Origin of the sequence: Winogradskyella sp. (assembly GCF_013213835.1) — a bacterium.
Taxonomy (GTDB): domain Bacteria; phylum Bacteroidota; class Bacteroidia; order Flavobacteriales; family Flavobacteriaceae; genus Winogradskyella.
Genome location: NZ_JABSSU010000009.1, coordinates 66,524 through 124,194, shown reverse-complemented (window position 1 = coordinate 124,194; position 57,671 = coordinate 66,524). Strand labels below are relative to the sequence as shown.

Below are 57,671 nucleotides of genomic sequence, written 5' to 3'. Positions count from 1 at the left end.
AAAAAGGCGAAGATATTATTGTTGCTGAGAAATTAGGTTTCTCTAAATGTAGAGTTTCTATTGCTGTGCCAAAATCGTCTAACGCAACCTCTATTAGTGATTTAGAAGGAAAACGTATAGCAACATCTTATCCAAATACTGTAAATAAACACCTAAGTAAAGAAGGTGTTGAAGCTAACTTGCATATCATCAATGGCTCGGTAGAAATAGCACCAAACATTGGTTTAGCTGATGGTATTTGTGATATCGTTTCAAGTGGTAGCACATTATTTAAAAATAACCTTAAAGAGATTCAAGTTCTACTTAAATCTGAAGCAGTTTTAGCGGTGTCACCGAAAATATCTGAGGAAAATAAGGTAATTCTTCAGCGTATTCAATTCAGAATTCAATCAGTTTTAAAAGGAAGAAATTCAAAGTATGTACTATTAAATGCACCAAATGACAAACTCGAAGATATTATAAACATATTACCAGGAATGAAAAGTCCGACAGTCTTGCCGCTCGCACAAGAAGGTTGGAGTTCAGTTCATTCTGTAATTGATAAAAGTCAGTTTTGGGAAATTATTGATGAGTTAAAAGCTAAAGGAGCTCAAGGTATATTAGTATGTCCAATTGAAAACATGGTCCTTTAATTTCAAGCTGTCAGGCTGAGCGTAGTCGAAGCCTTTTACACAAAAAAGATGTTAAAGAAAATAATAAAAAAAAGATTCCTGCCTTCGCAGGAATGACACGAAACAATGAAAATAGTCATAAATCCAGATAAATCACAATGGGAAACGTTATTAAAACGCCCAACAAAAACAGTAGATGATATTGAGTCTCTTGTAAAGACCGTTTTTGATAATGTAAAACTTCAAGGTGATGAAGCAATTAACGCTTACACTTCAAAATTTGATAAAGTTACGCCTGTTTCAATTGAGGTTACTAGGGAAGAAATTGAGTTCGCTAAATCTCAAGTCTCTGCTGAATTAAAAAGTGCTATTCAGTTAGCTAAATCCAATATTGAAAGTTTTCATGCTTCGCAAAAAACGAATAAGGTTGAGATAAACACAATCGAAGGCGTAAAATGCTGGCAAGAAAAAAGACCTATACAAAGCGTTGGGTTATACATTCCTGGTGGAACAGCACCTTTATTTTCTACGGTTTTGATGCTTGCTGTACCAGCTAATATTGCAGGTTGCAAAGACATTGTTTTATGCTCACCGCCAAATAAGGAAGGTAATATTGCAAATGAAATATTATATACTGCTAATTTATGTGGTGTTACTAAAATTATGAAGGTTGGTGGTATTCAGGCAGTAGCTGGAATGACTTTTGGAACTGAAAGCATTCCAAAAGTTTATAAAATCTTCGGGCCAGGTAATCAATATGTTACAGTAGCAAAACAAATCGCAACAAACTATGGTGTTGCTATAGATATGCCTGCAGGACCAAGTGAATTATTAGTAATGGCAGATGAAACAGCTAATGCTTCATATGTTGCTTCAGACCTTTTAAGTCAGGCAGAACACGGTATTGACAGTCAAGTGATTTTAGTATCTACTTCTAAAGATTTTGCGAATGATGTCAGTATTGAAGTTGAGAATCAACTTAAAGATTTACCTCGAAAAGATATTGCTGAAAATGCCATAGAAAATTCACGAACTATTGTAGTTGATTCATATAACAATGCACTAGATCTTATAAATGATTATGGTCCAGAGCATTTTATAGTTTGCACAAATAATAACGATTTGTTTGTGAATGGTATTATCAATGCAGGTTCTGTTTTTATAGGAAACTATACACCAGAAAGTGCAGGAGATTACGCTTCTGGAACAAATCATACATTACCAACAAATGGATTTTCAAAAGCCTATTCCGGTGTGAATTTAGATAGTTTCACTAAAAGCATAACTTTTCAAAGCATCACAGAACAAGGTCTTAAAAATATTGGAAATGCTATTGAATTAATGGCAGAAGCTGAAGGTTTACAAGCACACAAAAATGCAGTATCAATTAGATTAAAGGATTTAAATTAGAAATGTCATTTCTAAGTATGCAGGAATCTCACAAAGACTAATTATGAAAGAAATAGAAAACCTCTTAAGAGAAAATATAAAAACCATAAAACCTTATTCATCTGCAAGAGATGAATACAAAGAAGTTTCAGAAAATATGGTGTTTATTGATGCTAATGAGAATCCATTTCAAAATGGGGTTAACCGTTATCCAGACCCACAGCAGGTAACCGTTAAGAGAAAGTTATCTGAACTAAAAGGCATTAATAAAAATCAAATCCTTTTAGGTAACGGAAGTGATGAAGTTTTAGACTTAATATTTAGAGCTTTTTGCGAACCAAATAAAGATGAAGTCATCATTTTACCGCCAACCTATGGAATGTATAGTGTGTTGGCAAATATTAACGCAGTAGCATTGAAAGAGGTTCAGTTAACACAAGATTTTCAACCAGATGTTAATGCTATTATAGAAGCACAAGACATATCCTCAAAATTATTGTTTTTATGTTCGCCAAATAATCCTACAGCCAACAGCTTTGAAGCATCTAAAATTGAAAACTTAATACAGTCATTTAATGGAATCGTAGTTATAGATGAAGCTTACATAGATTTTTCAAGTTCAGAAAGTTGGTTAAATCGTCTCGATGAATTCCCTAATCTTATTGTAACGCAAACATTGTCTAAAGCCTATGGCCTTGCTGGAATTAGAATGGGCGTTTGTTATGCTTCGGAATATATAATTTCAATTCTAAACAAAATAAAACCGCCATATAACGTCAATCAACTAACACAAGAGAAAGCTATAGAAAGATTGATAAGACTTAACGAAGTAACGTCTGAGGTTAAATCAATTTTAGAAGAAAGAGAATTTTTGAAGACTGAATTGGAAAAAATTGGTTTTGTACAAAAGGTATATCCATCAGATGCTAATTTTTTGTTAACTAAAGTTGATGATGCTAATTTGAGATACAATCAACTTATTGCAAACGGTATTGTTGTAAGAAATAGAACAACACAAACACTTTGCGAGAATTGTTTACGATTTACAGTCGGAACAAAAGAAGAGAATAAAATATTAATTAACACATTGCGGAAACTATAATGAAACCAGTACTATTCATAGATCGAGATGGAACACTCATAAAAGAACCAACCGACGAACAAATAGACTCGTTTGAAAAGTTAGAGTTTTACCCAAAAGTATTTCAATATTTAAGTAAGATAGCTAACGAACTCAATTTCGAAGTTGTTATGATTACTAATCAAGATGGTCTAGGAACAGAAGTGTATCCCGAAGACACCTTTTGGCCGGTTCACAATTTTGTAATTAAAACTTTTGAACAACAAGGTGTGGTTTTCAAAGAACAGTTTATTGATAGAACTTTTGCAAAAGATAATGCGCCAACACGAAAACCAAACACAGGACTTTTGACCAAGTATTTTACAGAAGATTATGACTTACAAAACTCTTTCGTCATAGGTGATAGATTAACAGATATAGAATTGGCTAAAAATTTAGGTTCTAAGGGCATTTTTATTAATGACAATACTAATTTAGGAACTGATGAAGTTACTATTAGTAATTCTGAATTACAATCTTATATTGCCTTAGAATCTAACGATTGGGAAGCAATTTACAAATTCTTAAAAGCTACTGAGCGAGTTGGTTCTATTGAGCGAAACACAAATGAAACAAAAATTAAAATAGACCTTAATTTAGATGGCACAGGAAAAAGTAATATCGATACTGGTATTGCATTTTTTGACCATATGCTAGATCAAATTGCTCGACATGGCCAAATAGATCTTAATATTACAGTTAATGGTGATCTTGATGTTGATGAACATCACACTATTGAAGATACTGCAATTGCTTTGGGCGAAGTTTTTGCCCAAACGTTAGGGAATAAATTAGGTATTGAGAGATATGGTTTTTGTCTACCAATGGATGATTGTTTAGCTCAAGTTGCTATTGATTTTGGTGGTAGAAATTGGTTGGTTTGGGAAACAGATTTTAACCGTGAAATGATTGGTAAAATGCCTACTGAAATGTTTATGCATTTCTTTAAATCTTTTACTGATGGCGCTAAGTGCAATCTTAATATTAAAGCTGAAGGTACTAATGAACATCATAAAATTGAAGCCATATTTAAAGCTTTTGCAAAAGCAATAAAAATGGCAGTAAAACAAGATGTAGAGAAGATGATTTTACCATCAACAAAAGGAATGCTTTAATGGATTTAAAAATTATAGATTACGGTGCTGGTAATATAAAAAGCATACAATTTGCTTTTCAACGTCTTGGTATAGATGCTATTCTTTCAAGTAATCCTGAAGACATAATAAGTGCTGAAAAAGTTATTTTTCCTGGTGTGGGCGAAGCAAGTTCGGCAATGAAGAAACTTAAAGATTCAGGATTAGATAAGGTAATACCACAATTAACACAGCCTGTACTTGGTATTTGTTTAGGAATGCAATTAATGTGTAATCATTCAGAAGAAGGAAATACCCAAGGTTTAGGCATTTTTGATGTTGATGTCAAAAAATTTAAAAACGATGTTAAGGTGCCACAAATGGGATGGAACGTTATCAAAAACTTAAAGTCTGAGTTGTTTGAGAATATAAATGAAGGTGACTATATGTATCTTGTTCATAGCTATTATGCAGAGATTTGCCCGGAAGCTATTGCGACAACTGATTATAAAATAGAATATGCATCAGCGTTACAAAAAGAGAACTTCTACGGTGTTCAATTTCACCCAGAGAAATCTGGATTAATAGGCGAGCAATTACTAAAGAATTTTATAAACTTATAATCGAAAATAAATGCGTATTATACCTGCAATAGATATCATAGAAGGAAAGTGTGTAAGATTAACAAAAGGTGATTACAACACTAAAAAAATCTATAACGAAAACCCACTAGAAGTTGCTAAGCAATTTGAAAATTCAGGAATTGAATATTTACATGTTGTAGATTTAGATGGAGCAAAAGCCAGTCATATAGTTAATTATAAGGTATTAGAACAAATAACATCTAAAACCAATTTAAAAGTAGATTTTGGTGGTGGTCTTAAGTCGGATGAAGACTTACATATTGCCTTCGAATCTGGTGCAAACCAAATTACTGGTGGTAGCATAGCGGTTAAAAACCCAACAGTTTTTGAAAATTGGATTGCGAAATATGGTTCAGATAAAATCATTCTTGGTGCTGATTGCAATAATGAAAGAATAGCCATTAGTGGTTGGCAAGAAGAAAGTGATATCGAAGTAATTCCTTTCATTAAATCTTATCATTCAAATGGTATTTCTTATGTTATTTGCACAGACATTTCAAAAGATGGTATGCTTCAAGGACCTTCATTTGGTTTGTATAAGCGTATTTTGAACGAATGTCATTCAGAGCGAAGCGAAGAATCTATTAAATTAATTGCTTCTGGTGGCATTTCAACATTTGATGAATTACCAAAATTAGCAGAATTAGGATGTGAAGGTGTTATTATAGGTAAGGCCATTTATGAGAATAAAATCAGTTTAAAGCAACTAGAGAATTATATCTTAAGTTAAAAGTACGACAAAAAAAATTTCAACTATGCTCACAAAACGAATTGTACCTTGTTTAGATATCAAAGATGGTCGCACTGTAAAAGGCGTAAATTTTGTGGATTTGAGAGATGCTGGTGATCCGGTAACTTTGGCAAAACAATATGCCGAATTAGGTGCAGATGAACTTGTGTTTTTAGATATTACAGCAACAAAAGAAAAACGTAGAACACTACACGACATGGTTTTAAAGGTTGCAGAACAAGTTAATATTCCATTTACTGTTGGTGGTGGCATATCTTCTGTAGAAGATGTTGATGACTTATTACATTGTGGCGCAGATAAAGTTTCAATTAATTCTGCAGCTGTGAAACGACCAGAATTAATTAATGAACTATCAGCTAAATTTGGAAGTCAATGTGTTGTTGTAGCCATTGATGCTAAACAGATAGAAGGAGAGTGGTTTGTACACCTTGCAGGAGGAAGCATTCCAACAAACATTAAGCTTTTTGATTGGGCTAAAGAAGTTGAACAACGTGGTGCAGGTGAAATCTTATTTACATCTATGAATCACGATGGTACAAAAGCCGGCTTTGCAAATAAGGCTTTAGCTAAACTTTCAGAACTTGTGAATATCCCAATTATAGCATCTGGTGGTGCTGGAACTATGCAACATTTCGCTGATACTTTTAAAGAAGGAAAAGCTGATGCAGCATTAGCTGCTAGTGTCTTCCATTTTGGTGAAATTGCTATTAGAGATTTAAAAGAAGTATTAAAAAACCAAGATATACCAGTAAGGTTATGAAGATAGACTTTGATAAAAATAATGATGGTTTAGTACCTGCAATTATTCAGGATTCGGAAACCAAAAATATACTAATGCTAGGCTACATGAATGAAGAAGCCTATCAAAAAACAATAGACACCAAGAAGGTCACTTTTTTTAGTAGAACTAAACAACGACTTTGGACTAAAGGAGAATCTAGCGGTAATTTTTTAAACTTAGTAGATCTTAAAATAGACTGTGATTATGATACGTTCTTAATCCAAGTGAATCCATCTGGTCCAACATGTCATAAAGGTGATGATACCTGTTGGGCACAAGAAAATACACAATCTTATGGGTTTATTTCGACTTTAGAAGACACTATTAGAAAACGAAAAGAAAACGCTTCAAGTGAATCATCTTATGTGTCGTCTCTATTCTCTAAAGGCATTAATAAGATAGCTCAAAAAGTAGGTGAAGAAGCTGTAGAAACTGTCATTGAAGCTAAAGATAATAATGATGATTTATTCTTAAATGAGAGTGCTGATTTATTATTTCACTATTTGATATTACTACAAGCAAAAGGATTTCAACTAAATGACATTGCAAATGTTTTAAAACAACGACAGAAATAGAATTAAAACTTGCGAAAAGACACTAAATAAGTTTTCTTGAACACATGTTTGATAAACGTTATTACTACCTTATTAAGTTTCAGTATTTAGGTTATCGTTTTCATGGTTGGCAAAAACAGCCAGATGTTAAAACCATTCATCTAATGATTGACCGGACACTAAAGTACATTTTAGGCGATATTAAATTTAAAACTTTAGGTGCTGGTCGCACAGACGCAATGGTTTCGGCAAATGAAGCTGCATTAGAGTTATTTATTTACAACCAGCCTTTAGAAGATTTTGATTCTTTTTTAGAACTTTTTAATCATAATTTACCACAAGATATTAGAGCATTGTCTATTAAAGAAGTAGACAAATCCTTTAATATTATACAAGATTCAAAAATTAAAGAGTATCATTATGTGTTTTCAGAAGGACAGAAAAATCATCCATTTTGTGCACCAATTTTAAGTACAATTTTAGATACTCTTGATGTGGACTTAATGAAACAAGGTGCTAAACTATTTGAAGGCACTCATAATTTTAAACCCTATTGTTATAAAGCAACTGATAAAGGTGAGTATGTAAGAACTATTGATTCTTGTTTAATTGAAGAAAACACACTTTATACAGCTAGTTTTTTTCCTAAGAAGTCTTATATCTTTAAAGTGAAAGGAAAAGGCTTTATGCGAAACCAGATACGCTTGATGTTTGGTTGCTTAATAAAACTAGGGAGAAGTGAAGTAACTTTAGATTATATAGAGAACTCACTTAAAGAAGATAGCAAAGAGGTCATGGATTATATTGCGCCAGCTTCAGGTCTTATTCTACATTCTATAAATTTTGAATAAAAAAAGGGTAAAGACATAATCTTCACCCTTTATATTAGTTAGTTATTTAGTTATTCCACTACATGTAATTTCGGCTCCTTATCAACAAACTTACCATTTACAGATTCTCCAAGAATTAATACTTCTTTAGAGCGTTCGTACATTTTTATTGCACGATGCATCTGTAACTTGGTTCCGCTGTAGAGCTTTACTCCCGATTTAGAACCTTTATTACGAATTTCGATATAAAAACCGTCTTTAAGTTTAGTTGGTCTTGTTGCTGGTCTACCCATAAAATTAATATGTGTTAAATAATGAACGCATAATACTGAAAATTCTTTCAACACACAAATTTATATTAGAAAATTCTCAACATACTTCTCAACATATTAGATATTCTGCATTTTTTCACGAAAAACAGACCTAATTTTTATACATTTATGACAAAATTGAAGAATTGATGCGTCAGATAATTCCTAAGGAGACCTTTACGTTTTTTAAAAAGCTATCAAAGAATAATAATAGAGATTGGTTTAAAGATCATAAACCCGAGTTTAAAGCAATTGAAGCACAGGTAAAATCTTCTTATAATTACCTTGGTGAATTGATGGGTGAGCACGATCAAATTGAAAAAATTAAACTCTTTAGAATTTACAGAGATGTAAGATTCTCTAAAAATAAAATACCATATAAAACGCATTTTGGTGGATCATATACGAGAAAGAAGCCAGAATTAAGAGGTGGCTATTATATGCATATTCAACCTAATAACGAATCATTTATCGCTACTGGTTTTTGGGAACCAAATAAAGAGGATTTATTTAGAATTCGTAAGGAGTTTGAAATGGATGACAGCGAAATGCGAGAAATTTTAAATGATGAAACCTTTAAATCTACTTGGGGAAATTTTGTAGGAGACGAATTAAAGACTGCTCCCAAAGGTTTTGATAAAGAACATCCTGCAATAGATTTAATCCGCAAAAAGCAATTTATTTTTATCAAAAAATATACAGATAAAGAAGTTTTAGCCACCAACTTTCTTGAAGACGTTAATTCCTCATTTAAAATAATAAGACCATATTTTGATTATATGAGCGATGTGCTTACAACCAATCTAAATGGTGAATCCTTGCTTTAAACAGCCTTCAGTAGCTTGGACTTTTTAAACAATTGTATACTATCTATAAGTCTTGTTTTTACAATATTCATCATACGTTTATTTAAAGCAGATGAATTTTGAATATAAAGCGCATATTCTTCAATAGTAAATTGGCCAATAATCATACCTTTTACAGAATTTCTGAACTTCATATCCTTGTGAATCGCATTATCAATATAAGCCAACTGCTTAGGGATACTTAAATCGTAAAAAACATTTTTATGTTTTGCTATATAATTCCTAAAAACAATAATAAACAAATCATGCTGCATTTTAATAATTGGTCTTAATGTTGCATTTTGAAATCGCTCATCAAAACTCATGTTATCATTAATTTTTGCGGAAGGAATAGTAGGTCTAACTGAAAGTAAATCTTGAGATCTTGTAGCCATGATGTAATCATTAATGATTAATATGGAATTAAATTTAGCTATAAACTGTGGTCTGAATTGCACAATTACAATTTGTTGTTAACGGTCTTATTAACATTAATCTTGGCCTGCCACGGCTAACTCGTAAATTTCTAAATCAAAGAAAGAAACAGAAGCTAGTACATGATCAAAAATATCACCCATAATATATTCGTAATTAACCCAACGTATATCATCACTAAAAGCGTAAATTTCCATTGGTATACCTTGAGCTGTTGGCGCTAATTGACGTACCATTAAAGTCATATCCTTATTAATTGCAGAATGGTTTTCTATATAAGTGAGAAGATACTTTCTAAAAACACCAAAGTTGGTTAAGTTTCTTCCATTAATAAGAATGGATTTGTCGATGTTATTATTAATGTTATATGAATTAATTTCCTCAGATCTATTGGTTAAATATGTGGAAACCAATTCTATTTTTTTTAAGCGCTCAATATCTTCAGCAGTTAAAAATTTTATCGATGTCGGCTTTATAATTACAGATCGTTTAATGCGTCGTCCACCAGAATTGGTCATGCCACGCCAATTTTTAAACGAATCAGAAATTAATGCATAGGTTGGAATGGTGGTAATCGTCTTATCCCAATTTTGAACTTTTACTGTCGCTAGATTAATTTCTATGACATCACCATCTGCCCCGTATTTTTCAAAGGTCACCCAATCCCCAATACGCACCATATCGTTAATGGTAACTTGTATACTGGCTACAAAGCCAAGTATTGTATCCTTAAAAATTAATAAGATCACTGCCGACACTGCACCTAAACTAGTTGCAAACTGAATAAAACTTGCACCTGTAATAATTGATACTATACCAAATATGCCCAATAACCAAGCAAAAATCATAAAGACTTGTATATAACTGTCTACCGGTTTGTCTTTATACCTTGGAAGTGTTTTTAAATAATCCTTAACTGAATTTAAAAAGCTTTTTATAATCCTTAATGTCAGAATGATTGCAATAATTCTTAAGGTATTTTCTATAATTATTTCAGCATATAGAAAATCAGAAAATATTTGCGGAGCAAATTCAATTAAAATAATAAGAGGAATAATATGCGCAATATTTCTTGGAAGCTTATTAGCTATTAATATGTCATCAAAATTAGTTTTTGTCCTTGCAGCAATACTGGACGAAAATTTCCATAGCACACGTTTAATCACAAAATCTATAATAATGGCTATGAGTAAGACAAAGATTAAAAGTCCTATCATATTAAGATAGATTGCCGTATTCTCAGACAATCCTTTTTCAATAAGAAAGTCGTAGATAAAATGCTTCATAATTTTAGTTCTTAGCTTTCAAATACTTTTTATCTATATAAAACGTACCAAAAGGTATTACAGCCGCAATAAGTATAATTCTTAAACTCTTAGAATCCCATTTCATTTCTTTACTTAATAATACAGCAATAACAACATAGGCTATAAAAAGAAGACCATGAGGCATTCCTAACATTCTTACATACTGCGGATCGTCATAAAACCATTTTATTGGTGATGCAATAAATAATAATAGAATATACGAAATTCCTTCTAACAAAGCCACAATTCTAAAAAGAGGTAATAATTTTAGCATCTATCAAAATTTTGTGCAAAAGTAGTTCACAACAGAAGAAAATAGGCTGTTTTTAACAGCTTTTAAGAAAAGAATATTTTATCAGATAAAGAATATAAGTCTTATATTTAACCTCATAAAAAAATTAGTATGCGTTATATAGCTTTTTTATTTATAGCATTTTCAATTGCAACAACTTACTCGATTAATGCTCAACAAATAACAAACCAAAAGGAACAACATAAAGCCACCTATGAGGCTAACAAATTACTGATTCAATCTAAGACGTATACTATTTCACCTGAAGTTGCTTATATCGAAAGAAATCGAAAAGCTATCAACAGTAATACCAATTTTTTAAGCATTAATGGTGATCACATTACTTCTAATCTTGAAACTTTAGACCCAAAAGTCAATCTAAAACTAGATAATAAGGTTAGTAACTACAAAGAAGATGCTAATGATGATAGACAGGTAATTATAGTCGAATTCACAACCTCAGACAGCCAATTCAAAATTATTGTTCAGCCTATAGGTAATGTATTTATAGAAATTACAAGTTCGGGTGAAACAACAACATATAAAGGTAAATTAAAATAGTTTTTAATTTACCTACTCATTCATGATAGAACCAAAAATAATTGCTCTTAAAGAGAAGAAGCTTGTTGGTATGAAGAGCCAAATGCTACGTCATGAATATGGAAACATCATTATGCTATGGAAGCAGTTTATGCCCCAAAAACACTTAATTCAGAATACTGTAAATACAGAACTTATTGCGCTTCAGGAATATTCCAATTTTAATAATCCTAATGAAGCTTTTGATATTTGGGCGTGTGCAGAAGTAATTGATACAATCAACATTCCAGAAACTATGGAAGCAAAGACCATTGATGGTGGATTATACGCTGTGTTTCTTCATAAGGGTATGAATGCTGCTGCTACTTATCAGCGTATTATGACTGAATGGTTGCCAAATACAGATAACGTTATTGATGATAGACCTCATTTTCAAGTTATGGGTGATAACTATAAAAACGGAAGTGAAGAATCAGAAGAAGATTTTTATGTCCCAATAAAGCTTAAAAACTAACCCTAAAATCGCATCCTATTTTATAATTGCTGCAACCAAAGGCTGTCTTTCCTTTTAGAATTTTCCCTGTTTTACATTTTGGGCAAGCCTCACCAACTTTTATAGGTTGTTGCTTGGGTTCTAACTTAAGTTTAAATTTGTCATCAAAGCGCAAAAGTCCTTCAATAGATTGATTATTGACTTTAAAACCTTTTAAATTAACTGTAGAACCTTTACTTAATAAACGTAGATACTGATTCTCAGATACTTTTTTACTTGCAAAACTAAACGGTAATGTAAAGTCACAACTCTTACCGTATAAATTACAACCATATGCTGTTTTCCCTTTGACTAATTGACCTGCTTTGCATTTAGGGCAGCTACTTCCAATAATTGTCTTTTTGGTAGTTTTAGATTTAGACGTTGATGGAGTAGTGGTCTTATTGTTCACAGCTGAAATACGTTGTTGCACCTTTTCCGTCCGAACCTCATAAACCAGAGCATCAACCATTCGTTTCATGCCTTTTATGAAAGCATTAGCACTAATTTTACCTTTTTCTATATCCTTGAGTTGCTTTTCCCAATTACCTGTAAGTTCGGCAGACTTTAATAATTCATTTTGAATGGTGTCAATAAGCTGAATACCTGTAACTGTTGGTAAAATTTGCTTTTTATTGCGTTTTATATATTGACGCTTAAATAACGTTTCTATAATGTTTGCACGTGTTGAAGGACGGCCAATACCATTTTCTTTCATTAAATCTCTTAATTCATCATCATCAACCTGCTTTCCTGCTGTTTCCATAGCTCGCAATAACGAAGCTTCCGTATATTGCTTTGGTGGTTTGGTTTGCTTTTCTAAAAATGACGGTTCATGAGGTCCTTTTTCTCCTTTTTCAAAAGTCGGTAATATCTTATCTATAGAGGTATTCTTTCCGTCTCTAGTTTCAAATACAACGCGCCAACCTTTAGATAAAATTTCTTTACCTGTGGTTTTAAACTTTACATCATCAGCTTGTCCGATTACAGTTGTATTAGACACTTTACAATCATCATAAAAAACAGCTATAAATCGTCTAACAATAATATCGTAAACCTGGTTTTCATTACCATGTAAATGTGTCTGTATTCCTGTTGGAATAATAGCATGGTGATCAGTTACTTTTTTATCATTAAACACCTTAGCTGATTTCTTTATTTTTTGATTTAACAAAGGTGATGTAAGATCATTGTAATCAATAAGTTTAGATAAAATACCTTTTACCTTTGGATACATATCGTTTGGAAGAAAAGTGGTATCCACTCTAGGGTATGTAATTGCCTTTTTCTCATATAGTTTTTGGGCCGTCTTTAATGTCTCATCTGCAGACATTCCAAACTTTGTATTACAATACACTTGCAGGCCAGTTAAGTCAAATAGTTTGGGTGCGTATCCTGTACCTTTTTTCTTTGTTATGTCTAAAATTTCAAAGTCGTGTTCTTTAACTTTATTTGCCAAAACTTCTCCGTCTTCCATTTTAAGAAAACGACCTTCTTCGTAACTAAATAAAGTGTCTCTATAAAGCGTTTGTAATTCCCAATAGGGCTGTGGAATAAAGTTTTCGATTTCTTTGTATCGTCTAACCAACATCGCTAGAGTAGGAGTTTGAACACGTCCTACAGAAAGTACTTGATTGTGTCCGCCATGTTTAACCGTATACAAACGTGTGGCATTAATACCTAACAACCAATCACCAATAGACCTTGAAAAGCCTGCGTAATATAAATTATCATAATCGGTTGAAGGTTTCAAATTTTTAAAACCATCTTTTATGGCTTCAGTAGTTAAAGATGATATCCACAGACGTTGCACTTCACCTTTATATTTCGCTTCATTAATGACCCAGCGTTGAATCAGTTCTCCTTCTTGGCCTGCATCACCACAGTTAATAACCACATCTGCTTTATCAAAAAGACATTTTACAATATTAAATTGTTTCTTAATACCATCGTTATCCGATACTTTAATTTTGAATTTCTCAGGAAGCATCGGTAGATTATTTAAATCCCAACTCTTCCAATATGGTTTATAGTCGCTGGGTTCACAGAGTGAACATAAATGACCAAACGTGTAAGTCACTGCATAACCGTTACCCTCAAAGTAACCGTCACGCTTTGTGGTAGCACCCAACACAGATGCAATTTCCCTTGCTACACTTGGCTTTTCCGCGATACAGACTTTCAAAAAATGACAATTTTAATGAAGCTGCAAAATAAATAAATTTATAGATTTTTTATCTAATTTTTAGATTTCTAAAATTAGTTTCTGACCAATTCTTAGTGTAGAATTTTTCTTTATTTTATTCGTTCTACATATAGAAGTTATTGTGGTATTGTTGCGTCTAGATATCCGAGATAAGGTGTCCCCACGTTTTACAACATAAATTTTTCGCTCCTTCACTAAACTTGCTAGCGCATCATCTTTTGATTCTAACAACTCTAATTTTGACACTCTATATGCACTGTGAAAACTTGCTCTGGTCCATCGCTTCGTGACCCACATTTCTTGAGCTCTTATTGCATTTGTTTCATCAAATTTAAAAAGATATTCGGGATGAATAAATTGTCCTTTGTAGGTTAAACTAAAATGCAAATGACTACCTCGAGAACGTCCTGTATTTCCACCTTTACCTAAATAATCACCTTTCTTTAAAGTATCATTTGCTTTAACTGCAATATGAGATAAATGTGCATATGTAGATTCTAATCCATTAAAATGTCTCACAACTACAGTTCTACCATGGCCACTGCTATATCTTGCGAAACGTACAATGCCATCAAGAACAGAAACTACAGAATCACCAGTAACAAGATCTATATCAATACCATTGTGTGGTCGTCCTCGACGCCATCCATAACGTGAGGTCACAACCTTTTTAAATTTTACAGGATTCGCGTAAGTACTATCTGTAAAATTGACTTGAAATGGATATTCAACTTCAGTATGTCTATAAGGATTATAAACGGTTGTATCCCAAAACTCCGCTTTAATATCTGTGATCGTGGATGCCTTTGAAGAGTCTTCAGAATGCTCAGGAATTTCGACTTCTTGCAAAGCTGTGACTTTACCTGTTTGCGTTGGGATTTTAATTTTTAATAATTTAGATAGTGGATCTTCTTGTGCAGTAACTGATAATAGTGAAAGCGCAAAAAGACCTAATACTAAGCGATACTTCATTTATTTAATTTAATAGCTAATTAAAAACGAACGCTAAATTAATAGAAATATTGTAAATCCAAATCTCTTAAAATACTTAGTTTTGCACAATTGAATAAACAATCAACCTTTTATATGTCTCAACCAAACCAAGCGGTACAAGAAAAAAAAACAGATAAGGAATTATATCAGTACCAACAAGGCGCTATCAGTCAAATATTTGAAAAGTTTGATACAGCACCTGATGATTACCACTTATTATATCAATTACCAACTGGTGGTGGAAAAACAGTGATATTCTCCGAAATGGTGCGACAATATTTAAAAAATCACAATAAAAAAGTTTTGGTAATGACGCACAGAATAGAATTGTGTCGTCAAACGTCTGAAATGCTAACCAGTTTTGGGGTCACCAATAAAGTTGTTGATAGTAAAGCAAATTTAGACGACCAGGCAGATTACTCGTGCTTTGTAGCCATGGTTGAAACTCTAAATAATCGTCTTAATGATAATAAACTAGATATCTCGGATGTTGGTTTAGTTATTATTGATGAAGCTCACTATAATTCGTTTACTAAGCTTTTTAAGTTTTTCGAAAAGTCCTTTATACTTGGTGTAACAGCAACACCTTTAAGTTCTAATAAGGACTTACCTATGAAGAAAAACTACAATGAATTGATTACAGGTGAAACCATAGAAAACCTTATTGAGAATGAGTTTTTAGCACGTTGCGAAACCTTTATTTATGATATGGGTCTAACTTCGCTAGAAGTAGGTTCTAATGGCGATTATACAGTAAAATCTTCAGAGGATTTATATACTAGTCCTGCAATGCTTCAAAAAACGGTTGACGCTTACAAGAAACATTCTTTAGGTAAAAAGACCTTGATTTTTAATAATGGTATTAATACTTCCATAAGTGTGTATTATGCCTTCAGACAAGCAGGTTTACCTATTATGCATTTAGACAATACGGCAACCAAAAAGCAGCGTAAACAAATTTTAGATTGGTTTCATGAGACACCAAATGCCATTTTAACATCAGTAAGTATTTTAACCACAGGATTTGATGAGCCAACTATTGACACCATCATCTTAAATAGAGCAACAAAATCCTTGACCTTATACTATCAAATGATTGGTAGAGGATCGCGTATCTTAAATAACAAAGAGAAGTTCAACGTCATTGATCTTGGTAATAACATTTACAGATTCGGACCTTGGGGAGCAGATTTAGATTGGCAATTGATTTTTAAATCACCTAATTGGTACGCGGATCGCATTAAAAGTGATGATGCTATCGAGGCGAACTTTAAGCATGAATTACCAGATGAGATTAAAGAAGAGTTCTCAAAATCTGAAGACACCTATTTTGATATACGCCAATGCTATAAAGATGCGGTAGATGCAGGCGAATCCTCAAAAGTAGTTTTAGAGCGTTCTATAGAGCATCATGCTAAAATCTGTATTGAAAACAGTGAAGATGTTTATGATGCCTTAGCTCTAGCGAAGCTATTAAAAGGTGATATTAATCAACGTATTGAATTGTATGCTAAATGTATTAGTAAAAGTACGCACAACTTTTTAAAATGGCTAAAGGACGATTACCAAAAGAAACTGAATTCTTATCTAAGAACTAATTTTGATGAGAAGTTTGAAGAAATTCATGGTTATCCACCTGAAGATTAATCTCTAACGCAGTGTTAATGTTATTGGTAAAAAGCTGATGAATGACTATCTTAGATACGTTATGAAAGTCTTTGTACCTTATAAATACATGATTAAAGCACTATGCTTAAGTCTTTTTTTACTGTTAACAAGTTGTAATTCTACAAAATCAGTTGTTAATGTTGAAGCCATGTCCGAGCTTGAAACTGTTTTAAATACGCGTAATTATCGTGTAGATATAAGAGCGGTTTTTCCTTTTAATACCGCAGCAACACAACAAGTCATAAATAATGTATTAACGAATAGAGTAGGGAACACAACTAGTAGAATAGATGTTGTTGGCGATGGCTTTTTTATGGCCTTTAATGATAGTATTGCAAAAGCATATTTGCCATATTACGGTGAACAGCAGCTTATTGGTGGTCGCTATGGTGGCAATGATATGGGTGTGGAATTTAATGCAACACCTGAAAAATATAATATCTCCAAGCACAAACGAAAAGACGCATATGTCATTAAATTTGAAGTTAAAGACGAAGAAGATAGACAAGAATCTTATAAGATAACTATGACTGTATTTCCTAATTATAATACTGAAATACTAATATTATCTTCTCATCGTACCGCGAACAATTACAGAGGAATCTTAAAGCCATGCGAAACTGGCGAAACTGCACTTTAAGCTAAAATACTTTCGTGACCAGAATCCTTTACAAATAGACAACTACTATTGGTTTTTTGAGACATATTTTTAATAAAACCATAAGGCAACGTATCTTGCATTCCAAAGATATTGAGATCTGCAGAAGGTGCTTTAGTCACGTAATCATTGAATTTTCCAACAGAAACTTCCGTAAGAATTTGTGGCAGACGTGCCAATTCTTTCAGTGATTCTAAAAATGCTTGAGCCTTTTCTGCATCATTTGGGTTTTCAACAACTGTAATTAGTCGAATGCTCGCTTTCCAATTCAATTTTAGCTTATAAGCCACTAAAATGGACAAATCTAAGTTTCCGATATCTAATCCGCCTAATTCCCAATTTCCTCTGCGGTCACTTACCCAAACATTAATCGTGTTTCGCTGTCCAAGTAATGTAGTCGTATGCAAATTGAATAATAGAATCCCAATTTCTAAGCGCATAGACTCTTTCATAACAAGCTTAAGTTCGTTTTCGTAATCATCATGGTCTTGAAGATTTAAAAACATGATGTTAGGTCTAAAGAATGCACCATTTAATGCTTGACTACTATAATTGATACCATTCGCAAATTGATCTGTATGGATAACAGTAGAGGAGGAGAAGACACCTTTTTCTCTAAAGGAAGCTGATATATCTTCTAATTGTATGGCAAGTGTGCTATGCTCAGTAAAAGGTTCAATACCTAATAATTTAATAGAACCTTTGGGTTTAGTGATATTCCGTAAAAATTCAAAAGTACCACGAAGACCATTAATATCTCTAACCGGCACCATAAGATTTGCTTTCCAAGCACGTTGTTGTTTTTGTTTCATGCCCCAAGTGTGTTTTGCGGCCCATTCAGCAAAGGATACAAACAAGCCAGAACGCACATCTTCAAATGGGGTTTCTAGGTTTTGACGAGATAAATACCAATATACCATAAGTACAATGGCTATAGATATTAAACTCACGGTAGGGTTAATGATAAACATGGCAAACACAGATGAAATCAGACCAAACCATGGTACCCATTTGTGAATCTTAAAAATTGGTCGATAACTTATTAAACCCAAACGTTGTTCTATAATCACCACAATATTTATCATGGCATACGTAATTAAGAAAAATAGAGTTACTAAAGGTGCTACCGCATTAAGATTCCTTAAAAGTAAGGTTAGAAATATGAGTAAACCTGTGACCATCATTGCATTTCTTGGTTGACCATTGGCACTTGTACCAGAAAGTATTTTAGAATAGGGTAATACATTATGTTGCCCCATAGCGAATAAAATACGTGACGATCCTACAATAGACGCTAAAGCAGAAGAGAAGGTTGCACCTAAAATACCAGCAATAATTGCAGGACCAAAGTAGGCTTTGTCTACCATGACATAGTAGTTATTTAGCAATTCTTGTTCTGAAGCACTACGTGAAATCCAGAAGGCTAACAACATGTAAATAAGGAAACTAACTCCAATAGCCCATAATGTTCCTGTAGGAATACTTTTTTTAGGATCTTTAAGTTCACCAGACATGTTTGCACCAGCCATAATACCGGTAGCCGCAGGAAAAAAGACGGCAAAAACAATCCAAAAACTACTACCAGAAAATCCATTTTCTTGAGAGCCTTTAAACGAACCCCAACTTAAAGTATCACTTACAGAATGGTACATAGAACCATCATAAGCTGCAATCACTATAGAAACAAAAGATATGATAATGATGCCCATTATGATATACTGGGTTTTAATGGCCAAATTTGCACTGATGTAGGCAATTGTAAATAAAGACGCAAATACAATAAGATCTACTAAAAATGGATTGTGGTCCGGAAAAATACCAAGCCAACCTTCACGAAAACCGAAAATATACATCGTCACAGCTAAAGCTTGTGATATGTAACGTGGAATGCCTAAACTTCCGCCAACTTCAAGACCTAGAGCCTGAGAAACAATTGCATAAGCGCCACCAGCACCAATACGAATGTTGGTAGTTATGGCAGACATAGATAAAGCTGTACATAAGGTAATTAGGAATGAAATAAGTATGATAAGCCAAGCACCAAGTAAACCAGCATTTCCGACAACCCAACCCAAACGTAAGTACATTATTACTCCAAGAATGGTTAATAAAGTTGGTGTAAATACGCCACCAAACGTTCCGAATTTTTTTATTGAAGTCGATTTATCAGACATAAACAAATACGTAGTTGTATTAAAAGTAATAATTATCTAGTAAAAGTAAGTGATGGAAGAGATGAAACTAATGACATTCATCATGAGAAATAGTGAAGTGTAAAGAATAACTCAGAAATTCTATTTTACATAATAAAAATTATAGGACAACTATGGGATATAATAAATACTTAAAAAAATATACCATACATATTTAAGAATTTTAAAACAATTAATACTTAAATTCAAGGCACCAAAAACTGACTATGCCAGGCATTGCCATTATTCTCAAATCGTATGCGTAAATGATTCGGACGTTGTAATTGTAAATATTCTATGGTATTCGGTATAAGTCGTATCGCAGTAAAATAATTGGTTTCACTATCATAATCTACATGATCTGGATGACTTATATCAGATCCTGGAGCTTTGACAGTAATGTAATCTTTGCGAGAATTCTCAGGAATATTCTGCCAATAATTATTTAGCTGAACTGAATCTGTTATAATTTCGGCAGTGGCATCAATACGCAATTGTAACAATTTTTTTGGATGGTAAAATAATGCACTTACTTTAGGGTTTTTTGAAATGTCATTTATTTTTTGTGACCGTTGATCAGTATATATTAATACACTAAAATCTGGCAACAATTTACGTAAAACGACGGTGCGTTGACGCGGTTTTCCATTATTAACCGTAGCAAGTGTGAAATATCTAAATGGATGACGCTTTTTAGAATAACCATTGATTAATTCTCGTCGTACTGTTTCTAATAATTCTAGTTCCAAAACTTTTTTTAGTGAATATAAGGATTCAACACAAGTTAGATTCTTAAGGATTTTGTAAATTTCACATGGTAAATACATAAACATTGAAAGAGAAAAATTATGGCAAATAACGTCTATGGAAAACCCTTAATATCTTGTTGCACAAATCCTATGACTGGCTATTTTAGAGATGGATTCTGCAGAACCATGCCTCAAGATACAGGTACACACGTGGTCTGTGCAGTAGTAACAAAAGAATTTTTAGCATTTACAAAGCAACGTGGTAATGATTTAACACGACCAATTCCTCAGTGGCAGTTTCCTGGTTTACAACCAGGTGATAAATGGTGTTTGTGTATTTCGCGTTGGTTAGAAGCGTACAAAGCTGGTGTCGCACCAAAAATAGACCTTAATGCAACACACGAAAAAGCATTAGAATTCACTAAACTTGAGGTTTTAGAGGCCTTTAAACTCTAGGATTTAATCAACTTTATAAGCTAATGAACTGTTTATAATGCTCGTATCGCTCAAAAATTTGTTGTACATAAGTAACAGGTTCAGTACCTCTTACATAACCATATTTAATAAAGGGCTTTTTATAGTTTTTTGGCAGCCGTAATGCTAGCATAGTTTTATCAACATTATTCTGCCAAATATTAGGATTAAGATTATTAGCTTCAGCCAACCGTTGTGCATCTAGTACGTGGCCATAACCACAATTATAAGAAGCTAAAGCAAATTTTATACGGTTTTCATGATCTTCGATATGTGAGAAGTACTTGTACATTTGATCTAGATATTTGGTCCCACCTTTAATACTTTCAATCGGATTAGAGATGTCTTCTATACCCAATGCTTCGGCAGTAGCAGGCATAACCTGCATTAAACCTTCGGCGCCAGCCCAAGATTGCGCTTTAGGATCAAAACGTGATTCTTGATATACTTGAGAAGCCAATAAGCGCCAATCGATATTTATTTTTTCAGCATACCTTTTAAAATGATTGTCGAACTTGCTAATTTGATTATTCTTTAAACTGTAATATTCACTTTTGATACGTCGGTTAAATGACCGCTTATTTTTAAAGTATTTATTATAAATGACATTATAATTAACCGTTTTCTTCTGCTTAATAATCCATTCATTAACAACCTCTCGAAATTTTACTGACTTTGTTCTAGTTACCCATGCGATACGCTGTGAAAATGATATAGGCACATCAATATTTAGGATAGGTTGGTTTGACGTATTAATCTTAGCAATGTTCTCATCGGCAATAGTGTACTTAATCTGTCCTTTGGCTACCATATCTATAATTTCGGGAGTAGTTAGTTCACTACTTAGAGTATCAATAATAATATCACCTCCCATCTCATTAGAAAGACTTAAAATACGTTCATAATAGGCTGAATTTTTTCTTATCGAAACGGTATCTCCAATGAGTTCTATTGGATCATGTATTAAGTGTTTTTGTAGTGAAGCCCAAGACATATTTCTATAGTTTTCAGGTTTACACTGCACTAATACCTGCTTTGTTAGATATAAATATTCGGTAAAGTCCACCTCCCATTTGCGCTGATTAGTAATAGTCATACCGTGAGCAATAAGGTCTACGTCTCCCCTATTTAGTACTTCAAATTGGGAATCTAGATCATTAGATACGACCAATTCTAATTTTAAACCTAGGTCTTTTGCCAATTGAGTTAACAATTCATATTCAAAACCCATTGCCTCACCTTTGTACAAAAAATAACTGGTACTACTATAAACTACTAGCGCTCTAAGAACTCCATCCTTTTTTATCTCATCTAAATCTCTGTCTACGGAATTAGCTACAATGGGATTGTAATTGGGATCTTTGGTTTGATTAAGATTGGAATCCTCTTTACAAGAAAATATAATTAGAACAATAAATACTATATAAACTCTAAAATGTATCAGCATAGCTTTATAAAGATACTAATATTTAGATAAAAATTTTAGCACAGAAATAAAGCCTTAAATGTTATGAACTAATTGATAAGTGTAACACAAGTTTGATTCACTTTTAATAGTATGTACATAATAAAAAAATAGATCTCAAAGTAAAGCTTCTAAACGCTCAATATATCTTTTTGTGTTTTCTTTAAACTCATCTAATTGTTCATAGTAGATTTCGAGTAAAATAAGTTCGTAAAAGGCTACTCGATTCCGATAGTCTTCACTTTCAAAAAAGTACTCTAAACAATCGTCTTGTCATCTGCCGCGTGCCATGAGATCTGAAAACCAACTAAAATTATCTTGCCAATATTTAAGATTTTCTAACGTAAATGTGACCATTGCATTTTCATTGAAGGCCACCATTTTTAAACCTTCGAGATAATGATACTCAACATCTACTAGTGCATCTAGTAAATCTCCTTTATGAAAGGACTTACCTACTATAGTTTTTGGAATACGGTCGGTTAATGTTGGTAAGGAAACACCTATGATGAGATCTGAACAATCCTGGCAAGTTTTGGGAATGGGTTCGTCTTTTCTTGTGAATCTTAAAATGGTATCCGCTACCTTTCGCTCGTCATCCCAATCATTTAAGAGACTTTCAATTTCCTTGACGTCTTTACGCATTTGCTCTAGAACCATCTGTCCTACAACTTCGGTCTCATCAATACGTTTAGATTCTTCATTCTTACGATTTACCCAAAGGGCAATCAAAATACCAATAACCACCAAAATGGTTTCTCCTAATGCATATAACAGATAACGACCTAACTTACTCTTTCCTAGTAACTCAAATCGTAATGCATTAAAAATTCTCATTATATAGTTTATAATTTAGGTAAAAATGTGCTAGGCTTGTCCTCCACTTTTTCCCATAAATAGTCTGATGTTAATCTAAAACTTCCCAAATGCTGAAAATTACAACTTTCAGGATCTATTATAGATAAAAAGGGTTCTTCCTTAGCATTGTTATATAAATGGTATACTTCACCTATTAATGGTTCAAATGTAAATTTGGATGCTGTAACTAGCTCATTGTATTTCATAACCTTAAGCAAAGCTTCGTATTCTGCTTTTATAGCTTCATATTTCGCTTTAAGATGCTTATTGGCTTTGTAAATTTGAGAGTTCTTCCAGCTACCATTGTTTGGTAACTTAATTTGTGGAGCCCCAACATTAGTTCCATAAGGTCTAAAGGCGGCATCATAGCGTTGCTTTTCCTCATCAAACACCACTAAATCAGGTCGTTTCTCTTTTTGTTCTGCTTTCTTTCCCATAGTCTTTTACAGCACAAAGATACGGATTTCGTAGTGAAGCCAATAATCTGGTGAAATACCGTTTGATGACATTATTTTTCTTTTATTTGTCTACCAATCAGTAATTATGACCTTGAAATCTATTATTCGACACTTCATTATACTAAACATATTCTGTGCATTTCAAATCACCTATACTCAGATTAAAGTAAGTCAAACACCGCAATGGGTTATTGAACAATCTTATGATAAAAGTCCAGATATAGAAACTAAAGACATTTCTTATGGTTTATTGACATTGTTAAGCGATGAACAAATCCATATTCCTAAAAAAGAACGTTATATCCGTTTTGCCAGAAAAATTACGGACAATGTTGGTATACAAGATGGTTCTTCAATTTCTATAAATTACGATCCAACCTATCAGCAATTGACCCTACACTCTATTGTGGTATACAGAAATGGAAAACGGATTAATAAACTCAACGTGAATGATTTTCAGGTCATAAGAAAAGAGTCTAATTCGGAAAGCTACATTTATGATGGTAGTCTCAATGCTGTAGCTAATTTAGCAGACATTAGAAATGGAGATATACTAGATGTCGCCTACTCTAATAAAGGTTTTAACCCAATACATGGAGATCATTTTTCTGGTGCAACAGCGCTGAATGATTTTCAGCCTGTAGGTAAAATTAATTATTACCTTATTTCGAAGCGAAAACTTAATTATAAACTCACCAATACTCAGGTAGAACCAAAAGTTAGTACTTATAATGGTTACATCACCTATAATTGGCAAACAACACTTGCTAAAGCCCCAGAATTTGAAGATAACACACCGAGTTGGTATATGGCTTATGATAATTTGTTTGTGTCGGACTATAACTCTTGGGCTGAGGTTGTGTTATGGGGATTGAATGTGTATGAAAAAGATGGCCCAATTTCACAAGCCTTAAGAACTAAAATAGAAGAGATAAAATCAAATTTTGATTATGAAGGTGATCGAATTAGAGTGACCTTAAAATTTGTACAAGAAGAGATACGCTATCTCGGTTTAGAGTCTGGTATTGGTGCATACAAGCCATTCTCACCAAATAAAGTATTTGAGCAACGTTTTGGGGATTGTAAAGATAAAACCTGGCTGATGGTAAGTATGTTGCGCGCCATGAATATTGAAGCATATCCTGCACTTGTAAACACATACTATGGGGAAACATTACACGAGTTTTTGCCTTCGCCAAAAGTGTTTGATCATGTGGTAGTTAAAGTCATCAATAAAGATGGTGAAGCTCTCTTTTACGATCCTACTTTAAATAATCAATTTGGACATCATGACGCCATTGCTTTTCCAGAATATGGCAATGTTTTGGTAATTAAAGATGGTGTAACAGCGCCAGAAAGCGTTACTAACAATGTTGAAAATCTAGTAGAAGTTTACGATACGTTTGATTTGCCTACTGTTGGTGGACCAGCTACACTGAGAGTGCACACTTTATACAAAGGTGCTGAAGCAGACATGATGCGCAGACGCTATAAGTATACGAGTTTATCTAACTTAAGTAAGGAATTTAAAAGTTACTATGAAGACTTGTATGATGGTGTTGAAGTTATTGAAGAGCCAAGCATTGATGATGATAGTTTATCAAATAGATTGATAGTAGAAGAACATTATAAAATTAATAGTATTTGGAAACCTATGGTTGGTAATGAAAAGAATATTAGTGCTGACTTTAGTCCATATAGTATTTTAGATGTTTTCATATCACCTAATACTAAGGAAAGGCAAACACCTTTTGCTCTTTACTATCCAAGTCATAAGAAACATCATATCACGGTAATGCTACCTAGAAAATGGTCTCTAAATACAGACGACGTCACTATTAACTCTAAGAGCTTCATATACAGTATGCAAGGGAAACTCAACAATCATGGTAATATCTTATACCTTGATTATGAATATGAAAATAAAAAAGGATACGTGTCACTTGAGGATTTTAATGAATTCTACACTAAAATTAAAGAGGCTGAAGAAATTCTATCTTATTATGTTTATATACCAAAGAGTTACGCCACAAGTGAAAAATTATTTAATTCATTTGAAGGTAAAAAAATCGTTTCTAGCTTTATGACATTTTTTTATTGGGCGCTTGGTATTGCTGTGGCAATCATTGTAGGACTTATCTTTTTTGTAAGACATCAAAACAGAAATAGAGAGTTTTAAATCTATCAAGTTGAATTTCAGAATGTTTTAAAATTTAAACGCAATGGTAAATTTGAATGCTTTGTCTAGATTTTTTTTGATTTACATCAATAAATGTTAATAAAATTCTTAAAAAAATTAGTAAACCAATTGAAAAGGTATTGTTTTCAGTATCTTCGTATCAACATTTATTATACTTCATAATAACTGCAAGAATTATAAATATTGGTTAATAGCAAAAGAATCTCTTTTATAATTTAGAAGAACCGTTTTAAGTTTAAAACGGTTTTTTTTTTTATGTGCTAATTCAATTTAACTCATCTAATTTTGTGAGCGGTATTGTACTGGAGTTACACCTGTTTTTGATTTAAAAAGCTTACTAAAATGCTGAGGATAATCAAAACCTAGATTATATGCAATTTCACTAACTGAATGGGTTGTGCCCAAGAGATTCATTTTAGCTTTATTGACTACAAATGCATATATATGGTCTTTGGCGTTTTTACCTGTTTCCTTTTTTAATAAATCACTTAAATAATTTGGTGACATATTAAGTTGTTCACCACAATATTTTACTGATGGTAATCCTAATTCTGAAGGTTTTTCAGAAGTAAAATAGTCCTTTAAAAGTTGTTCAAATTCAGAAACATGATCTTGATTTAAATTAGTTCTTACATAAAATTGTCTGTCATAATAACGCATACAATAATCCAGAATCAATTCTATATTTGAAACAATCAATTTCTGACTATGCTTGTCTATATTTTGGCTGTACTCCTTCTCTATTTTTTTAATTAATTCTGTAACCGTTTGTTGTTCTTCATCCGAAAGATGTAAAGCCTCGTGAACTTCATAATCAAAGAAACCGTAAGTACTTATAGTTTTACCTAATTCAGATTTTCTAATTAAATCTGGATGAAACAATAACACCCAACCTTTAGAATCTGCTGAAATTTCTTCTTTTGCACCAGACATTACCTGATTAGGTTTCATAAATACCATTGTTCCATCACTGAAGTCGTATGAGTTTCTTCCGTAATTAATAGTTCCGGTGATACCATCTTTTAAGGAAATCATATATAAATCTGAAGTATACCTAATATCGTTATATTCTACTAAGTGAGGCATATCCTTTAAATTAAAAACAGATACTAAAGGATGCTTTGGTGCAGGTAATTCAAGAATAGTTGTGAAGTCCGTAATTGATGCTATATGTAAGATATCGCTCATAATACAAAAGTATTAAACATTTAAAAACGTATTTACTCTACTTTAACCCACCATTTTGTGGTATTATTCTCTTCATTTAACATCATGGCTTCTCCAATTTTTGGTGTTACCATAGTAATGTTATGTTCTATTGCTTTTTTTGAAGCCCTTTTTACTGGGTCATCCCAAGTGTGTAATGCCAACTTAAAAGCTCCCCAATGTATAGGCATCATTTTGTTTGCTTCAACATCTATAGTTGCTTGAACGGTTTCTTCTGGCATCATATGTATTTGAGACCATTGCTCATTGTATTGTCCGCATTCCATCATCGCAAAATCAAAAGGACCGAAGCGCTCTCCTATTTCTTTAAAGTGCGAACCATAACCACTATCTCCACTAAAGAAAATGTTTGAGATTTCAGACTTAATAACCCAAGAACACCAAAGGGTTTTATTGCCTTTAAATCCTCGTCCAGAGAAATGTCGCGCTGGTGTTGCAGTAAATTCAATATTGTTAAAACTTATGTTTTCCCACCAATCAAACTCTTTTACACGTTTTTCTTCAACTCCCCAAGCTGTTAAGTGTGCTTTAATTCCTAACGGAACATAAAACTGTTTTACTTTAGATTTCAATTTTGTTATTGATTCATAGTCTAAATGGTCGTAATGGTCGTGAGAGATTAATACAATATCAATTTCTGGTAAATCTTCAATTTTAATTGGTAACTCTCTGTTGAATCTTCCTGAACCCATCCAAGATACTGGTGAAGGCACATTTCCTAACATTGGGTCTATGAATATGTTGGTGTCTTCTAACTCTAATAACATTGCAGAATGCCCAAACCACGTTAATCTTGGTTCTTTTATTTCCTGTTGAAAATCTTCTGAAGATAAATCCTTTTGAGGTAATGCTTTTGTTGGCACTTTACCATTTCCTGAAGTGAAAAACTCAGGAATACTACTCCATTTAATGCCTGTGTTTTGCACAGTGTGTTCTAAGTTTTTGAATGCATTGTCTTTATAATTAGGTGAACTATTAATTTTCACTAAACTTTCTTCTGAAGGTGAACCACCAAACTGAGGACTTGTATTCATAAATATTGCAGTTCCGATAGTTAATACTACAATAAGACCTACGATAAATAGTAACATACGCTTTATAATCTTAAATATTTTTTTAATCATCTCTTATTCTACTTCTTGTCCTTTACGAACTTGCTGAAGTATCATTTTTTTAGGTGTAAACGGAATCATTTTCATCATCATACTTTGAGAAAATGTTAGTCCTGAAACCACATCTAGTTTTCCTTTTAGCATTCCGTTATAACCATCTTCAGCAACCGAACGGGCACTAACGGTTTTCTTAAATAGTTCTGTTTTATCCATTCCTGAAGTTGAAGCGAATTCAGTTTCAGTAGCTCCAGGCATTAATGTGGTTACAGTAATATTTGTATCGTGTAATTCTTCAGCAATAGCATTTCCTAAAAATGTGACATACGCTTTAGATGCAAAGTAAACCGCTTGCAATGGTCCTGGTAAAAAACTTGCAGTTGATGATGTATTTAAAATCTTTCCACTATTTCGTTTTACCATTTCAGGAAGAAATAAATAAGTTAATTCTGTTAGTGCAACCATATTAAGGTTTATCATTTGCATTTGACGTTGCCAAGACAATTCGTGAAATTTCCCTCTTAATCCAAATCCTGCATTGTTAATTAAATAATTAACTTGAATGTTAGCGCTTTTAACTTTTTCGAATAATTCTTTAGAAGCATTTGGAACACTTAAGTCTTTGACAATTGCCATTACTTTAATACTATGCTTTTGTTCTAATTCAGATTTAAGTGCATTCAACTTATCTTGTCGTCTAGCAACGATAATTAAATCTCCTTCTTTTTCTGCGTGAATGTTTGCTAGTTCCTTTCCTATTCCACTTGAAGCTCCTGTAATTAATGCAACGTTTTTCATTATCTTATTGTTTTTGATGGCACAAAGTTATGATGAGGCTACGATGAGAATGTATACATTTTACAGAATGATGTATAGATTTTACAGTTTAAAGGTTCTTATCTAATAAAAAAGCCTCAACTTTTCAGTTGAGGCTTAATTACAATTAAAATTTAATTTCTATTTCTTTATAATTTTCTTGGTAATATAATTCATACCAGAATAAACTTTAATAAAATACACACCATTATTTAATTGATTCATGTCAAGGTAATCCACTCTATCTTTCGAGTCAATTAGTTTCTCTCCCAAAATAGAATAAAGCTCCACTTTATCTATATGTATTGTGTTTGATTTGATGTATAATATTTCATTAACCGGATTAGGATATATACTTAAGTCACTAAAATCTATCTCAGGTGTTGATAAACTTGACACTTGTTGGACATCGTCAAAATAGAATGTCGATTGAGAAGTACCATCACCTAAATTTCCAATATCAAACATAAACACGAGTTTGTCATAAGGACTTAAACCTAAAGACCCAAAATCCCAAGTTAATGTTTCCCACTGCCCAGAAACAGTAGTATTGCTTATCAATTCAAAAGCAGCTCCGCCACCTTGCTGTTCTAGTTTTATCTGAACTGGTGTCCCAATTGGTGCTTCTGTCCAAACTCGCATTGTGATGTAACGATTTGTAGTGAAATTTAAAGCATCGTTTAAATTAATATACGATCCGGACCAAACCTGTCCACCATCTCTAACAATCTTTGCTAAGTTATTACTGTTGTTTCCAGTGCTTTGCAGGCCACTAACTGCTTCTACAGTTCCTGTTCCACCATCAAAATCATTAAAATCTGCAGTTACAGGCGTTGTTTCAAAATCAAAAGGTAACCCTGTATTAGAACCAGGATCAGTGCATTCTAATGCATTATAACTAAAGGTCATTCTACCCAAATTAATTTCACCATCAGTTGCTACTAATCTTAAAATATGAGTGCCAGCTGTTAAATCTACATTACTCGTAGATTTTGTATTCCAAGAATTCCAATTTCCTGTTGATGAAAATATAACATCTAAGCTGACCTTAACACCATCTATTTCTAAATAAATAGGTCCACCTCCATTATTGTTTCCTGATGCATATCTTATATCTAAGTTATAACATCCAGTGGTCTGTACATCCACTGTATATTCTAACCATTCACCAGAAGCGATCCAACCAACAGTTTCACCTTCTATAGCATCAGACAAAGCATCAACATATTCGCTTGGTCTAAAACCACCTTGATTATCCATTGTTGTATCAAAATATGAAATGTTCTGACCATTACCAGCTTCGAAATAGTCATAATGACCAGCTTCAATAACACCAGGTATTTGATGTGGTGTGCCTAAATAAGGTAACTGGTCGCCAATTGTCATTGAAATAAAGTTAGTTACAATGTGAGATGAGCCTTTGTAAACTTTAGCATACGCAGTATGTATACCTAAACTAATATTTGGTATTGTGGATTGGTAAGGCGCGGCAGTATCTTCACTTAGCAGGTTACCATCAAAATAAAATTCTACTTTATCAATTCCGGTACCTGTTGTTGCCACAGAAAGTAAAACATTATCATTTTCTACAGGTACTTCTGGATTTGCAGACAATTCAGCCGTTACATCAATATCTCTACTTGTTGCTAGAGTGTTAGCTGGCACATTTAGCATATAACCATCTGAAAATGTAACAACCGTATCTGAATCTGAATAATTTTGAGCCACATATGTTATAAAACCATTATCGTTAAATGCGGTTGCCAAAGGGTCATTAGCAGTTATTGAAGCATCAGGTACACCTAAAGCATTCATATTATGCAACCAATGATAGGTGTGCGCGTCTGAAATACCAAACTTTAAAGTTCTGTTAGGGTAAGAATCATATAGGTTTATTGCACTTTGAGCATCTGTAAGTGCTAAATATTTCCAATAAGTATCGTGCCATAAATTAGGATTTTCTTGATTGCTCAATATACCTGTATCTGCTGAAATTTCAGACCAAAGCATTTGAAGGTAAGTCTGATTATGCCCTAGATATAATGAACCACCATGAATAGGATATAGTTCTATACCATAAGCTGCGGCAATATCGCCTGTCCAGAAAGTTTGATTATCGTATGAGTTACCCCAAACTCTTGAAACAAATTCATAAGGATGTGATGCAGAAAAATTTCTTTGATACATATCAAACCAATACTCTTCTACAGCAGATTGTTCTGTTGTATAAATAAAAATTCCTAAATCTCTTATCGCATCATTGTCTGTTACTGCTCCCCAATGGATTAAAGAAGATGCAAATTGCATGCTCTCAGAGGTTGATTCTTGGTCATTACCTTGAGGGAAAGAAGCAAAACCATTTGCCCAACTATGACCAGCATAAGGGCTAAAATTTCTTAAAAATGGAAATAGTGTATCGTTTCTATCGTCTGAAGCAGCATCACGAACCAATAAATTTATCATGTCACCCCATTGTGCTGCCCAACCTGGTTCATATTGTTCCATAAAGGCAGCGGCATGAATAAAGTATCCCCAATGAAAATGATGGTCGTTAATATTACTATCTTGTCCATGACCTGCTGGATATCCTAGCATTGCGGACCATGTATCATTATAATAATATAAGAACGCGACCTCACCAGATTCATACGTTAACCAATCTTCTAGTCTCTCTTTTATTGTAGCAATCATAACATCTCTAGCGGCAATATTACCTGTTTCATCTGCTATCCTGGCTGTTTGAATAAGTCTATTCATAACCTGACCTTCATTGTATGAATCTGTCCAAGTCGCTAATTGATCATTTTGAATCGCGGTAATTTTAGAATCTAAAGCAGCCGGATCATATCCGTTACTATATTGCCCTAAATTTGGAAGCGTTGGTAAAATACCTTTAAAAATATGTTCTACCTCAAAGGTATTACCATCTAGCATCTTTACTTCGCCTCTAACTGTTTCATAACTATATCCACTTGGTGATGCTGATGACATTGATAAATTACTCCACTGGTGTGGTAATAGTCCTAATAAAACATTAGTCTCTGTGCCTTCCTTAACATCTGTAGTTACAGTAAAGGTTGTATTAAGTTTAGAATTACTTTCATTATAATTCCAAGTTGTAATGGTATTAGTAGGAAATACGTATGCATAGTCCTTATATTCTTGAGCTACCATACTCACATTGGTTGTTGTTAATGGTAGCATTGCCATTGACCAATAATTATTCCCATTGAGTGAAGATGAATATGTTGAGTCAGATTGCGTCCAAGTACTACCAGTTGGTGCATAAATGACAAAATCAGCACCGTTTGACGCGTTTTCTACCGTAATCATTTCATTTGTAACCGTAACTGTACCTGAATTAATTGATATTTCAACAATGTCACTGCTCCCTTTTTCAAAGTAAATGAATGGCATAGCAATACCAGAAGTTGCATTTAAATGATGTGTACCATCATTCCAATCCATAGTAACTGTCCAATCTGAATAATCTGAAGCAGTAGCCATAGATGTATTAAGACCTACAAGACCAACTTCTATTGGCGCTGAATCACCAATTGGTCCCCAAGGAATATAGGTCACTACTAAACCGTCGTTTTTGGTTCTCATTGTCATGGGATAATTAAACAAATTATCTGCATGATTTTCTTTAACAAGTCTTGACCACCAATCATTGGTTGGTACAGGTTTATTTAAAGCATTACCACTTAATTGTGGCGAACCAGATGGAAATCCATTTCTGCCAGCAGAATCAACACCAGGAAATGATGTTGTATAACTACCATTGCCTACATTTATAATCTGTGCATGAAATGTAGAAATATAAAAGAGTAATAAGACACTTAAAAGGACTTTAAGTGAATAAGCTTTTGATGAAAACATATTGATTTATTTAGTTATATCAAATTTAGATATTAAACCACTGACAATGGAGAATATGCACTATACAAAAACTCTACAGTTATAAAAAAAGCCTCAACTTTTCAGTTGAGGCTTTACATTTACTATAAAACTTAGCGGTATCTTGCGGTATTATTGAGCAACTTCTGTATTTGGCAACACAATATCTTTTTGTGCTACTAACATACCATCTACGGTGCGTGTATTCAAAATACGTTCTTTACCACCTCTTTTAGCGAGACGCTTACGACAACGCTCTGTCAATAAAGGGTCATCATTAAAAAGTAAAGATTCTAATTGCACTTCAGATTTTGAAGGCTCTTTTATAATTGGGAAAATTTGTTGCATTTGGTTGTAACGTCTATCGTTACCAGGAACAAAGGTGTAAAATGTATACTTACCATCTTCATCTGTTTTTACCCAACTTCTATGGAATACATAGCGTTGGTCACCTGAACGTCTTAAATCAAAATCACCATTCTCGTCTGGCTGTTCTATAAAAAGAATAACGCCTTTAGCTGGTGTTACACCATCACTTAAATAAACAGTACCTGTGAGTTTTAACTTGTTTTCTTTTGATCTGTAATCTGGAATAGTATCCGTGTTAGTGATTAAATCTTCTGAACGATCGTAAATAGGACTGTCTGACTGTTGCGCTTTTACCACATGTGCAGAACTTAAAAAACAAACAAGAATAAATGTGTGAATAAACGTTTTCATAAGATTTAAAGATTTGGATACCTCAAAATTCTGCTAATAATCAGGAAGTTCCATAAATATCTTATGAGCTCATCTTTTTTTACGACAAACTGTTTTGTAATGTCAATTTTACCGATAAAACACATAGTTGATGAATTTAAATCTGATAGATTTTATTGAAATTATAAGCTTAAAGTATACAATTTCCTGTATCGATATTTTAGGTGTTTTTAATCGTTTAAATTCGTATTTAGTCTGATTTTTATGCTTTTTATCTATGTTTTTTGCACTTTATAGATAAAATAAATCTCGAAATTCATTGTTTTTAAGATTATTTTATATAGATTTGTTGCGTAAGTCTAAATCAAAACCTACAAACATGAAAACTAAGTTTATACTTTTTAGTACAATATTCTCTCTAATGTTCTCTTTAAGCTTTGCACAAAAGAAGGACGATTCAGCAAGTATTATTAGTGGTAAAGTAAGAATCTCTAAGTACCATAGTCGTGAAGATTTAGATGCTATGAAAAAAGGTGAACTCTTAACTTTATATATAGAGCGTATTGAAGTTATTGTTAACATATTACCTAATATTGCTTTTGCCACAAAACCTGGTGTAACTATGGAAACTTTAGGTATTCCAGAAACCAAAGAAAATAAAAAAGCTCTTGAAGAAAATAAAGAGGCTTCAGATGATTATTTTGAAAGTACAATAGAATTTCAAAAGAAGATTCTACCCTATTCTGATACCAATGATTTAATAGCTGCAATTCTTTTTTACGAAGAAACATTAAAAGCACTCCATACCTATAACGAATTTAAAGATTAAGTTTTGTTAGTGTTATAATACATTCCCCAAATCAAAACCTCGACAATTGTCGAGGTTTTTGTTATTAAAATTCAACAAATGATTCTCTTTAAAGGAAATTTCAATATTTTTGTAAGTAATTTCTCTTAACATAAGATAATAAAGTGTATTTTATCGATTTATTTTGTATTTCATAGGATTTTTAAGTATATTTGATAAGATTTTAAAAGCCTTAAAAACACGAACTTAAAAATAAACCGCTATGAAAAATCACATTACAACATTACTTATTTTCTTATTTGTTTTTAGCAATAGTTTTGCGCAACAAGAAAAAGGTATTATCGGTTACGATAATTGGTTAGACTCATGGACAGAATTTAAACCGAGTAGAATTGATTATGGTGAGCCAACTCAAATTCTTAGTGGTAATATCACCGAGAACACAACATTAAATAAAAGAAACGTTTATCTTCTCTTAGGTGATGTTTTCGTTACTAACAATGCCACATTAGTCATTGAACCTGGCACTGTAATTCTTGGAGATTTTAAATCTAAAGGTTCTCTAACAATTAGTAGAGGTTCAAAAATAATCGCTGAAGGCACACAAACAGATCCAATCATTTTTACTTCTAATAAAAGCGTCAAAAAACCTGGTGATTGGGGAGGAGTTTTTGTTTTAGGTGAAGCACCGATTAATACTTACGGTAGTGAAGCTTCATTAAATTTTGGTCTTAAGCCAACTGATTTTAATAATATTAGTTATGGCGGCGAAAACACTGAAAGTAACTCTGGTATCCTCAAATATGTTCGTGTTGAATTTGCAGGTAAAAAGACTAAAGCTACTGGTAATTTTAATGGTCTAACACTTGCTGGTGTAGGTAGAGAAACATTAATATCAGATGTTATGGTAAGTTATTGTAATGGCTCTGGCATTAGTGTGCTTGGTGGAGATCTTATGCTTGTAAAAATGGTGTCTTTAAAAAACAGTGAAAATGATTTTGAATTTAATTATGGAGCTCATTGTAACATTGTTAATTCTTTGGCTGTGAGAGACCCATATATTTCTAGCTCTAACGGATCAAGATGTATACATGTAGAATCTTACGATAATAAGGAAGAAGCTGATCCGAGCAAAAACACAACTTATGTTGACGCTGAAAATTTAACATTAGTAAATCTTTCTAGTGATCTTCAATATGATATTGAAATTGGTTTGGTACAAGAAGCAATTTATGTAGGTAACGACGTGGCATTTGTAATTGATAAAAGTGTAATTTCTGGTTTTAATCCAGCAGTAATTCTTGATTCAAAAATTAAATTAAATGATGAAAACCTAAGAAAAATAGAATTCGTAAGAACATTTTTCAATAATTGTAAAGGTAATATCTTTCAAAAGGGAATTACAAATAATGACGATCTAGAGAGTTGGTACGGAAGTAGAGCCTTTAACAACCTATATTCTAAAGGACCAGATGCCGAAACATTTATAGATGCAACACATAAAAAGTATCCGGACTTTAGATTAAAAGTAAACAAAATTATTGCCTCAACCGATAACTCATATGATACCACAGACGAAGATGATAATTAAAGTTTTAATTTTAAATTAAAGCCCTAAAAAACACTAAATCAATAAAATAAACTTAACCTAAAAGATGCTAATATCTACTGACAAAAAGAAGATATCTCTATCAACTTTAATTTTCTTACTATTTTTAGTAAATGGTAGTTGTTTTGCCCAGATAGTTATTGGTACCCCTAATTTAAATTTCTCACAAGCCTGTGCTAGTAATGATTTTAATACTTATGGACTTTCATTTGTTTTTTCGCCAGAATCTGGTCTAAACCCTTCTAATCAGTTTGTTTTAGAATTATCAGACGCTGATGGTGATTTTACCAATGCATCTGTAATTTATACTTCTAACTCTGGAGAAATTACGACTTCTCCGGCAACAATAAATTTTCAAATACCGAATACTACAGCCGGTGAGAATTACCGACTAAGAATAAAAAGCACTGCACCTGTTGCTACGAGTGCACCTTCTGCAGAATTTGCAGCATATTATAAGCTTCAAGATTCACCATTTTCAATTAACAATTTAGTGTCAACAGCTGCATATTGTGCTGGTGGAAGTTATTTGTTAACCATAGACAACCCAGGAACAGGAACTAATGATTCTCCTCTTAATTATCCGACCTTAACTTACAGATGGTTTAGAGAAACTAGTCCAACCACTTCTGAATTTATTTCAGATGGTTCTTCCCTATCAGTCAGTGAAGAAGGTACGTATTTCGTAGAGACAAATTATGGTTCTTGTACTTCAGACTCCTTTTCTAATAGAGTCACAGTTACAGAAGCCAGCGGCACAGGAAATGCAAACACTGAAATAGTGTCTAGCTTAGGAAATCCTTACTGTCCAGAACAAGGTCTCACAACACTAACAACTATTGGCGGCATAAGTTATCAATGGTTTAAAGATGGATTTGAAATTCCAGACGCTACTAGCCAAATGTATCAAACTAATGAGTCTGGTACTTTTTCCGTTTTAGTAGATCTTGGTGACTGTTCTGCGACAGGTACAATAGAACTGGTAAGCGAACTTTTTGAAAGTGACATCAATGTAGAAGAAGAGAACTACATGCTCATTGATGAATCATTAACAATTACTATAACAGACACAGCAACAAATCCTATATATGATTGGTACTTTAATGACGAATTAATCGTAGGTGAATCTTCAAACACGTTTACAGCAACAGCTTTTGGTAATTATGAAGTAGTAATAACTGAAACTACAGGCTGTACAGCATCAGTTTCTTATCCATTTATTATTTTTCAAGGATTTGATCCATTTCCAGATGTCGAAAAGATTCCAAACATAGTTAGTCCAAATGGCGATCTTATAAATGACACATGGGTTTTACCATTAAAGTATGTTACAGGTACAAATACTGAAATAGTCATTCTAAATGAACAAGGAAAAGTTGTTTTTCAAACTATAGATTATCAAAACAATTGGCCAGAAAGCGATTTAAATCTTTCTAGTGTAAACCAGGTATTCTATTATATCATCACGACAATGGACGGTGAAGAGAAAAAAGGATCAATAACCATAATAAAATAAAGTGAAACAAACTTTACTCATCATATTGTTTTTATTCTTTTCATTGCAAACAATGGTTTCGCAAGAGAGTGATGGTGTTGTATCCTTTGATTTGCCGGTAAGAAACTCGTTGGTATTTAATAGATTCGCTATTAACCCTACTTTTACTTTTGTAAGACAACAAAATAAATTTATTAGTTTTTCTAATAAAAGTGAATGGACACAATTTGAAAATGCTCCAGAAACATTTATAGGTTCTTATTCAGGTCGTTTTGCAGAAAATATTGGTGCTGGTCTTTCTGCTTTTCAAAGAAACTATGGTGTATTAACAACTTATGGTGGAGTATTAAACTTTGCGTACAATGTTAAAATTAGACAAGATCACAATTTAACATTCGGATTAAATACTGGCGCATATCAAGGTAGTATTAACACATCGAATGTGGTCACCAATTTTGATGATCCGTCATTACAAAACATACCAACAAATGCACTAATTACCATAAATCCAGGAATTAATTACGGTACAGAACTGTTAGATTTTGGTGTATCCTTTAATAACCTTGTATTATATAATTTCGAAACATCACAAATGATTGAAGACGATCCTAATCAAGGTATTCAGGCACATGTGATGCATACAGGCTATTTTAATGGTCGTGGGTTCTTTAAGAAAACAAAGTTTACAGCTTTGTTAATGTCAGAATTTCAACAGAATCAAACAGTAATTTCGGGTTTAGCTTCTTTAAATGTTCCTAAAGGACTATGGCTACAACTAGGGTACAATAATGTATTTGGTGTATCAGGAAGTATCGGAATGAATCTTACTAGAAATATTGCATTAGAATATAACATTGAAAAATCCATAGGTGAATATGTTGAGTTTGGAAATTCTCATGAAATAACTATTGCTTACAGATTCATAACCAAAAAGAATTATAAGTATAACGGTGATGAAATTGTAAGTGGTTTATTCTCTAGTAGTAAAGTAAAACCTAAAGTAGAAGCAACAGAAGAAGAACTTGCCGGTATAAGAGAAAGAGCTGCAGAGCGAAGAGAAAATGCGAGATTAGCACGCGAGGCAAAATTAGAAGCCGACAAAAAAGCAAAAGCAGAAGCTCAGCTAGCTGCGGAAGCAGAGAAACAAGCATTAGCAGAACAAAGAGCTGAAGAAAGAGCTAAAAGATTAGAAGAAAAGAAACAACGAGAAGAAACTTTTAAAAAGCAAAAAGAATTAGCAGAGGAAAGAGCAAGAAAGCGTAAAGAAGAATTAGCTAAAAAGCAAGCCGAAGAAAAGGTTAAAGCTGATGCCGCGGAAGCCGCTAAAAAGCTTGCTGAAGAAAAAGCTAAAGCTGAAGCACTAGCTAAGAAAGAAGCTGAAGATAAAGCAAAACGTGAAGCTGAAGAGGAAGCTAGAAAATTAGCTGAAGCACAAGCCAAGGCTGATGCAGAAAAACGAGAAAGAGAATTAGCGGAAGAAAAAGCAAGACAACTTGCCGAGCAAATTGCTCAGAAGAAAGCTGAGGAAAAGGCACAGCGCGAGGCAGAAGCTAAGGCTAAAGAAGAAGCCGCTAGAAAAGCGAAAGAGTTAGAATCACAACTTGCTAGAGAAGCTGAAGAAAAAGCTAAGGCAGAAGCTGAAGAAAGACAAAGAAAATTACAAGAAGAAAAAGCGAAACGTGAAGCCGAAGAGCAAGCTCAAATCTTAGCAGAACAAAAAGCTAAAGAAGAAGCTGAAGCACAAGCAAGACTGCTTGAAGAACAAAAACAAAAAGCGGCTGAGGAAAAAGCTAAGGCAGAAGCTGAAGAAAGAGCTAAAGTAATTGAAGATATTAAAGCAAAAGCTGAACTTATCGCTAATCCTAAGGATGAATTAGGTAAAGACCTATTGAAAGTTTCTAAAGAGACTGACAAAAAAGAAAAAGAACAAAATAAGTTGTTAGAGGATTTAGAAAATATTGTTAACATCAAAGACAAAGATTTAAAAGATCTTAAAGAAGAGAATGATTTAAGTGATCAAGGTATTACTGTAGCACCAAAAGCATTTAAGAGTGTTACAGCAGAAAACAATAAACTTAAAGAGATTAAGACCAACCTTGATGAAGTTATTGATGAACGAAACAAAAATATCAAAGAATTAAAAGAGCTGTACAACCAACGTTTAGAGGCTGAAAATACTGAATTAGATGAGGTAAATCTATTCTACAAAAAGAAAATAGATCGACTTGAAGAAAAGCAATTAGAAGCATTAAAAACGAAACAATATCTAGATCTTAGACTAGAAGAAATTAAAGTTGCCACTGAATTTGAAAAACGTCGTCGTATAAAAAGAGCTGTATATAACAACGAAAATGACAGATACACTCAAGACAGAAATGTATTAGATAATATTAAGCGAAACACACCTCGAAGTGAAACAGAATTAACTTCAGAAGATTTTGATTTTGGTGAGGAACAAAGTGATAATATTCAAATATTAAAAAATATTGACAAAACTGAAGATGGTTATTATATAATATTAGCTGTTCACAGTACCATTGAAAAACGAAATGAATTTTTAACTAAAGCAGTTGCTGCTGGGTTAACAAATGTAGATTTCTTCTATGATGTTAATACAAGTAAGTACTACATCTATCAGAATAAATTTGATGATGTTAACTCTGCTATGAGAGAATTAGAGAATAAAGGAAATAAATCATACAACCAAAAAATGTCCTTAGTGAAAATAGAAAATTAGAAATAGAAAAATAATATGTTAAGCCGTTCTTTATGAGTTCAGTGCCCCAGAATAAATAAGGAAGTAAAACTCTTGTAGCCATGAAAAAACCTACTTATTCAAGAGCTTTAATCGTTGTTCTATCATTATGTTTAGGAGTAATAGCCTACGCACAAAATTACGTGCCATTTACACCAAGATTTAATGAGGATTTAAAAGGAGATATAGTGTTAATTGGGAATAACATTTTAGGTCCTAACAATAATCCGTTCAATAATAATAATGTGTATAATCACAATGTGAATATGCAATACATTGATATTGATAGTGATCCTACAACGTTTAGCTCATCAAGTGCAGACTTAGAAATTCCAAATCCAAACTGTTATAGAATCATCTATGCAGGCTTGTATTGGGGAGCAGTAAATCCAGGAAGTGAACCAATTACCAATGTTAAATTAAAAGGACCTGTTGGGGACTATAATGATATTACAGGTACATTAATTTTTGATGCTAATGGTAGTTCGGTTGATGGTGGAGATAGTTTCTCTTATGCATGTTTTGCAGATGTTACTGATATTGTAACTGCTTATGGTTCAGGAACAGATTTAGGAACTTATACTGTTGCAAATGTTTCTTCTGGTGTTGGCCAGACATCAACTTTTTCGCCATATAATGGAACAGGACAATCTGCTGGTTGGTCATTATTTATTGTATATGAGGACCCTACTCTACCAGGAAAATCTATCACAAGTTTTGATGGTTTTAGTGCAATTAGTGTACCAGGTGGAAATCCAAATTTAGACATACCTGTTGATGGGTTTAGAACTGTGCCGGCGCCGGCGCCTGTAAGAGCTAATTTTGCTTTTGCTACTCTCGAAGGTGATAAACCAATTTTAGGTGATCGTTTAAGGTTAAATGGAGTAAGTCTTTCTACAGTAGATAGACCTGTGACAAATTTCTTCAATAGTTCTGTGACTCAATTAGATGCAACACCTGTAAATAATCGTGTTCCAAATAGCACAAATACGCTTGGTTTTGACACAGGAACGATTGCAATACCAAATCCAGGCAATTCTGTTATAGCCAATGATGCTACTTCGGGAACAATTCGTTTAGAAACAAGTGGGGATACCTATTTTCCTTATTTCTTTGCATTTGCGGTTGAAATTATCGAACCTAACATTGTTTTAACTAAAATTGTCGAGGATGAATCTGGCAACAATATTGGTGGTGAACTTGTTGGGCTTGGTTCAACTTTGAACTATGTCATCGGATTCCAGAACACAGGTAATGACAATGCAACCAATTTTCAAATTAGAGATATATTACCTATAAATATTGTTTATAACCATCCAACTGATTTAGTATTACCACCTGGCGTAACGGTTCATAGTTACGATCCAGTAACAAGAGAGTTAATCTTTGATATCGATGATTCACTCGTTGAAGAAAATGATCCTGTCTACGAAATAAGAATTGAAGTTGAAGTTGTTAATAGTTGTGGTGATTTAGCCGATGCATGTGAAAACATTATTAATAATCAAGCTTTTGCTACATACAATGGATTTTTTAATCCAACCTTTCAAATTACTGATGACCCTAGTGTCAATAGCAATACAGGCTGTTTGTTATCGCCACAAGCCACAAACTTTTTAGCTGATTTAGATTGTGAATTTAGAGAAGAGATTACACTTTGTGGTGATACTGTAGAGTTAACTGCTGCCAATGGATACGATTCTTACTCATGGTCTACCAGTCCTACTGGTACACCTGTTATTGGTGATACACAAACCATTACTGTAGATGCAACAGGTACTTATTATTCATTTAACACAGCCGTTGCTCCTTGTCAATCCATAGAACAAATTTATGATGTGGAACTCTTTGGTGGAGATATTGAAAACCCTGTAATTCCCTATGCTGATCAAGTTGTAACATGTCCTAATGATGGCAAGTTATTACCTAATATTTTCCTTTGTGGTGCCAATGATTCTAGATTTATAGAAACCAGTATTTCTAATACAACATCTATTATTTGGGAACAATTAGATGAGTCTAGTTGTGCCGCAGTCACCGATCAAGATTGTGCTAATGAAGATCCTTCATGTGTATGGAACGAAGTGGCCACAGGCTCAGACTTTTTAGCTGATACTGCTGGTCAATACAGATTAACCATTAATTACCCTGGCGGATGTTTTAATAGATTTTACTTTAATGTCTATCAAAACTTATTAATTCCTACAGTGGTAGCTTCTGATATTATTTGTACTACCAACGGTAGTATTACTGTTAATGATGTACCTTCCGGTTATGAGTATAGTCTTGATGGTATTAACTATCAAACTAGTAATACTTTTGTAATAACATCTCCAGGAATATATGAGGTTTACGTTAGACAAATTGGGGTACCTTCAAACCCTTGTATATTCTCTGTTCCTGATGTATTAATTAGAGATAGAGACTTTACTGTCACTTCAACGGTAACCCAACCCTTCTGTTTTGGTGAATTAGGAACCATTCAATTGGCAGCAAATGATGTCGATCCACAATATACATTTACACTCGAAGAAAATGGCACTGTAGTAAATACTGTTGGGCCTATTATAGAAAACACCTATGCTTTTGAAAACTTAAACCCAGGTACATATACGGCAACTGTAGAAACAGAAAATGGGTGTTTATACTCAGAAACAGTAACAATTACAGAACCGCCATTACTAACAGTTACAGCGGCTATTACTGCACCTTTAACTTGTAACGATGGTGAAATTACTATATATGCGCAAGGTGGAACACCTCCTTACTTCTATTTTGTAAATAGTACTACAGATTTTCAGACCGTACCTGAAATTATAGTGACCAATCCTGGAACTTTTGATATTACTGTTGTGGATTCTAATAACTGTTCTGCAAGTACAACAATTGCTATTGATACCATTCCACAACCGGAGTTCACAGTAGTAACTACAGATATTCTTTGTGGTGGTACTGGTGATACTGGTACATTAGAAATTGATGTCACCAATCCTAATGGTAATACTATTGCATTTAGTATTGATGGTGGTACAACTTTTACCAATTCTAATCTATTTACTGGTTTAGTTGCTGGTGATTACGATGTGGTATTACAATATACCTCTGGTACTTCTGTTTGTACAACGACACCACAGACCGTTACCATTACTGAAAACACTGCCATCTCAGGCACTGCTGATTTAACAACGGATTTCACCTGTTTAGGTGATGGATCTATTACTGTGACTACTGTAAATGGCGGTACACCACCATATGAATACAGTATTGATGGTGTCAATTTTCAAACGAGTAATGTATTTAACGGTTTAACTCAAGGTACATATACCATTACCATTAGAGATGGAAATATCTGTACAGCAGTAACAAATACTGTGACCATTGACGCTTTGAACCCACCGACAGACATGGATTTTTCTAATACTGCATTAACGTGTCCTACTAATACTAGTGATCTCACAATTACAAGTGTTACTGGTGGATCTGGTTCAATTCAGTATCAAATCATTGCACCAGCTTCTGCAGCAACTGCTTACCAAACCTCTAACCTATTTACTGGTCTAACACCAGATACATATACCATTCAAATCATTGATGAAAACGATTGTACTTACAGTGAATCAATCACAATAAATCCATTACCGGTGCCTACTGTTAATGTAGTACTTACTGAAGGATTAGATTGTACGGCAACACCTGACGCTGTATTCTCAGGTACAATAACTGGTGTAGCACCTTATACCTATGCGGTATCGTTTAATGGTGGTGCTTTTACATCTTTAGGTGTAACAGGTGTTAACTTTACTTATAGCGCCTCTAATGCCGGAACATATCAATTCCAAATTACTGATGCCAATGGTTGTACTGCAGATTCATCTGTTATTGAAGTCAATCCTATTTCACCACCTGCTCTAAGTGCGGTGGTGCAAACACAACCTATTTTATGTAATGGTGATACAAATGGTGCTTTAGATATTACCATAGACACTACTGTTGGTACTCCACCATTTACAATTAATGTGAATAACGATACCACAGGAACGAATTATGGAACGCAAACCACAAGTTTGCCAGCTGGAACATATACGGTTAGTATCACAGATGCTAATGCTTGTTCTACGTCCCAAACAGTAACTATAACACAACCTGATGCTATAGCTGTTGCCTACAGTACTGTGGATATTAGCTGTACATTAAGTGGTGTGTCTCAAGGATCGGTAATTGTAGACTCTGTAACTGGTGGTACTGCTCCATATAATTATTTTGTAAATGGTACTAACGGTTATAGCAATTCTGAATTAAATGCCACAGGATCAACTTCTGTGAGTTTTGATGTTGTTGACTTTGGACTATATGAAATCAATGTTGTGGATGCTAACGGTTGTTCTGTTTTGGTACAAGATGTACTGGTAGCATCACCGCCTACAGATTTAGATATTAATGTCACTTCTACTGTAGATTGTACTACAGGTGGTGAAGCTTTGGTAAGTATTGGAACTACTTTAGTAAGTTCTGGACCATTCTTCTTTAGTATTTATCAAGGACCTGCTTCGGTATATCCTAACCCTGTAGGATCTTGGATTCCTGAAGATGCTCCAGGAAGTCAATCAGCTACCTTTACTGGTCTTACTCCTGGGGTAACCTATACATTTATTGTCTATGACCAATCTAGTAACTGTAGTTACTACGAGCCAGCGACAACTGCTATTCCTACAAATTCTACATTAACCGTTTCTAGTGTTACTGAAAATAATATTACATGTACGGGTAGTGATGATGGTAACGTCTCTTTCACTATAAGTAGTACATATGGCTATGCTGTAGATGTAAACTATGTCATTCTTGATTCTTTATCTTTAGCTTCAACAGGGATTTCAGGTACAGGAACTATAGCACCTAATGGTACTTTAACTGTATCTAACTTAGGACCTTTACCTTTTGGTAGTTATTTTGTGTCTATAAGTGAAATAACAGGACCTAATGCAGGGTGTGGTATTATTACAAATGATTTTAATATTACACAATCAGCAATTCCTCTAGACTTATCGGTTTCTGTAGATCAATCTGCTAATTGTAACCCTAATTCTGGGGTGATTAGTGCTATTGCTCAAAATGGTACGGCGCCTTATGAATTCCAAATTACAACTGCTGCTATACCACCACCTGCTACTGATGCTGGATGGAATACTACCAGTACTTTTAATGTAGATGCTGGTAGTTATTATATTCATGTTTTAGATGCTTATGGTTGTATTGTAACCAGTGCTGAAACTATAGTAGATTTAGATGACGCTCCTGCCATTACGGCTTCGGTCATTGACTCTTGTTTAATTACTGATGGCAATTATGAAATTGAAGTGAATTTAACAACCGCTGGTACAGCACCGCATAGTTATAGTATTAATGGCGGAGCGTTACAAAGCTTATCAGCACCATTTACAATTTCAAATGTATTTGCGGGTACGCATACAATCGAAGTACAAGACGCTAATGGATGTTCTGATATTATCTCTATAGATATCGCAGAGCCAATTGATGTTAACGCTGATGCCACTACCCTACCATCTTGTAATAACGATGATGGTATTATTACAATGACAGGAACTGGTGGCTCTGGATCTTATGCTTATGCTATTTCACCAAGTCCAGCTACCATTGGGTTAAGTGGAAACACATTTACCGGTGTGCCTTCTGGTGTTTACACCATTACAGTCACCGATACTGTATTATTATGTACTTCAGAAGTAACTATATCAGTACCTGAAGCAGTAATACCTACATTCAACCTAAGCTCAACTTCTGTAACGTGTTTTGGTGATAATTCTGGATCTTTTGATATTGATATCACTAATTATACTGGTGCATACACATATGAGGTATTCGATAATTTAGGTGCTTCTGTAACTGGTGTTGTAAATGCAAACACAGCTACAAATCCTTTTACTGTAAATGGATTACAATCAGGTTCGTATTCGGTAGTAATTACAGAAACTGATATCCCGTTCTGTTCTAATACAGGAACAGTAGTCATTGCATCTCCTACTGAGAATTTAACATTAACAGTAACTGAGTCTTCAAATGTTACTTGTGATGACAATCAAGGCACCATAACTGCCATTGCTGATGGTGGTTGGGGAACTTATCAATATGAACTAACAGGTAACGCTACGGTTGCATATTCTACCAATAATGTGTTTACAGATTTATCTGCTGGTACATATACTGTAAATGTTATAGATAGTGAAGGTTGTATTGCTTCTGAAACAATTACACTTAATTTACCTGATCCTATAACAGCAACATTTACACCAAGCTCAACAATGCTTTCTTGTTTTGGTGATCAAAATGCGAGTATTACAGTCACTAATGTTACTGGTGGGCAAGGCACAAACTATGTATATACATTAAATATGACCACGCCAACTGTCAGTACTTCTGGTCCTCAGACCTCAAATACCTTTAACGACTTAGGTGCTGGTACATACAACATCACTATAACCGATGGATTTGGATGTGAAATGACATCTTTAGATATCGTTATTGATAACCCAACTATAGTCGAAGCTAGTTTGGTGAGAAGTGCTACACAAACCTGTCTAACAACATCTACATTAACCTTAAGTGCTTCTGGTGGTACCGCCCCGTATGACTATAGTCTAACTGAAGATTTTGCTTCGATTATTGGAAGTTTCAATTCCTCTACTACCTTTGATGCTCCTGAGGGTACTTATCAATATTATGTAAGAGATAACAATGGCTGTATTGCTGCAGTATCTAATGAAATTACTATTGATCCTTTACCTGAGTTAACTATAGAGCTAGAATCTACAAACCCTGTAATCAACTGTGCTGGTGATAATACAGGAACTATTATTGCTACGGCGTTTGGTGCTTTAGGAAATTACCAATATACACTTCAAGATACTAATGGTAATGCTATCACTGCCACACAAACAACACCTGGTTATTTTATTGACCTAGTTGCTGGTGACTATGTCGTTTATGTAGAAAGTGGTGATTGTGAGGCAACATCTGCACCGATTTCAATAACCGAACCTACGGCGCCTCTTCAAGCAACCTTAGAGGTGAATAATATTACTTGTGCTGGTAACAACAATGGTTCTGTGATAGTGAATGCTTCTGGTGGAACGGGTACAATTCAATATGCCATCTCACCACAACTCAATCAGTTTGTAGAAGAACCAATCTTTGAAAATCTTAATGGTGGTGATTATACGATTATTGTTCAAGACCAAGTTGGATGCTATCTAATATTTGACTTTACTATTGTAGATCCCCAACCCGTTATTCTTTCTATTGTTCCTAACTCTATCTTTGAAGAAACTTGTGCTGGTGACGCTAATGGCGAATTTAGTATTGATATCTCTGGTGGTACTTTACCTTATAGTGTGAGTTTAGATAACCCTGATGGTCCTTTTATTACTGGTGGTCCTACACAAACCACATTTGATTTTACCAATCTTTCTGGTGGTGATCATTTGGTATATGTGAGAGATGCGCAAAATTGTGAGTCACAATGGAACATTACATTCCCTGAAGCAGTAACCATTAATCCGCAAGTAGAAGTAGAATTTACTTGTGAAAACAATATACAAACCAATATGGTGACGGTTACTGTTGACGACTCTATAACAGATCTATCACAACTTGATTATTCTCTTAATGATGGTCCTTATCAACTCAGTAATGTGTTCACAGATTTACCTGTTGGTCTAGATTACTACATCAATGTAAGACACACTAACGGTTGTATACAAACCACTCCTCTTTTTGATATTGAAGATTTAGAACCTGTTACATTGTCATTAACGCAAGGGGAAACCAACCAATTTATTGCTAATGCTTCTGGCGGTACTGGTAATTATGAATTTTGGATGGATGGACAAAGCTATGGCACTAATAATGAATTTTTAATTTCTGAAACTGGTATTTATAACGTTACTGTTACAGATGCTAATGGTTGTTCAGCTCAGGCTCAAATTGAAATGGAATTCTTTGATATTTGTATCCCTAACTGGTTTACACCTAATGGTGATGGTGAATATGACACCTGGGCGCCAGGATGCATTGAGAATTACCCAAATCTTACCTTCGATATATTTGATAGATATGGACGTAAAATAGCGACTTATAGAGTTGGTGAAGTATGGGATGGCAAATATAATGGCAACGAATTACCTACCGGTGACTACTGGTTTGTAGTTAAAACTAATGACCCTAATATAAATAAAGAGTTTGTTGGACACTTCACACTCTATAGATAATCCAAATAAATGAACGAAACCTACTTAAAATGAAAAAAAATATACTTTATCTCTTGTTTTTTATAAGTTATATTTCCTTTGGACAAGAATTAAATTTACCAGTATGGACCCAATATTTGGCCGATAACGATTTTGTAGTTTCGCCAACTTATGCCGGAATTGGTGACAACCTTAAAATAAGAGCAAATGGCCTTACCCAATGGGTCGGAATAAAAAACGCACCAGATAACCAGTCATTATATGCTGATTTTAGAATCTCTAACAGATCAGGAATTGGAGTATCCGCATACAACGATAGAAATGGAAATACTAGACAAAAAGGACTCAAACTTTCTTTTGCGCATCACTTAATATTAGATTTTAAATCAAAACAATATTTATCATTTGGTTTATCATATAACATAAACAGTTTTAGATTAGATATTGAAAACTTTAACACAACTTATGAAATCCCTATTCTAGATCCCGCTATTACTGATGATAGAGGTTTAAACAATAGTAATTTTGACGCAGGATTTTTATATAGGTGGGATAATTTTTATTTCAGCTTTAATGCAAACAATTTAATCGGCAAGAACACAGATATTTTTAATGCTATTAACGAACCTGGGAGCTTATTGAATTATCAAATATACTCTGGGTACGTGATAACACCTAAAAGAAATAAATATGTAGAGTTTGAACCTTCAGTATTCTTTCAATTTTTTGAAAGTGATAGACGATCGGCTACAGACTTAAACTTTAAATACAGAATGTTTAATCGAAGAAATGGCGATTACTACTGGATTGGTGCCTCTTATCGTTTTTTAAATGATCAGGTTATGAAACCTCTAAATTTAGGACCAATGGCTGGTATTCTATATAACAAACTTTACTTTGCCTATTCTTACCAAATGACATTAAACGATTTGTCAGGTTTTAACTCTGGTACACATGTAGTTACCATAGGATTAAACTTACTGCAAAGTGCTAGTAATTGCGCATGTACACGCGGAAGTAGCCAGAGTTATTATAGATTATAAATAAAAAATTAATTAAAAACCATACACTAAACTATGATCAAAAAATTAAATAAATCAAACATTTTCTGATTTTTTAATGCCCAAAAATAAAGAAGAAAACTAAATTATATGAAAAAGCCTACTCAATCAAAACAAACTTATCTATTAATTATATGTTTATTATGTTCAATTAAAATATTTGCTCAGTTAGCTGTTCCATTTACACCACGCCTAGATCAAAATAATATAAAGGTGAAAGGTGATATTGTATTTATTGGAAACAATATAATTACTGGTGCAAATTTGCCACTACCTTATAACGGCAACCAAAATAATAACGGTCAAGAAGGTGTTTACATAAATGTTGAAAGTGATGGCGATCCTAATATTTTTAGTTCGAGTAGTGCTGACTTAGATATTGATAGCGATTGTAAGAACATTGTTTTTGCTGGACTATATTGGGCCTCAGTTTATCCTGTTGAGGAATCTACAGTTCCAAATGCACAATTTACCGGAACTCCGAGATTTGAAGATTGGAATCAAATAAAATTTCGATTGCCTACAGGAGGTTTTATTGATCTTCAGGCCGATAATGATCCTGATCTAGCTGGTGAAGAAGATGACATCATTTTTGATGGCTATGAGTATTATGGTCCAGGGGTTCAAAACTCATTTAAAGATTCTCCAATAATTTGTTATAAGAATGTTACTAATTTAATTCAAGGCTTAGCAGATGCAAACGGTAAATACACTGTTGCAAATTTAAGAGCTACCAGAGGAAGAAGACTCGGTGGATGTTCAGCTGGATGGACGCTTGTAGTTATTTATGAGGACCCTTCTTTACCTAGTAAGCATATAGCATTGTTTGATGGTTATGCTGGTGTTCAAGGTGGTGCAGTTTTAGATATACCTGTTTCTGGTTTTCAGACCTTACCATCACCACTTCCTGTTAATGCCAATATAGGTGTAGGTGCATTAGAAGGTGATATTAGAATTAGAAGAGATTCCTTCAGGTTTAGAGCAGACTCAAATACTAATTACACCGTTATTTCTGACGCACTTAGCCCAGCAAATAATTTTTTTAATTCAAGAATCACAAATTTTGGTGTACATAATTTAAATAGAAATCCAGCCAGTACTAATACTTTAGGTTTAGACGTAAAAAATGTATATATACCTAACCCAGGCAATATTGTTATACCTAACGATGAAACGTCAGGAAATTTAAGGCTCACTACTCAAGGTGATGGATATGGTGCTTTTGTAACAGCATTTGCGGTTGAAATTATCGAACCTAACATTGTCCTAACTAAAATTGTTGAAGATGAATTTGGAAATAATATAGGGGATCAAGTTGTTGACTTAGGTGATGAGTTAAACTATGTTATTGGATTTCAAAATACTGGTAATGATGATACTATTAATCTTACAATTAGGGATATATTACCAGTTAATGTAGATTTTAATTACCCAAGTGATTTAACACTTCCACCTGGTGTTACTGTGCAGAGTTACGACCCAATCACCAGAGAACTAATTTTTGCTGTTGATGATTCTCTGGTTGAAGAAAATGATCCTGTTTACGAAATAAGAATTCGAGTTTCGGTAGTTAATAGTTGTGGTGATTTAGCTGATGCTTGTGAAAATATCATCCAAAACCAAGCTTTTTCTACTTATAATGGTGAAACTAATCAGGGTTATGTAGTAACCGACGACCCTAGTGTTAATAGTAATACAGGTTGTTTGTTATCGCCACAAGCCACCAATTTCTTAGCTGATTTAGATTGTGAATTTAGAGAAGAGATTACACTTTGTGGTGATACTGTAGAGTTAACTGCTGCCAATGGATACGATTCTTACTCATGGTCTACCAGTCCTACTGGTACACCTGTTATTGGTGATACACAAACCATTACTGTAGATGCAACAGGTACTTATTATTCATTTAACACAGCCGTTGCTCCTTGTCAATCCATAGAACAAATTTATGATGTGGAACTCTTTGGTGGAGATATTGAAAACCCTGTAATTCCCTATGCTGATCAAGTTGTAACATGTCCTAATGATGGCAAGTTATTACCTAATATTTTCCTTTGTGGTGCCAATGATTCTAGATTTATAGAAACCAGTATTTCTAATACAACATCTATTATTTGGGAACAATTAGATGAGTCTAGTTGTGCCGCAGTCACCGATCAAGATTGTGCTAATGAAGATCCTTCATGTGTATGGAACGAAGTGGCCACAGGCTCAGACTTTTTAGCTGATACTGCTGGTCAATACAGATTAACCATTAATTACCCTGGCGGATGTTTTAATAGATTTTACTTTAATGTCTATCAAAACTTATTAATTCCTACAGTGGTAGCTTCTGATATTATTTGTACTACCAACGGTAGTATTACTGTTAATGATGTACCTTCCGGTTATGAGTATAGTCTTGATGGTATTAACTATCAAACTAGTAATACTTTTGTAATAACATCTCCAGGAATATATGAGGTTTACGTTAGACAAATTGGGGTACCTTCAAACCCTTGTATATTCTCTGTTCCTGATGTATTAATTAGAGATAGAGACTTTACTGTCACTTCAACGGTAACCCAACCCTTCTGTTTTGGTGAATTAGGAACCATTCAATTGGCAGCAAATGATGTCGATCCACAATATACATTTACACTCGAAGAAAATGGCACTGTAGTAAATACTGTTGGGCCTATTATAGAAAACACCTATGCTTTTGAAAACTTAAACCCAGGTACATATACGGCAACTGTAGAAACAGAAAATGGGTGTTTATACTCAGAAACAGTAACAATTACAGAACCGCCATTACTAACAGTTACAGCGGCTATTACTGCACCTTTAACTTGTAACGATGGTGAAATTACTATATATGCGCAAGGTGGAACACCTCCTTACTTCTATTTTGTAAATAGTACTACAGATTTTCAGACCGTACCTGAAATTATAGTGACCAATCCTGGAACTTTTGATATTACTGTTGTGGATTCTAATAACTGTTCTGCAAGTACAACAATTGCTATTGATACCATTCCACAACCGGAGTTCACAGTAGTAACTACAGATATTCTTTGTGGTGGTACTGGTGATACTGGTACATTAGAAATTGATGTCACCAATCCTAATGGTAATACTATTGCATTTAGTATTGATGGTGGTACAACTTTTACCAATTCTAATCTATTTACTGGTTTAGTTGCTGGTGATTACGATGTGGTATTACAATATACCTCTGGTACTTCTGTTTGTACAACGACACCACAGACCGTTACCATTACTGAAAACACTGCCATCTCAGGCACTGCTGATTTAACAACGGATTTCACCTGTTTAGGTGATGGATCTATTACTGTGACTACTGTAAATGGCGGTACACCACCATATGAATACAGTATTGATGGTGTCAATTTTCAAACGAGTAATGTATTTAACGGTTTAACTCAAGGTACATATACCATTACCATTAGAGATGGAAATATCTGTACAGCAGTAACAAATACTGTGACCATTGACGCTTTGAACCCACCGACAGACATGGATTTTTCTAATACTGCATTAACGTGTCCTACTAATACTAGTGATCTCACAATTACAAGTGTTACTGGTGGATCTGGTTCAATTCAGTATCAAATCATTGCACCAGCTTCTGCAGCAACTGCTTACCAAACCTCTAACCTATTTACTGGTCTAACACCAGATACATATACCATTCAAATCATTGATGAAAACGATTGTACTTACAGTGAATCAATCACAATAAATCCATTACCGGTGCCTACTGTTAATGTAGTACTTACTGAAGGATTAGATTGTACGGCAACACCTGACGCTGTATTCTCAGGTACAATAACTGGTGTAGCACCTTATACCTATGCGGTATCGTTTAATGGTGGTGCTTTTACATCTTTAGGTGTAACAGGTGTTAACTTTACTTATAGCGCCTCTAATGCCGGAACATATCAATTCCAAATTACTGATGCCAATGGTTGTACTGCAGATTCATCTGTTATTGAAGTCAATCCTATTTCACCACCTGCTCTAAGTGCGGTGGTGCAAACACAACCTATTTTATGTAATGGTGATACAAATGGTGCTTTAGATATTACCATAGACACTACTGTTGGTACTCCACCATTTACAATTAATGTGAATAACGATACCACAGGAACGAATTATGGAACGCAAACCACAAGTTTGCCAGCTGGAACATATACGGTTAGTATCACAGATGCTAATGCTTGTTCTACGTCCCAAACAGTAACTATAACACAACCTGATGCTATAGCTGTTGCCTACAGTACTGTGGATATTAGCTGTACATTAAGTGGTGTGTCTCAAGGATCGGTAATTGTAGACTCTGTAACTGGTGGTACTGCTCCATATAATTATTTTGTAAATGGTACTAACGGTTATAGCAATTCTGAATTAAATGCCACAGGATCAACTTCTGTGAGTTTTGATGTTGTTGACTTTGGACTATATGAAATCAATGTTGTGGATGCTAACGGTTGTTCTGTTTTGGTACAAGATGTACTGGTAGCATCACCGCCTACAGATTTAGATATTAATGTCACTTCTACTGTAGATTGTACTACAGGTGGTGAAGCTTTGGTAAGTATTGGAACTACTTTAGTAAGTTCTGGACCATTCTTCTTTAGTATTTATCAAGGACCTGCTTCGGTATATCCTAACCCTGTAGGATCTTGGATTCCTGAAGATGCTCCAGGAAGTCAATCAGCTACCTTTACTGGTCTTACTCCTGGGGTAACCTATACATTTATTGTCTATGACCAATCTAGTAACTGTAGTTACTACGAGCCAGCGACAACTGCTATTCCTACAAATTCTACATTAACCGTTTCTAGTGTTACTGAAAATAATATTACATGTACGGGTAGTGATGATGGTAACGTCTCTTTCACTATAAGTAGTACATATGGCTATGCTGTAGATGTAAACTATGTCATTCTTGATTCTTTATCTTTAGCTTCAACAGGGATTTCAGGTACAGGAACTATAGCACCTAATGGTACTTTAACTGTATCTAACTTAGGACCTTTACCTTTTGGTAGTTATTTTGTGTCTATAAGTGAAATAACAGGACCTAATGCAGGGTGTGGTATTATTACAAATGATTTTAATATTACACAATCAGCAATTCCTCTAGACTTATCGGTTTCTGTAGATCAATCTGCTAATTGTAACCCTAATTCTGGGGTGATTAGTGCTATTGCTCAAAATGGTACGGCGCCTTATGAATTCCAAATTACAACTGCTGCTATACCACCACCTGCTACTGATGCTGGATGGAATACTACCAGTACTTTTAATGTAGATGCTGGTAGTTATTATATTCATGTTTTAGATGCTTATGGTTGTATTGTAACCAGTGCTGAAACTATAGTAGATTTAGATGACGCTCCTGCCATTACGGCTTCGGTCATTGACTCTTGTTTAATTACTGATGGCAATTATGAAATTGAAGTGAATTTAACAACCGCTGGTACAGCACCGCATAGTTATAGTATTAATGGCGGAGCGTTACAAAGCTTATCAGCACCATTTACAATTTCAAATGTATTTGCGGGTACGCATACAATCGAAGTACAAGACGCTAATGGATGTTCTGATATTATCTCTATAGATATCGCAGAGCCAATTGATGTTAACGCTGATGCCACTACCCTACCATCTTGTAATAACGATGATGGTATTATTACAATGACAGGAACTGGTGGCTCTGGATCTTATGCTTATGCTATTTCACCAAGTCCAGCTACCATTGGGTTAAGTGGAAACACATTTACCGGTGTGCCTTCTGGTGTTTACACCATTACAGTCACCGATACTGTATTATTATGTACTTCAGAAGTAACTATATCAGTACCTGAAGCAGTAATACCTACATTCAACCTAAGCTCAACTTCTGTAACGTGTTTTGGTGATAATTCTGGATCTTTTGATATTGATATCACTAATTATACTGGTGCATACACATATGAGGTATTCGATAATTTAGGTGCTTCTGTAACTGGTGTTGTAAATGCAAACACAGCTACAAATCCTTTTACTGTAAATGGATTACAATCAGGTTCGTATTCGGTAGTAATTACAGAAACTGATATCCCGTTCTGTTCTAATACAGGAACAGTAGTCATTGCATCTCCTACTGAGAATTTAACATTAACAGTAACTGAGTCTTCAAATGTTACTTGTGATGACAATCAAGGCACCATAACTGCCATTGCTGATGGTGGTTGGGGAACTTATCAATATGAACTAACAGGTAACGCTACGGTTGCATATTCTACCAATAATGTGTTTACAGATTTATCTGCTGGTACATATACTGTAAATGTTATAGATAGTGAAGGTTGTATTGCTTCTGAAACAATTACACTTAATTTACCTGATCCTATAACAGCAACATTTACACCAAGCTCAACAATGCTTTCTTGTTTTGGTGATCAAAATGCGAGTATTACAGTCACTAATGTTACTGGTGGGCAAGGCACAAACTATGTATATACATTAAATATGACCACGCCAACTGTCAGTACTTCTGGTCCTCAGACCTCAAATACCTTTAACGACTTAGGTGCTGGTACATACAACATCACTATAACCGATGGATTTGGATGTGAAATGACATCTTTAGATATCGTTATTGATAACCCAACTATAGTCGAAGCTAGTTTGGTGAGAAGTGCTACACAAACCTGTCTAACAACATCTACATTAACCTTAAGTGCTTCTGGTGGTACCGCCCCGTATGACTATAGTCTAACTGAAGATTTTGCTTCGATTATTGGAAGTTTCAATTCCTCTACTACCTTTGATGCTCCTGAGGGTACTTATCAATATTATGTAAGAGATAACAATGGCTGTATTGCTGCAGTATCTAATGAAATTACTATTGATCCTTTACCTGAGTTAACTATAGAGCTAGAATCTACAAACCCTGTAATCAACTGTGCTGGTGATAATACAGGAACTATTATTGCTACGGCGTTTGGTGCTTTAGGAAATTACCAATATACACTTCAAGATACTAATGGTAATGCTATCACTGCCACACAAACAACACCTGGTTATTTTATTGACCTAGTTGCTGGTGACTATGTCGTTTATGTAGAAAGTGGTGATTGTGAGGCAACATCTGCACCGATTTCAATAACCGAACCTACGGCGCCTCTTCAAGCAACCTTAGAGGTGAATAATATTACTTGTGCTGGTAACAACAATGGTTCTGTGATAGTGAATGCTTCTGGTGGAACGGGTACAATTCAATATGCCATCTCACCACAACTCAATCAGTTTGTAGAAGAACCAATCTTTGAAAATCTTAATGGTGGTGATTATACGATTATTGTTCAAGACCAAGTTGGATGCTATCTAATATTTGACTTTACTATTGTAGATCCCCAACCCGTTATTCTTTCTATTGTTCCTAACTCTATCTTTGAAGAAACTTGTGCTGGTGACGCTAATGGCGAATTTAGTATTGATATCTCTGGTGGTACTTTACCTTATAGTGTGAGTTTAGATAACCCTGATGGTCCTTTTATTACTGGTGGTCCTACACAAACCACATTTGATTTTACCAATCTTTCTGGTGGTGATCATTTGGTATATGTGAGAGATGCGCAAAATTGTGAGTCACAATGGAACATTACATTCCCTGAAGCAGTAACCATTAATCCGCAAGTAGAAGTAGAATTTACTTGTGAAAACAATATACAAACCAATATGGTGACGGTTACTGTTGACGACTCTATAACAGATCTATCACAACTTGATTATTCTCTTAATGATGGTCCTTATCAACTCAGTAATGTGTTCACAGATTTACCTGTTGGTCTAGATTACTACATCAATGTAAGACACACTAACGGTTGTATACAAACCACTCCTCTTTTTGATATTGAAGATTTAGAACCTGTTACATTGTCATTAACGCAAGGGGAAACCAACCAATTTATTGCTAATGCTTCTGGCGGTACTGGTAAT

The 57,671-nt window shown here is 34.0% G+C and carries 39 protein-coding genes (2 of these 39 running past the window's edge); 23 read left to right on the top strand and 16 right to left on the bottom strand.

The features are described 5' to 3' along the window. The 9 genes from hisG to HRU50_RS13805 form a co-directional block, all read left to right on the top strand. Positions 1-632, top strand: partial view of an ATP phosphoribosyltransferase gene (gene hisG / locus HRU50_RS13845; RefSeq protein ID WP_296351694.1) — the 3' portion only. 226 nt of this gene lie to the left of the window's left edge; 632 of the gene's 858 nt are visible here — the last part of the coding sequence; the start codon falls outside the window, past its left edge; it ends in the stop codon at positions 630-632. 105 nt (positions 633-737) lie between these two features. Further along, entirely contained in the window at positions 738-2,021 is a 1,284-nt protein-coding gene (hisD, locus tag HRU50_RS13840; protein WP_296351693.1) for a histidinol dehydrogenase, read from the top strand. Between the two features lie 43 nt (positions 2,022-2,064). After that, positions 2,065-3,102 (top strand): histidinol-phosphate transaminase, encoded by a 1,038-nt coding sequence (hisC, locus tag HRU50_RS13835; RefSeq protein ID WP_296351692.1) that lies wholly within the window; start codon positions 2,065-2,067, stop codon positions 3,100-3,102. Continuing rightward, on the top strand, positions 3,102-4,235 hold the full coding sequence (gene hisB / locus HRU50_RS13830) for a bifunctional histidinol-phosphatase/imidazoleglycerol-phosphate dehydratase HisB (RefSeq protein WP_296351691.1): 1,134 nt from the start codon (positions 3,102-3,104) through the stop codon (positions 4,233-4,235). Before hisC ends, hisB begins: the two co-directional genes overlap by 1 nt. Continuing rightward, the gene (gene hisH, locus HRU50_RS13825; protein WP_296351690.1) at positions 4,235-4,816 is read left to right on the top strand and encodes an imidazole glycerol phosphate synthase subunit HisH; all 582 of its coding nucleotides are present in this window, start codon (positions 4,235-4,237) and stop codon (positions 4,814-4,816) included. The genes hisB and hisH overlap by 1 nt, the downstream gene beginning before the upstream one ends. Before the next feature lie 10 nt (positions 4,817-4,826). Continuing rightward, entirely contained in the window at positions 4,827-5,567 is a 741-nt protein-coding gene (hisA, locus tag HRU50_RS13820; RefSeq protein WP_296351689.1) for a 1-(5-phosphoribosyl)-5-[(5-phosphoribosylamino)methylideneamino]imidazole-4-carboxamide isomerase, read from the top strand. Positions 5,568-5,592: 25 nt separating this feature from the next. Further along, complete coding sequence (gene hisF / locus HRU50_RS13815) at positions 5,593-6,348, top strand: imidazole glycerol phosphate synthase subunit HisF (RefSeq protein ID WP_296351688.1); 756 nt, start codon at positions 5,593-5,595, stop codon at positions 6,346-6,348. After that, entirely contained in the window at positions 6,345-6,944 is a 600-nt protein-coding gene (gene hisIE, locus HRU50_RS13810) for a bifunctional phosphoribosyl-AMP cyclohydrolase/phosphoribosyl-ATP diphosphatase HisIE (RefSeq protein WP_296351687.1), read from the top strand. Before hisF ends, hisIE begins: the two co-directional genes overlap by 4 nt. Positions 6,945-6,988: 44 nt before the next feature. Further along, positions 6,989-7,774 (top strand): tRNA pseudouridine(38-40) synthase TruA, encoded by a 786-nt coding sequence (locus tag HRU50_RS13805; RefSeq protein WP_296351686.1) that lies wholly within the window; start codon positions 6,989-6,991, stop codon positions 7,772-7,774. A gap of 50 nt (positions 7,775-7,824) precedes the next feature. Here HRU50_RS13805 and HRU50_RS13800 read toward each other — a convergent pair whose 3' ends face one another. After that, complete coding sequence (locus tag HRU50_RS13800; RefSeq protein WP_296351685.1) at positions 7,825-8,046, bottom strand: hypothetical protein; 222 nt, start codon at positions 8,044-8,046, stop codon at positions 7,825-7,827. A gap of 167 nt (positions 8,047-8,213) precedes the next feature. Between HRU50_RS13800 and HRU50_RS13795 the strand changes: the two genes are divergently transcribed. Next, a complete protein-coding gene (locus HRU50_RS13795; RefSeq protein ID WP_296351684.1) occupies positions 8,214-8,891 on the top strand; it encodes a DUF2461 domain-containing protein in 678 nt (225 codons plus the stop codon). On the opposite strand, the gene HRU50_RS13790 is transcribed toward HRU50_RS13795, so the two are convergent. The 3 genes from HRU50_RS13790 to HRU50_RS13780 form a co-directional block, all read right to left on the bottom strand. Then, the gene (locus HRU50_RS13790) at positions 8,888-9,304 is read right to left on the bottom strand and encodes a glyoxalase (protein WP_296351683.1); all 417 of its coding nucleotides are present in this window, start codon (positions 9,302-9,304) and stop codon (positions 8,888-8,890) included. The two genes, HRU50_RS13795 and HRU50_RS13790, sit on opposite strands and share 4 nt — an antisense overlap. A 96-nt stretch (positions 9,305-9,400) precedes the next feature. Beyond that, positions 9,401-10,630 carry a mechanosensitive ion channel domain-containing protein gene (locus HRU50_RS13785; protein WP_296351682.1) on the bottom strand — a complete coding sequence of 410 codons (1,230 nt, stop codon included), beginning with the start codon at positions 10,628-10,630 and terminating at the stop codon, positions 9,401-9,403. A 4-nt stretch (positions 10,631-10,634) separates the two neighbouring features. After that, complete coding sequence (locus HRU50_RS13780) at positions 10,635-10,925, bottom strand: DUF3817 domain-containing protein (protein WP_296351681.1); 291 nt, start codon at positions 10,923-10,925, stop codon at positions 10,635-10,637. Positions 10,926-11,054: 129 nt separating this feature from the next. Between HRU50_RS13780 and HRU50_RS13775 the strand changes: the two genes are divergently transcribed. Together HRU50_RS13775 and HRU50_RS13770 are read left to right on the top strand one after the other, a co-directional pair. Beyond that, positions 11,055-11,504, top strand: a complete 450-nt coding sequence (locus HRU50_RS13775; RefSeq protein ID WP_296351680.1) for a DUF4251 domain-containing protein — start codon at positions 11,055-11,057, stop codon at positions 11,502-11,504. Between the two features lie 22 nt (positions 11,505-11,526). Continuing rightward, positions 11,527-11,997, top strand: a complete 471-nt coding sequence (locus tag HRU50_RS13770) for a GyrI-like domain-containing protein (RefSeq protein WP_296351679.1) — start codon at positions 11,527-11,529, stop codon at positions 11,995-11,997. On the opposite strand, the gene HRU50_RS13765 is transcribed toward HRU50_RS13770, so the two are convergent. Continuing rightward, positions 11,987-14,200: a DNA topoisomerase 3 gene (locus tag HRU50_RS13765; RefSeq protein ID WP_296351678.1), complete on the bottom strand. Its 2,214-nt coding sequence runs from the start codon at positions 14,198-14,200 to the stop codon at positions 11,987-11,989. The genes HRU50_RS13770 and HRU50_RS13765 overlap by 11 nt on opposite strands. A 60-nt stretch (positions 14,201-14,260) precedes the next feature. Further along, the gene (locus HRU50_RS13760; protein ID WP_296351677.1) at positions 14,261-15,193 is read right to left on the bottom strand and encodes a M23 family metallopeptidase; all 933 of its coding nucleotides are present in this window, start codon (positions 15,191-15,193) and stop codon (positions 14,261-14,263) included. Between the two features lie 114 nt (positions 15,194-15,307). Here HRU50_RS13760 and HRU50_RS13755 point away from each other — a divergent pair, with 114 nt between their 5' ends. After that, entirely contained in the window at positions 15,308-16,861 is a 1,554-nt protein-coding gene (locus HRU50_RS13755) for a DEAD/DEAH box helicase family protein (RefSeq protein WP_296351676.1), read from the top strand. A 61-nt stretch (positions 16,862-16,922) separates the two neighbouring features. Beyond that, positions 16,923-17,522 (top strand): DUF4251 domain-containing protein, encoded by a 600-nt coding sequence (locus HRU50_RS13750; RefSeq protein ID WP_296351675.1) that lies wholly within the window; start codon positions 16,923-16,925, stop codon positions 17,520-17,522. On the opposite strand, the gene HRU50_RS13745 is transcribed toward HRU50_RS13750, so the two are convergent. Both HRU50_RS13745 and HRU50_RS13740 read right to left on the bottom strand, forming a co-directional pair. Further along, positions 17,519-19,714 carry an amino acid permease gene (locus HRU50_RS13745; RefSeq protein ID WP_296351674.1) on the bottom strand — a complete coding sequence of 732 codons (2,196 nt, stop codon included), beginning with the start codon at positions 19,712-19,714 and terminating at the stop codon, positions 17,519-17,521. The two genes, HRU50_RS13750 and HRU50_RS13745, sit on opposite strands and share 4 nt — an antisense overlap. A 224-nt stretch (positions 19,715-19,938) precedes the next feature. Beyond that, positions 19,939-20,481: a pyridoxamine 5'-phosphate oxidase family protein gene (locus HRU50_RS13740; RefSeq protein ID WP_296351673.1), complete on the bottom strand. Its 543-nt coding sequence runs from the start codon at positions 20,479-20,481 to the stop codon at positions 19,939-19,941. Between the two features lie 99 nt (positions 20,482-20,580). Here HRU50_RS13740 and HRU50_RS13735 point away from each other — a divergent pair, with 99 nt between their 5' ends. Continuing rightward, on the top strand, positions 20,581-20,937 hold the full coding sequence (locus HRU50_RS13735) for a DUF2237 domain-containing protein (protein ID WP_296351672.1): 357 nt from the start codon (positions 20,581-20,583) through the stop codon (positions 20,935-20,937). A 13-nt stretch (positions 20,938-20,950) separates the two neighbouring features. Here the strand turns inward: HRU50_RS13735 and HRU50_RS13730 are convergent, their stop codons facing one another. From HRU50_RS13730 to HRU50_RS13720, 3 genes are all read right to left on the bottom strand, one after another. Further along, positions 20,951-22,402, bottom strand: a complete 1,452-nt coding sequence (locus tag HRU50_RS13730; protein ID WP_296351671.1) for a transporter substrate-binding domain-containing protein — start codon at positions 22,400-22,402, stop codon at positions 20,951-20,953. Between the two features lie 291 nt (positions 22,403-22,693). Next, entirely contained in the window at positions 22,694-23,257 is a 564-nt protein-coding gene (locus HRU50_RS13725) for a hypothetical protein (protein ID WP_296351670.1), read from the bottom strand. A gap of 8 nt (positions 23,258-23,265) precedes the next feature. Next, on the bottom strand, positions 23,266-23,715 hold the full coding sequence (locus HRU50_RS13720) for a DUF2452 domain-containing protein (RefSeq protein WP_296351669.1): 450 nt from the start codon (positions 23,713-23,715) through the stop codon (positions 23,266-23,268). Between the two features lie 106 nt (positions 23,716-23,821). On the opposite strand from HRU50_RS13720, the gene HRU50_RS13715 reads away from it, so the two are divergent. Beyond that, positions 23,822-25,915 (top strand): DUF3857 domain-containing transglutaminase family protein, encoded by a 2,094-nt coding sequence (locus HRU50_RS13715; protein WP_296351668.1) that lies wholly within the window; start codon positions 23,822-23,824, stop codon positions 25,913-25,915. 300 nt (positions 25,916-26,215) lie between these two features. Here the strand turns inward: HRU50_RS13715 and HRU50_RS13710 are convergent, their stop codons facing one another. The 5 genes from HRU50_RS13710 to HRU50_RS13690 all read right to left on the bottom strand — a co-directional run bounded on the left by HRU50_RS13710 (position 26,216) and on the right by HRU50_RS13690 (position 33,708). After that, complete coding sequence (locus HRU50_RS13710; RefSeq protein WP_296351667.1) at positions 26,216-27,124, bottom strand: AraC family transcriptional regulator; 909 nt, start codon at positions 27,122-27,124, stop codon at positions 26,216-26,218. Between the two features lie 32 nt (positions 27,125-27,156). After that, positions 27,157-28,287 carry an MBL fold metallo-hydrolase gene (locus tag HRU50_RS13705; protein WP_296351666.1) on the bottom strand — a complete coding sequence of 377 codons (1,131 nt, stop codon included), beginning with the start codon at positions 28,285-28,287 and terminating at the stop codon, positions 27,157-27,159. A 3-nt stretch (positions 28,288-28,290) separates the two neighbouring features. Beyond that, positions 28,291-29,070: an SDR family oxidoreductase gene (locus HRU50_RS13700; protein WP_296351665.1), complete on the bottom strand. Its 780-nt coding sequence runs from the start codon at positions 29,068-29,070 to the stop codon at positions 28,291-28,293. 159 nt (positions 29,071-29,229) lie between these two features. Further along, positions 29,230-32,970: a glycosyl hydrolase gene (locus HRU50_RS13695; RefSeq protein WP_296351664.1), complete on the bottom strand. Its 3,741-nt coding sequence runs from the start codon at positions 32,968-32,970 to the stop codon at positions 29,230-29,232. Between the two features lie 150 nt (positions 32,971-33,120). Then, on the bottom strand, positions 33,121-33,708 hold the full coding sequence (locus HRU50_RS13690; RefSeq protein WP_296351663.1) for a hypothetical protein: 588 nt from the start codon (positions 33,706-33,708) through the stop codon (positions 33,121-33,123). A 358-nt stretch (positions 33,709-34,066) separates the two neighbouring features. On the opposite strand from HRU50_RS13690, the gene HRU50_RS13685 reads away from it, so the two are divergent. From HRU50_RS13685 to HRU50_RS13655, 7 genes are all read left to right on the top strand, one after another. Then, positions 34,067-34,516, top strand: a complete 450-nt coding sequence (locus HRU50_RS13685; protein WP_296351662.1) for a hypothetical protein — start codon at positions 34,067-34,069, stop codon at positions 34,514-34,516. A 241-nt stretch (positions 34,517-34,757) separates the two neighbouring features. After that, positions 34,758-36,086, top strand: a complete 1,329-nt coding sequence (locus tag HRU50_RS13680; RefSeq protein WP_296351661.1) for a hypothetical protein — start codon at positions 34,758-34,760, stop codon at positions 36,084-36,086. A 64-nt stretch (positions 36,087-36,150) separates the two neighbouring features. Then, entirely contained in the window at positions 36,151-37,620 is a 1,470-nt protein-coding gene (locus HRU50_RS13675; protein ID WP_296351660.1) for a gliding motility-associated C-terminal domain-containing protein, read from the top strand. Between the two features lies 1 nt (position 37,621). Next, positions 37,622-40,336: a PorP/SprF family type IX secretion system membrane protein gene (locus tag HRU50_RS13670; RefSeq protein ID WP_296351659.1), complete on the top strand. Its 2,715-nt coding sequence runs from the start codon at positions 37,622-37,624 to the stop codon at positions 40,334-40,336. 80 nt (positions 40,337-40,416) lie between these two features. Continuing rightward, positions 40,417-48,636 (top strand): T9SS type B sorting domain-containing protein, encoded by an 8,220-nt coding sequence (locus HRU50_RS13665; RefSeq protein ID WP_296351658.1) that lies wholly within the window; start codon positions 40,417-40,419, stop codon positions 48,634-48,636. Positions 48,637-48,665: 29 nt separating this feature from the next. Beyond that, complete coding sequence (locus HRU50_RS13660) at positions 48,666-49,658, top strand: PorP/SprF family type IX secretion system membrane protein (protein WP_296351657.1); 993 nt, start codon at positions 48,666-48,668, stop codon at positions 49,656-49,658. Between the two features lie 108 nt (positions 49,659-49,766). Next, on the top strand, positions 49,767-57,671 hold the 5' portion of the coding sequence (locus HRU50_RS13655) for a T9SS type B sorting domain-containing protein (protein WP_296351656.1). 402 nt of this gene lie beyond the right edge of the window; the window shows 7,905 of its 8,307 coding nt (coding positions 1-7,905); its start codon is at positions 49,767-49,769; its stop codon lies beyond the right edge, outside the window.

Coding starts and splice junctions, on each gene's coding strand:
- HRU50_RS13800 (WP_296351685.1), bottom strand. CDS start 8,046: ATGGGTAGACCAGCAACAAGACCAACTAAACTTAAAGACGGTTTTTAT.
- HRU50_RS13730 (WP_296351671.1), bottom strand. CDS start 22,402: ATGCTGATACATTTTAGAGTTTATATAGTATTTATTGTTCTAATTATA.
- hisD (WP_296351693.1), top strand. CDS start 738: ATGAAAATAGTCATAAATCCAGATAAATCACAATGGGAAACGTTATTA.
- HRU50_RS13700 (WP_296351665.1), bottom strand. CDS start 29,070: ATGAAAAACGTTGCATTAATTACAGGAGCTTCAAGTGGAATAGGAAAG.
- HRU50_RS13660 (WP_296351657.1), top strand. CDS start 48,666: ATGAAAAAAAATATACTTTATCTCTTGTTTTTTATAAGTTATATTTCC.
- hisA (WP_296351689.1), top strand. CDS start 4,827: ATGCGTATTATACCTGCAATAGATATCATAGAAGGAAAGTGTGTAAGA.
- HRU50_RS13785 (WP_296351682.1), bottom strand. CDS start 10,630: ATGAAGCATTTTATCTACGACTTTCTTATTGAAAAAGGATTGTCTGAG.
- hisC (WP_296351692.1), top strand. CDS start 2,065: ATGAAAGAAATAGAAAACCTCTTAAGAGAAAATATAAAAACCATAAAA.
- HRU50_RS13750 (WP_296351675.1), top strand. CDS start 16,923: ATGAAAGTCTTTGTACCTTATAAATACATGATTAAAGCACTATGCTTA.
- hisB (WP_296351691.1), top strand. CDS start 3,102: ATGAAACCAGTACTATTCATAGATCGAGATGGAACACTCATAAAAGAA.
- HRU50_RS13665 (WP_296351658.1), top strand. CDS start 40,417: ATGAAAAAACCTACTTATTCAAGAGCTTTAATCGTTGTTCTATCATTA.
- HRU50_RS13725 (WP_296351670.1), bottom strand. CDS start 23,257: ATGAGAATTTTTAATGCATTACGATTTGAGTTACTAGGAAAGAGTAAG.
- HRU50_RS13710 (WP_296351667.1), bottom strand. CDS start 27,124: ATGAGCGATATCTTACATATAGCATCAATTACGGACTTCACAACTATT.
- HRU50_RS13675 (WP_296351660.1), top strand. CDS start 36,151: ATGCTAATATCTACTGACAAAAAGAAGATATCTCTATCAACTTTAATT.
- HRU50_RS13705 (WP_296351666.1), bottom strand. CDS start 28,287: ATGATTAAAAAAATATTTAAGATTATAAAGCGTATGTTACTATTTATC.
- HRU50_RS13770 (WP_296351679.1), top strand. CDS start 11,527: ATGATAGAACCAAAAATAATTGCTCTTAAAGAGAAGAAGCTTGTTGGT.
- HRU50_RS13680 (WP_296351661.1), top strand. CDS start 34,758: ATGAAAAATCACATTACAACATTACTTATTTTCTTATTTGTTTTTAGC.
- HRU50_RS13775 (WP_296351680.1), top strand. CDS start 11,055: ATGCGTTATATAGCTTTTTTATTTATAGCATTTTCAATTGCAACAACT.
- HRU50_RS13720 (WP_296351669.1), bottom strand. CDS start 23,715: ATGGGAAAGAAAGCAGAACAAAAAGAGAAACGACCTGATTTAGTGGTG.
- hisH (WP_296351690.1), top strand. CDS start 4,235: ATGGATTTAAAAATTATAGATTACGGTGCTGGTAATATAAAAAGCATA.
- HRU50_RS13760 (WP_296351677.1), bottom strand. CDS start 15,193: ATGAAGTATCGCTTAGTATTAGGTCTTTTTGCGCTTTCACTATTATCA.
- HRU50_RS13735 (WP_296351672.1), top strand. CDS start 20,581: ATGGCAAATAACGTCTATGGAAAACCCTTAATATCTTGTTGCACAAAT.
- HRU50_RS13695 (WP_296351664.1), bottom strand. CDS start 32,970: ATGTTTTCATCAAAAGCTTATTCACTTAAAGTCCTTTTAAGTGTCTTA.
- hisIE (WP_296351687.1), top strand. CDS start 6,345: ATGAAGATAGACTTTGATAAAAATAATGATGGTTTAGTACCTGCAATT.
- HRU50_RS13755 (WP_296351676.1), top strand. CDS start 15,308: ATGTCTCAACCAAACCAAGCGGTACAAGAAAAAAAAACAGATAAGGAA.
- HRU50_RS13690 (WP_296351663.1), bottom strand. CDS start 33,708: ATGAAAACGTTTATTCACACATTTATTCTTGTTTGTTTTTTAAGTTCT.
- HRU50_RS13795 (WP_296351684.1), top strand. CDS start 8,214: ATGCGTCAGATAATTCCTAAGGAGACCTTTACGTTTTTTAAAAAGCTA.
- HRU50_RS13780 (WP_296351681.1), bottom strand. CDS start 10,925: ATGCTAAAATTATTACCTCTTTTTAGAATTGTGGCTTTGTTAGAAGGA.
- HRU50_RS13745 (WP_296351674.1), bottom strand. CDS start 19,714: ATGTCTGATAAATCGACTTCAATAAAAAAATTCGGAACGTTTGGTGGC.
- HRU50_RS13715 (WP_296351668.1), top strand. CDS start 23,822: ATGACCTTGAAATCTATTATTCGACACTTCATTATACTAAACATATTC.
- HRU50_RS13685 (WP_296351662.1), top strand. CDS start 34,067: ATGAAAACTAAGTTTATACTTTTTAGTACAATATTCTCTCTAATGTTC.
- hisF (WP_296351688.1), top strand. CDS start 5,593: ATGCTCACAAAACGAATTGTACCTTGTTTAGATATCAAAGATGGTCGC.
- HRU50_RS13790 (WP_296351683.1), bottom strand. CDS start 9,304: ATGGCTACAAGATCTCAAGATTTACTTTCAGTTAGACCTACTATTCCT.
- HRU50_RS13805 (WP_296351686.1), top strand. CDS start 6,989: ATGTTTGATAAACGTTATTACTACCTTATTAAGTTTCAGTATTTAGGT.